The following is a 57,671-nucleotide window of genomic DNA, read 5'->3' on the forward strand; positions in this document are numbered from 1 at the left end:
ACTCGGTGGAGGCCGGCTTCTTCTTGTGAGGGTTGGTGGGGCGTGCCAGGCTGGCGAGGTTGTCGGCGAAGGGATGGGCCATGCGGTTTCACCATGATCGGGAACCTGCTGGGGATCTGACGTTCAGTGATGTGTTTCTGGTGCCCAGCCGGTCCCGGGTTACGTCGCGGCTGGATGTGGATCTTTCGACCGGGGACGGGAGTGGGGCTTCGATTCCGGTGGTGGCGGCGAACATGACTGCGGTGTCGGGGCGGCGGATGGCGGAGACCATTGCGCGGTGTGGTGGGCTGGCGGTGATTCCGCAGGATATTCCGGTGGATGTGGTGGGGGAGGTTGTTGCCTGGGTCAAGGAACGGGATCCGGTGCACGACACGGCGTTGGTGTTGCCGCCGTCGGGGACGGTGGGGGAGGCGCTGAATCTGCTGCCGAAGCGGGGGCATGGGGCGGTGGTGGTGGTTGACCGGGGGCGGCCGGTGGGGGTTGTCACCGAGGCGGACTGTGCTGGGGTGGATCGGTTCACGCAGCTGGATGCGGTGATGTCGCGGGAGTTGCTGACGGTGCCGGCGGGGATCGATCCGGAGGCGGCGTTCAACCAGTTGCACGACGGTCGGCATCGGCTGGCGCCGGTGGTGGACGAGGCCGGGACGATCGTGGGGATTCTCACGAGGCAGCGGGCGCTCCGGGCCACGCTGTACGAGCCGGCGCTGGACGCTCAGCAGCGTCTGCGGGTCGCGGCGGCGATCGGGATCAACGGGGACGTCGAGCAGCGCGCAAAAGCCTTGCTGGACACCGGAATCGACGTACTGGTCATCGACACCGCGCACGGACACCAGGAGCGGATGCTCGAGGTGCTGCGGATGGTGAAGAGCCTCAGCCCGGAGGTGCCGATCGTTGCGGGCAACGTGGTGACCGCGGAGGGTGTGAGCGATCTGGTCGAGGCCGGCGCGGACATCGTGAAGGTCGGCGTCGGACCAGGAGCCATGTGTACGACGCGGATGCAGACGGCAGTCGGCCGCCCGCAGTTCTCCGCCGTACTGGAGTGTGCAGCGCGAGCGCGCGAGCTGGGCAAGCATGTGTGGGCGGACGGCGGCGTACGGCATCCGCGCGATGTCGCGCTGGCGCTGGCCGCTGGGGCTTCGAGCGTGATGATCGGCTCATGGTTCGCCGGGACGTACGAGTCACCCGGTGATGCGCATCGCGACAGCGACGGGCGGATCTACAAGGAGAGCTTCGGTATGGCGTCCGCCCGGGCAGTGCGGTTGCGGACTGCCGACGACACCCCGTTCCAGCGGGCCCGGAAGGCGATCTTCGAGGAGGGGATCTCGTCGGCCCGGATGTACCTCGACCCCGAGAGTCCGAGTGTCGAGGACCTGCTCGACTCGATCGTCTCCGGCGTGCGCAGTTCCTGTACGTACGTCGGCGCCGCGAACCTCGCCGAGTTCCACGAGAAGGCAGTTGTCGGCCTGCAGACCGCCGCCGGTTACGCAGAAGGCAAACCGATGAACACCAGCTGGTGACTCACCCCCGGGGTGAGGTTGAGTACACAACAACCTCATACGGAGAGCGATTGGCACGCTCCGCGGGCGGTGGCACGCTGTAGTCAGCAGGGGGGAGGGAACGCCGGGCACGCTGCAGGTGGTGGTCGATCTCGTTGGGGGAGTGAGATCGAGCAGTGCAGGGAGTACGGCGTTCTGGACGTGGTCGCGGGTGGTGGTCCGGGGTTCGGCCGAGGCTTGGGAGGGCGACTCGGGAACACCGCGCCCCACCCGCGACTGCCGTTCGTCGCTGGAAATCCGGTTGTGCCCGGTGAGAGAGTCGACGTGTGCCGACCACCATCGTCTGTGACGAGTCCGGGTACGAGGGCGAGAAGCTCGTCGGCGGCGTCACAGATGTCTTCGCGCACGCGAGCATCCGCCTCGACGAGGCGACCGCGGCAGCCTGCGTCGCCGAGCTCCGCGACCGCATCAAATCGCCCGCCACCATGTACAAGGCCAACCACCTCCTCCGCGCCAAGCATCGCGCCACCCTGCTGTGGTTCCTCGGCCCCGACGGCCCGCTCCCCGGCAACGCCAGCGTCTTCGTGATCGACAAGACCTACTTCCTGATCACCGGCCTGGTCGACCGCCTCGGCGCAAGCCCGGAGGCAATCCCCTTCCTGTACGACGCCTGTCGCCGTACCGAGGAAGCCCGCGAGTTCCTCGACGCGGCCAACGACTTCATCCGAGCCCACGAGACCGCCGTACTGCCGCGCCTCGACCCACTACTCCCCGCGATCATCCGAGCCGCCGAACACTGGACCGACGGCGCCCCGGTCCTGATCGCCCACGACCGCCAGACCACCCTCTCGCCGGCCCGAATCACCGCCCTCCGCCAGGCAAGCCCAGCGATCGCCACCATCGAGCAGCTGGACTCCTTCGTCGACCACCGGGTCCAGATCGCCGACTTCCTGGCCGGCATCACCTACCGAATCGCCTCCGGCCATCTAAACGCGGCGGACGACCCAGAGGTGAGCGCGGCCCTGGCGCCGTACCTCGATCCGCACTCCCTCTGGTACGACGAACCCAGCTGGCAACGATTGCACGGAGTTGCAGGTACCGGCAGCGCCCTTTCGCTGCGTCGTGGGGCCTGACGCGTCGTAGTCTCTGTCTGACTATTGGTGCAACGCGGACGGGGTAGTGACTGATGCGAGTGGTGCTCACGGTGGTCGACCCCGTGCGGGGTGTGAGCGCGGACGTGCTCCTCGAAGCCGAGCCGGACACGAAGGTCGCCGCAGTGGTGCCACGACTGCTCGCCGCAGTGAGCAACACTGCTCGGATTCCCGGCACCGCAACGGTGACGAATCTGCGCGGAATCGCACCGGACGTCCCCCTCTACGTGGACGGGCGGGTGATCGACCCACACCTCGCGCTCGCGGAGTCGCCGTTGCGGGAAGGGACCGTAGTCAGCGTTGGTGATTCCCGCGGCTGTCTACCGCCTGAGCCGCACGGACTGGTGGAGGTCCGGGTGGTCAGCGGACCGGGCGCCGGAGCTGTCCATCGGCTCGGCATCGGCGAGTACACGCTGGGCTCGGCCGCCGCAGCCGGCGTACGGCTGGAAGTCCCGGAGCTACCGGCTCTGGTCGGCACTCTGACGGTGTCCACCACTGCAGCGGTGACTCTCCGGCCCGAGGTCGCAGACTCTGTTCCCGGCCCCGACCGCCCGCACGACCCCGCTGCCGGCCCGGTCATGATCGGAACCGATGCGAACAGTACGGCGACTGCTGCCGCCCGCACGTCGCTGGTCGAGCTGGATCGCCGGCCGCTGGATTCGACTAGCCGCTGGTCGGGTACGCCGTGGCCCCTCGGCTCGCAACTGGCCGTCGGGCCGGTGCTCCTCGCGCTCTCCGCAGTGGAGTCACCGGATGCGTCGCTGTCGCCCAACCCCAGCGGTGGCACGCTCGATTTCAACCGGCCGCCACGACTGCTGCCGGCACCGCTGCAGACCGAGTTCGTGCTGCCGTCGGAGCCGCAGAAGGCGCACCGGCAGAGCTTTCCACTGCTGATGATGTCGCTGCCGATGGTCGGCTCGATCGCGTTGGCGATCATCATGCGGCAGCCGACGATGCTGCTGTTCGGTCTGCTGTCTCCGCTGATGTACCTCGGCCAGTACCTCCAGAGCAGGCGCGAGGGCAAGACGTCGTACCGGCAGCAGATGGTCGAGTACCGCGAGCGGAAGGCCGCGATCGAACGCGACGCGATGGTCGCACTCGTTGCCGAGCGCAACGCCCGGCGACGCGACCAGCTGGATCCAGCAGGCTTGCTGCTCCTGGCCACCGGTCCCAGGGCCCGGCTGTGGGAGCGCCGGGTCACTGACCCTGACTGGCTCGACCTGCGGGTCGGTACGGCGGATCTGCCGAGTGAGGTTCGCGTCGACGAGCCGTCTCGCGACAGCCATCGGCGGGCGCAGACCTGGACCGCTCCCGATGTGCCGGCCACGGTGCCGTTGGCAACGGTCGGCGTACTCGGTATTGCTGGAGCAGGTGGTGAATCGCAGCGGCTCGGAGCATGGCTGACCGGCCAGCTCGCGACCTTGCACAGTCCGCAGACCCTTCGGCTGATGGTGTTGTGCCCGCCGGAGTCGAGCGCGTTCTGGCACTGGACGCGGTGGTTGCCGCACTTGCGCGGTACGGCGGACGCCGGCTACCTGAGCTGGTTGGGTACCGACAACGAGACCACCGGACGACGGATCGCCGAGCTGGCTGCCATCGTCGAGAGCCGGCGCAAGTCGTTGAGCGGGCCGCTGGGCCAGCAGACGGCTTTTGCGGAGCAGATCGTCGTGATCATGGACGGCGCCCGGCGGCTGCGGCTGCTCCCCGGAGTGGTGGGGTTGCTGCGCGACGGTCCCGCTGTCGGTGTTCGTTTCATCTGCCTGGACGCGGACGAGCGTCAGCTTCCGGACGAGGCTCAGGCGGTGCTGGCTCCGCACGGCGTGTGGTGGCGGCTCCGCCGTACCGGAGCGACGGTTGTGGACGGCATCCGTGCGGACCTGGTCGGCGAGCAGTGGCTCGACCGGCTGGCGCGCTCGCTGTCGCCGATCCGAGACGTGTCCGGCGCCGACGACGCCAACACCCTGCCGCCGTCCAGCCGCCTGCTCGGCGTGCTGGGAATGGACGAGCCCGAACCGGCGCTGATCGCGCGGCACTGGCTCGATCACGGGCGCACCACTCAGGCGATCGTCGGCGAAGGGGCCGACGGCCTGTTCACGGTCGATATCGTCCGCGACGGGCCACACGGTCTGATCGCGGGCACGACCGGCGCCGGTAAATCCGAGCTGCTCCAGACGATCATCGCATCCCTTGCTATCGGCAACCGTCCGGACGAGATGTCGTTCGTCCTCGTGGACTACAAGGGCGGGGCGGCGTTCAAGGACTGCAACCACTTGCCGCACACAGTCGGTATGGTGACCGACCTTGACGGCCATCTCACCACGCGCGCTCTCGCCTCGCTGGCCGCCGAGCTGCACCGGCGCGAGCGGCAACTGAAGCAGGCGGATGCCAAGGACATCGAGGAGTACCTCGAGCAGCGGCGTCCTGGTGACGAACCGATGCCGCGGCTGCTGATCGTCATCGACGAGTTCGCGGCGATGATCACCGAGCTGCCCGACTTCGTCACCGGCATCGTCGACATCGCCCGACGCGGCCGGTCGCTCGGCGTCCATCTCGTGCTCGCCACCCAGCGCCCCGCCGGTGTGGTGACCAACGACATCAAGGCCAACACCAACCTGCGGATCGCGCTCCGGGTGACCGACGCAGGTGACAGCGACGACGTGATCGAGGCGCCGGATGCGGCGTACATCGCCAAGGCGACACCGGGCCGTGCCTACGCGCGGCTCGGGCACTCGTCACTGGTGCCGTTCCAGACCGCGCGAGTCGGCGGCCGGCGGCCCGGCCTCGTGACGGCGGCGGTCGCCGCGCGTCCGGTGGGCTGGGACGAATTCGGGCGAGCGATCGGTACGGCGCTCGCTCCGGACGAGGACGACGTACCGGCGTTGACCGATCTCGCGCTGCTCGTCCAGAGCCTGCAGGAGGCCGCCCGGATCTCCGGGGTGGCCACACCGCCGAGTCCGTGGCTACCGCCGTTGCCGAGCCGTCTGACACTGGCGTCGCTGGAGAGTGCTCCGGCCGAGACAGAGGGTCTGCTGCCGCCGATCCCGTTCGGGCTGGCCGACGTACCGGATGAGCAGTCGCGCGCGGTGGCGACGTACGACCTGAATTCGTCGAGCCCGCTGGCGATCATCGGTGCGCCACGCAGTGGTCGCTCGGCCGCGCTCCGGGCGATCGCCGGTTCGATCGGTCGGCTGATCGAACCGGCTGACGTCCACCTGTACGGCGTGGACTGTGGGAACAACGCCCTGCTCCCACTGGTCAGCCTGCCGCACACCGGCGCAGTCGTGTCCCGGGACCAGCTGGACCGCCTGACCCGGCTGACCGCGCGTCTGCAGGCCGAGATCGGCCGCCGGCAGCAGTTGCTCGCGTCGAGCGGGTACGCCGATATCGCCGAGCAGCGACGCCGTAGTACTGCGGAGGACCGGCTGCCGTACATCGTCGTACTGTTCGACCGCTGGGAAGCCTTCGTCTCCGCCTTCGAAACCACCGACGGCGGCCGGCTGCTCGAGGCCTGGTTCACGATCCTCCAGGAAGGCGCAGCCGTCGGCATCAAGGTGATCATGACCGCCGACCGCACCGCCCTCGTCGGCCGCGTCTCCGCGCTGCTCGAAGACCGCCTGCTGCTCCGGATGACCGATCCGTCGGACTACCTGATGATCGGCATGCTGCTGAAGGACTTGCCGTCAAGCCTCGCACCCGGCCGCGGTTTCCGGGCCAGCGGCCTGCGCGAGACCCAGATCGCCTTGCTCACCGAAGACGACGAGGGTACGGCGCAGGTCGCCGCCCTGCACGAGATCGCCGCCCAAGCCACTCCGGTCGCCGACCTCGCCCCCGCCCGGCGCCCGTTCCGCGTCGACGCCCTCCCCGCCTCGATCACCCTCTCCGACGCCCTCGCCCTCGAAGCCCGCCCGCTGGGCGGCGCCGAAGTACCGGTCGGCGTCGGCGGCGACACCCTCGCCCTCCGCACCTTCGACGCCTACGAGCACGGCCCCGGCATCGTCGTCATCGGCCCACCCCGCTCCGGCCGCAGTACAACCCTCCGCACCATGTCCGCCTCCCTCCTCACCCGAGGCTGGCAACTCGCCGTCATCACCCCCCGCCGCAGCCCCCTCCGCGACTACCTCGGCACCGACGGCGTAGCCGGCGTCTTCGGAGCCGATGCCGACAGCAACGAAGTGGCCGCCGTACTGGACACCCTGAAGACCCCGCACGCCATCGTCATCGACGACCTCGAACTCCTAGGCCAAGACACCCCCCTCGCCGAACTCCTCGAAGCCCGCGTAGCCCTCCTCCGCGACACCGGCAACCTGGTCATAGCCGCCGGCACCTCCGGCGACCTCTCCTCCATGTACCGAGGCCCCGTAGTAGCCATGAAAAAGTCCCGCTCCGGCATCGTCCTCAGCCCCGAAAAATACGACGACGCCGAACTCTTCGCCCTCAACCTCCCCCAAGGCCTCCCCGCCGGCAACCCACCCGGCCGAGCCCTCCACATCACCAACGGCCAATACACCCGAATCCAGATAGCCCTCCCGGACCGCTGATCCAATTGCAGGAACGTGCAACAGCATTTGAACGATGATCGTCCCTGTCGCACCGGGAGATACGAGACAATGGACGGCCTCGGCGTGACGCTGAGCGACTGACGGGAGGAACGGATGACCGACGGAGTACCGAATCCGTACAAGGCTGCCGTGAGTCGTGCCGTGACTGCGGTTCAAGGGCCGGCCAACGCTGCCGCGACCGCCCTTGACGCGGCCAAGAAGGCATTCGGGGCCAATGCCTGGACCGGCGGGACCTCGTCGTCGTTCGGCGCTGATCTGGCTGGGCACACCACTGTTGCGCGGCAGAGCGCTCAGGCCGCCGTCGCGGACCTGCGTGCGATTCACGACAAGGAACCCGACCAGGTGCCGCCAGGCGCATGGCAACTGCGCTGGCGCAACCTGTGAGCCGGAGGCGATTGTGCCGGTAGTTTCGAGCATCGACCTGAAGGCGATGGCCTCACTCGTTCAAAGTATGACCGCGGCGGCTACCACCCTTGAGGGATCTGCGGCCTCGATCCGGAGTACCAGTGAGCGTGTTCTCGCCTCCGGCGCCCAAGCTCGGAAACTCAAGACGACCGCGAGCTGGGTCCGGGAGCAGATCCCGGGCTTGCGCCGTCGGCTTGCGATGGCTCAACAGATCGAAGCACAGACCCGCGGCTTTCAGCCGGTCGTGGCGATTGACGACTCGCAGATCTCGACCCTTCCACCCGACATCGCCATCGCGAAAGGTGCTGAGGCGGCCAAAAAGCTCAAGGAGGCGGGCAACCATCCGTCCCCGGAGCTCGTCGCCGAGATCCACCGCAACCAGAGCGACCCGTACTTCGCCGCCGGATTCGCCCGAAATATCACACCGAGCGAACTTGGCTCCATGGTTCGAGACATGTCCAGGTTGCGCCAAGGGCCGCGGATGGATGGAATCAGACTTGCCTTCATTCAAGAGTGGGAGCAGCGGTACACGCAACTGCTGAACGGCGTAGGGACGACGCTGGCCACGGCGACGCGCAACACTGGCGAACTGGCGCTGCCCGGCGACTATGCGACACGTTGGCTCGACACCATCACCAAGGAGCCCTTGGGGTTTGCGGCGTCAGTGGTACTTCGATACGGCACGTTCTCGACGCCCTTTCTGAGAACCGTCGCGGCCGGTGTCTATGACTACGAGCGATCACTCAGCGGACGCGAGAGGAAGGACTGGACCGAACTGCACGGAACACCGCGTCCGCTTCTTCCGTCCGCTGCCGGCGGAGACGATCCGTTGGCCAACCTGCTCGAGGGGTTGTCGCACAATCCGCAGGCGGCCCAGGACTTCTTCGATGTCGGCAACCCGCAGGCGGCTAATGTCGATGCCCTTCCTGAGACCGGCAGGCTGGTCAACGGCCGCCTGGCCTATCTGTTGCAGGACCGACGTTGGGGAGCCGGAGACGGTTTGGGGCATGCCTTGGAAGCTGCGACTCTGGAATGGCGCGATCAGCAGGCGCACGGACGTATCTCAGCGGAGATTGCGGCTCAGACCTTTGCCCTGGTCGGGACGCCCATGGTGAACGACAGCAAGCGAGGGATGCCTGTTGGACATGACTCGATGGCCAAGATCATCGCCTCGTACATGCCGAGCATCTTCCGCATGCATGGTGTGAAGAACCCCCAGGCCGATTCACCTGGAGGATCGTGGATCACCAGCACGGACTACGGCGTATTTCCACCGGGCCAACCGTTCGGAGTCAAACTCGATCCAGCAGTGCTCGCGCCGATCATCGCCAGAGTGGGCGAGAACGAGTCGGACATCCAAATCGTCGCCGCTGGGGTACTCGCGGCTGGACAGATCAGGTTTCAGTACGCCTTGCAGAAGTCACTGAGAGATAATCCGCACACGCCGGTCATGATGATTCGAGGGGATGCTATCCCCTTGATGGAGAACGCGGGTGCACAGACATCTCATGTGCTCAGCTGGGTAGTGCAGAAGGGGTACGCGGGGGATCTCAAGGCCGAGGAAGCGGTGAAGCGGCAGCGAGAGCTGACTGCGAAGACTTTGGGTGCACTGGCATCCCTGCCTGTCTTCAGCATCGGAACATCGGTGGGCGAGTGGACCAAGTACGCTATCGGCGAGTTGCAGAGCCGGGCAATCGAGGAGATCGGCAAAGCGCCGAAGGGCACAGCCCAGCAGGTTTACGACGAGATGGACCAGATGAGTCAGGTGGCCCTCGAAGACAACGCTCGGACCCTGCTGCTGCGGTCGGGCTACATGCGTCCGGAGTACTTCGCGGCCGCGAACAAAGCGGCCAAGGGACAAACCTATGTTCCGCCGCCGCCAACTGCGTTGAAGGGCCACAGCGGACCTGACGGCCGGTGGATCGCGGATGAGCCTCTCGAGTTCGACAGGGCGAGCGAAGCGTACCGGACCTGGGCCGACAGTTATGGAGGAAACCGGTGGATCCGCGAGAACATCAACCTTCCGTACAGCCTCGATTGGCCGAACAAGCTTTCATCGTGACGGGTCGGGCTCCTGTGCACAGGGCATGTGGAGCGATGCTCGCATTGCTGGGATGTATCGCGCTGGCGGGCTGTCGGGGCGACGAGCCGCGAGCTGAGCCGACCACGTACTCCACGCTCGGTGTCTCGGGCGACGTGCTGTGTGGGTTCCTGCCCAAGGCGGACACTGTTGCAGCGTTGGGAAGCCCTAACCTGAGCACACAGGGATCACTCAATGGGCGGCGCGGCGGGCAGCCGGTGAGCATCGCAGGCTGCACTGTGTTTGCGGACGAGCGATCGTTACCGAACCTCGAGGTGCAGGTGGTGGGGCGCGGGAGCGACGGCGGCCTCATCGAATGGCAACTGAAGAGTCCGAAGCCCCAGTGGACAGTGCTCCCGGCGGGAGGGCCGACAGGGTTCGCCGAGCCGGCCTTTGAGAGCCGGCTCGAAGGCAAGAAGACCGGGGAGTTGCGCAAGGGAGCGGTCGCCAAGGCAATCGTTGGTGATTGGTTCGTCGACATCAAGCTCTATCGCCCCGGTAAGGGCAGAAACGCTGTCGCCGACTCCATCATGCTGTTGCAGCAGGTGGTCAAGGCGCTTCAGTTGCCGTCTCAGCCGACTCAGACCTACGCGCCGTACACACCGAGCAGTTCGGCGACGTCGCAACCCAGCAGTCCCACCAAGTGAGCTAACCAGGAAGCCGTCCGAGCGGCGCTGCAGGTCTGCAGAACGCTCGGACGGCTTGTGTAGTTCAGCTGCCGATGGCCTGGCGGTCGGGCAGGCTGCCGCCGACCATGTCGTTCATCGGTTCCTCGCTTCGCTTCTGTGGTTGACGGCCGCTGGTTAGCGGACGACGGTCTGGAGTTCTTTGACGGTCACGGGGATGGTCGCCGTGTTGTCGGGGCCTTGGATGCTTTGCTGGGCTTCGCCGCCGAGGGTCCATTGAACTGTCCAGTTCATGGTGGCGGTGAGGTTGTAGGTGCCGGCTGCGTTGTAGGTGACGGTGCAGGCGTCGGCGGTGTTGGCGTCGGGTGTGTAGGGGATGCCGATGCCGGTGCAGGTGGGCTGGTCGGCGCCGTTGCCGGGGTCGATGGCTAGTTCGGGGACGATTCGCCATTCGAGGGCGTAGCCGAACAGGGCGATGGTTTTGGCTTGTGGTTTGTACGTCGCTGGGTCGTACTGGCCGTTGGCGTTGGTGAGCCAGATCCAGGTGGGGAAGTTGACTCTGTTGTGGCCGGCTTGGGGGTTGACCGCGAGGTGGGTCTCGGGGAACGGGATGGTGCCGGCGATGTAGTGCATGACTTGTTCGGCGGTGGGGCGGGTTTCGGGTGGGGTTTTGAAGAACTCGTATCGGATGCTGGCGCGGCGCATCCATTCGTTGCGTTTGATGTTGTCGTAGTCGTCCCAGCCGGCCATTTCGGCTTCGAACTTGTCGAGGGTGTCGAATTCGCCGAAGCGGCAGTAGTGGGCGTACCACTGGCCTTCCGGGCCGGCGGCGGGTTCGCCGGGCAGGGGGACGTAGTCGGGTTGGTGGACCCAGACACACAACGGTGGCTTGCCGCCCTTGGTCCACTTCGTCTTGTCGGTCTTCGGCTTCTTCCCGTTGTTGCTCTGGCATGTGAGATCGCTCGACGCATCCGTGCCGGTCGTGTAGATCGAGCCCGCGGGGACGCACGCAGTTGCGGCCTCGGCGGCTGTGCCGGCGGCGACCTGAAGACCTGCAAGGAGGAGCAGTGCGGCAGCGCCCGCGGCCAGTCTGCTCATTTGGCGCACCCGACCGACGGGGAGTCGGCAAAGGTGGAATAGATCATCCACTTGCCTTTCACCAGCTTGAGCTTGTCGATTCGGGTGAGCTTGCCGGCCGGCTTCGCAATGGTCTTGCCGTTCCTGCCGCTGACTGCCGTGAGGTTGTCGATGATGCAGGCAGTCACGGTGGCGGTCTGCGGTTTGGTGCTCAGCGATAGCGCGCTGATGCGGGATTCGACGAGCCGGGAGCTACCGGTGACTTTGGCATGATGAAAACCCTTGAGGAACGTGATCTGGTTCGTAACCGTCTCGAGAGATTTTCCGGTCAGGTACTGGTCGTACCGGTAGGTGACGCCGCCTTCGCGGTAGCCCTTGTCGAGCGCGACGATGAACGCCGCGTAGGTGGTCAGGACCCGGGATTTCGCCGCTGCGGTCGGGTCGGCCTTGGGGGTTGGGGTGGGCGTGGAGGTTGGGGCTAGTGGGGTATTCGTTGTGCTTGCGGCGGGTTTGGTGCCGCTGCCGCAGGCTGCGAGGGACAGGAGGAGGGCTCCTGCTGTCACGGTCGCGCCGAACCTGTTCACGTACTGCCTCCCCGAAAAGCCTGATACAGACACTTGATTCTAGGTGACGGTGGGTCTTCGGTTGATCGCATGACGTTGCAGGAAAGTGCAACTGGTGGCAGGTTTCCGGGGCATGTGTGTGCGGGGGTATGACGAAGCCGGCCAGCGGGTGGCTGGCCGGCTTCGGGTGTTGTGGTTCAGCTGCCGGTGGCCTGGGCGATGGCCTGGCGGTTCTTCTGGACTGCGGTGGAGGCGTTGTTGAGGTCTGTTTCGATGTTGGTGATGTTCTTCTGGCACTGCTGCCAGGCGACGCGGAAGTCGTCGGCGTACTTACCCTTCCAGGTGGTGCTGCTGACGACCTTGGTGGAGGCGGTCTTGAGCTGGCCGAGTTCGTTCTTGAAGGCTTCGAGCTTGGCCTTCAGGGCGTCCATTTCCGGCAGGCTACCGCCGACCATGTCGTTCATCGGTTCCTCGCTTCGCTTCTGTGGTTGACGCCTGCTGGTTAGCGGACGACGGTCTGGACTTCTTTAACGGTGATGGGAAGGGTGGCTGTGTTGGTGGGGCCTTGGATGTCGGCCTGGTCAACGCCGCCGAGCTGCCACTTGACTGCCCAGCTCATGGCGGCGGTGAGGGTGTAGGTGCCGGCGCTGTTGTAGGTGACGGTGCAGGCGTCGGCGGGGTTGGCGTCGGGTGAGTAGGGGATGCCGATGCCGTCGCAAGTGGGCTGGTCGGCGCCGTTGCCGGGGTCGATGGCGAGTTCGGGGACGATCTGCCATTGGAGGGCGTAGCCGAACAGGCTGATGGTTTTGGCTTGTGGTTTGTACGTCGCTGGGTCGTACTGGCCGTTGGCGTTGGTGAGCCAGACCCAGGTGGGGAAGTTGACCTTGTTCTCGCCGGCTTTGGGGTTCACCGCGAGGTGGGTCTCGGGGAACGGGATGGTGTCGGCGATGTAGTGCATGACTTGTTCGGCGGTCGGGCGAGTTTCGGGTGGGGTCTTGAAGAACTCGAACCTGATGCCGGCGCGGCGCATCATCTCGTTGCGTCGGATGTTGTCGTAGTCGTCCCAGCCGGCCATCTCGGCTTCGAACTGGGCGAGGGTGTCGAATTCGCCGAAGCGGCAGTAGTGGGCGTACCACTGGCCGTCCGGGCCGGCTGCAGGTTCGCCGGGCAGCGGGACGTAGTCGGGCTGCGGTACCCAGACACACAACGGCGGCTTCCCGCCCTTTGTCCACTTCGTCTTGTCGGTCCCCCCGGGCTTCGTCGTGGGGCGCCGGCATTTCAGGTCGCCGGTCGTGTCCGTGTCGGTGGCATTCAGCGAAGGGACGCACCCGGTGGTCGCGGCGTGCGCGGCGGTGGTGGCGATCTGAAGACCCGCGATGAGAAGGACTGCTGTGACGGCCGCGATCAGCCGGTTCATTTGGTGCATCCGTACGAGGCCGAGTCGGTGTGGGTCTTGACTACCATCCACTTGCCTTTGATGAGCTTGAGCTTGTCGATCCGGCTGAGTTTGCCGCCGGGTGCCGCGATCGTCTTGCCGGTCTTGCGGCTGACGGCTGTGTACTTGTCGTCGATGCAGGCGGTCACGGTGCTCGTCTGGGGCTTGGTGCTCAGAGACAGGTCGCTGATGCGGGACTCTGTCAGTCGCATGCTGCCCGTGACCTTGGCCCGGTGGAACCCCTTGACGAGTGTCATGTGGTTCTTGGTGGTTTGGAGGGCGCTTTCGGCCATGAACTTCTCGTAGGGATAGCTGACGCCGCCCTCGCGGAAGCCCTTGTCGAGGGCGCCGATGAAGGCCGCATAGGCGGCCAGGATCTGAGTCTTGGCGGCCGCGGTCGGGTCGGCGGTGGGCGTTGGGGTGGGTGTCGAGGTCGGGACGAGTGGGGTGGGTGTGTCCACTGCGGCGGGACTGTTGGTGCTGCCGCAGGCTGCGAGGGACAGGAGGAGGGCTCCTGCTGTCACGGTCGCGCCGAACCTGTTCACGTACTGCCTCCCCGAAAAAGTCTGATACAAACAGGTGATTCTAGGTGACGGAAGGTCCCGAAGCGATCGCTGGAAGTTGCAGGAACGTGCAACTGTTGGTGATCGATTGCCGACCGGCTGTCGGGATAGGGTTGGCGGTACGCCGGGCGGGGGCGGGCGAGGATCTCTTGTGGACGTAGCCCGCTTGATGTTTTGAGGAGAGCGGTAGATGTCCAGCACAGCCGGCACGGAGTCGGTCGATCGGCAACGTCAGCGTGCCCAGCGAACGGCAGGTGGAGCGGGCGCGTCGTCCCGGCTCCCGGCGGCGCCCAAGCGGCGGCGGCCGGCGGTCGCGGCCCTGGCGGCGCTGCTGGTGGTCGGCGGCGCGTTGATCGCCGGGCTGCTCGCGGTCCGGATGGATGAGCGGCAGTCGTATCTGCAGGTCTCGCGGGACATCGCGGCCGGCGAGAGGATCGAGGTCAGCGACCTGACGGTGACCCGGGTCGCCGCGGACGTGCCCGGGCTGATGGAGGAGTCCCAGGCCCGCGTGGCGATCGGCAAGTACATGAAGGTTGCGTTCAGCAAGGGACAGTTGCTGGACTCGAGGATGCTGACCGACAACGGCCCGCTGCAGGACGGCAAGGCCGCCGTCGGTATCGCGCTGGCCGAGGGTCGTTACCCGGCCGGCGGACTGACTCCCGGGGACCAGGTCAGGCTGCTCCGGATCGGTGCGGTCTCGACGCCCGGTGCGGTGCTCGGTGACGCTGTCGTCCTCGACGTCAAGTCGCCGACCGACAAGGGCTCCGGCCTCGGCAGCAAGTCCTCGTCGTCCGAGACACAGACCGTGACGGTGCTGGTCGACCAGGTTTCCGTCAGCGCCGTGGCCGATGCCTCGGGCAACAACAAGATTGCGGTCGCGCTCCTCAAGAGCGGGACGTCGCTGAAGGGGCGATAGTGGGTCTCTACGTCCTCGCCGCCGCCAAGGGTTCGCCGGGCGTCACCACGTCGGCGGTCGTGCTGTCCGGCATCTGGCCGGGGGAGCCGATCCTGGCCGATCTCGACCCGGCCGGTGGTGACATCGCGCTGCGGTACCGCGACACCTCGGGCGCGCCGCTCGATCCGAACCGCGGTCTGCTGTCGCTCGGAGCCGCCGTACGGCGTGGTGCGGCCGAGGTGCAGTTGTCCGATCACGTCCAGCAGATCTCCGGCGGTCTCGAGGTTCTGACCGGGGTGACGTCACCTGATCAGGTGCAGGGCCTCGGCTCGACCTGGCAGCACCTCGCGAAGTCGCTCCGTTCGGTTCCCGGCCGCGATGTCCTGGCCGACTGCGGCCGGCTGGCACCTGGTGCGGTCACCATGCCGGTGCTGCAGAGCGCGGATGCGGTGCTGATGCTGGCCCGGCCGACGCTCGAGGGCCTGTCCCACCTGCGTGAGCTGATCCGCGGCCTGTCCGAGATGCTGAAGCTCGGTGGGTACGACGGTGTGCCCGTCGGAGTGGCCCTGATCACGTCGTACCGCGATGCCCGGACGGCCACGGACGTGCAGGCGATCCTCGATCAAGCCGGCCTGCGGACATCGGTGCTCGGCATCCTGGCCGAGGACGACAAGGCGGCCGCCGCGATCCGCACCGGCGACGGTCGCCGGGCCAGGCAGTCTCTGCTGACCCGATCGGCGGCAGAGATCGGCGAACGGCTTCGCCGGCTCGGCCGGGATCGCGCCGGCGCCCAGACGTCAGTTGCGCAGGGGAGTGTCTGATGGATCAGTCGCTGGTGCGCAGCCTGCGCGAACAGGTCGCCGAGATCCTCGCCCGGCAGCGGCGCGAGGACACGGCCAACGGCCTGCCGCAGATGACCGCGGAGGACGAGCGTCAGTTCGCCCGGGCGGTGGTCGCGCGGGTGCTGGAGGACCACGCTCGCTCCGAGCTTGCCGCCGGCCGGACGCCGCCGAGCGCGAGTGACGAACAAGACCTTGCCGACGGCATCCATGCCGCCCTCTTCGGTGTCGGCCGGCTGCAGCCGCTGCTCGACGACCCGATGGTGGAGAACGTCGACATCAACGGCTGCGACCGGGTCTTCATCGGGTACGCCGACGGTCGTGAGGAACGCGGGATCCCGGTCGCGGAGAACGACGACGAGCTGGTCGAGCTGATCCAGACCCTCGCGGCGTACTCGGGGCTCGCCAGCCGTCCGTTCGATGCCGCGAACCCTCAACTCGACCTGCGGTTGCCCGACGGCAGCCGGTTGTCCGCGCTGATGGGTGTGGTGGCCCGGCCGTCGCTGTCGATCCGCCGGGCCCGGTTGTCCCGCGTCAGCCTGGAGAGCCTGATCGAGCACGGCACGATCAGCATGGAACTGGCCGCGTTCCTGTCGGCCGCCGTCCGGGCCCGGAAGAACATCATGATCGCCGGCGCGACGAACGCCGGAAAGACCACCCTGCTGCGGGCCCTGGCGAACGAGATCCCGCCGGAGGAGCGTCTCATCACCGTCGAGCGGGCGCTCGAGCTCGGCCTCGGTGAGTTCGAGGACCTGCACCCCAACGTGCTGGCGATGGAGGAGCGGCTGCCGAACTCCGAGGGTCAGGGCGCGATCGTGATGGGCGAGCTGGTACGGCGAAGTCTGCGGATGAACCCGAGCCGCGTGATCGTCGGCGAGGTGCTGGGCGACGAGATCGTCACGATGCTGAACGCGATGAGCCAGGGTAACGACGGCTCGCTGTCGACGATCCACTCGAACTCCTCGCTCGAGGTGTTCAACCGGATCTGCACCTACGCGATCCAGTCCGCCGAGCGGCTTCCGGCCGATGCCACGATGATGCTGATCGCCGGTGCCATCGACTTCGTCGTGTTCGTTGAACGACGCAACGAGTTCGCGCAGGGCGGTGCGCTGCGCCGGGTCGTCACCTCGGTGCGGGAGGTCAACGGCGTCGACGGGCGGGTGCTGTCGAGCGAGGTATTTGCCGAAGGCCCCGATGGCATTGCCGTACCCGCGGCGCCGATCGCCTGCATGGCGGAGCTTCAGGCTGTGGGCTACCGGGCGAACGCGCCTGCGGGGTGGGTGACGTGAGTACGCCGTCCGTGACGCTGCTGATGATCGTCGTGGCTGGTGCCGTGGCGGGTGGCGCGCTGCTGGTGCTGGTTCTGGCCTTGATCCCGCGCGCCGAGTCGACCGAGGTCAAGACACCGTCGGCGCTGCTCGGCACCGTTCGCCGAGCTGGTCTGCGGCTGCCGATCGCCATCGGTGCCGGCCTGCTGATCCTGCTGCTGACCCGGTGGCCGGTCGCTGCGATCGCTGCCGGGGTGCTGGTCTTCGCCTGGCCGATGCTGTTCGGCGGCTCGCAGCAGGAGCGGGTGGCGATCGCCCGCCTCGAAGGTGTGGCGAACTGGACGGAGTCCTTGCGGGACACCGTGGCCGGTGCTGTCGGCCTCGAGCAGGCGATCCCGGCGACCGCGTACGCCGCGTCCCCGGCGATCGTGAAGGAGCTGTCGGCGCTGGCGGACCGGCTCAGGGTGCGGGTTCCGTTGGGGCAGGCTCTGCAGCGGTTCGCCGACGAGATGGACGACTCCAGTGTGGATCTGATCGTCGCCACACTGATTCTGAATTCCCGGCTGCGCGGTCCTGGCCTGCGTGAGGTGCTGACTTCGCTGGCAGACTCCGCCCGGGCCGAGCTCGACATGCGGCAGCGGGTCAGCGCCGGCCGCCGGGGTACCCGACGGAGCGTGCGGATCGTGATCGGGGTCGCGCTGCTCTTCGTCTTCGGGTTGTCGATCCTGAATCGGCCCTACGTCGAGCCGTACTCGACGCCGATCGGGCAGGTCGTCCTGCTGGTGATCCTCGGCCTCTACGCGCTCGGCTTCGTCTGGCTGCGGCGGCTCGCGGCCTTCGAGACTCCGGAACGCTTTCTGCACGCCCGCGACCGGTTGCCCGACGTCGACGGCGGGGTCCGCCGATGACGCTGATCATGGTGTGCGGTGCGATCGTCGGCGCGGGGCTGTTCGTCGCGCTCCGGATGATCGACCGATCCGCGCCGGCCGGCCCGGTCGCGCTGGCCCAGCTGGACCGCGATCGGCGCCGGTTCACCCGGGAGCTCAGCCTCACCGCGGATCGCCGGCACCAGGCCGAATCGCTACGGGCGCGCCGCCTGGGAACGAATCTGCGCCGGTTCCTGGAGGCCCGCGGGGTTCAGATCCCGGCATCGGTTCGCGCGGATCTCGGCGTGGCCGGCCGCTCGCTGGAGGCGCACCTGGCCACCAGCCTGATGTCCGGGGTCGCTGGGTTCTTCTCGCCGATCCTGCTGCTCGCCCCGGTCAGCCTGGTCACCGGGGGCATCCCGGTGGTCATTCCGATCTGGTTGTCGTTGATCGGTGCTCTGCTCGGCCTGGTGGTCCCGACGACCCAGTTGCGGACCGTGGCCGCTGACCGCCGCCGCGATTTCCGGCATGTCCTGAGCGCCTTCCTCGATCTGGTCGCGATGAACCTGGCCGGTGGCCGTGGTGTCCCGGAGGCGCTGTCGTCGGCCGCCGGGATCAGCGACGGCTGGGCGTTCGTCCGGATCCGGGACACGCTCGAGACCGCTCGCCTGCAGGGCATCACTCCGTGGGCGGCGCTCGGCGAGCTCGGCGAGGAGCTGTCCGTCGACGAGTTGCGGGACCTGGCCACCGCGCTGGCCCTGGTCGCCGAGGACGGCGCCAAGGTCCGGGAGTCCCTGGCGGCCCGGGCCACGTCGATGCGCCGGCGCGAACTGGCCGACACCGAAGGCCGGGCGCAGACCCAGTCGCAGTCGATGCTGATGGCACAGATGCTGCTCGCCATCGGCTTCCTGATCTTTTTGGCTTACCCGGCGGTTTCCCGGGTGATGGGGTTCTGACCCGGACTCCGGATCGAACCGTTCACAGGAAGGAACAACAATGAAGAACTCGATGCACCTGGAGCTGGTCCGGGTCCTGATCGGTGCCCGGCTCGAGCGGGCCCGCAGGACCGAGCAGGGCGTGTCCGCGGTGGAGTGGGTGCTGATCTCGGCAGCAGTCGCCGGGATCGCGATCGCCGTCGGCCTCATTCTCTACAACCGGCTGACCGGTAAGGCCAACGACCTCGAGCTCGGCGACTGATCGCGGGACCAGAGCACATGAAGATGCGGCGTCGCCGGCGGTCCGAGCGTGGGGTGAGCACGATAGAGCTCGTCATCTATGCGCCGTTGCTGATGCTGATGATCTTCCTGGCCATCCAGTTCGCGCTGATCTATCTCGGCAACCAGGCGGCCTCCTCGGCGGCGCGGGAGGCGGCCCGGACGGCGCGGACCACGCTGGACCGGGACGCGGCCGCGGACGCAGGAACGGCGTACACGGAGAAGATCGGCAAAGGCATCCTCGAGGACGTCACGGTGACCGTCGAGCCGGTCGGCGAGCACGAGGTCCGGGTGGTGGTGACCGGGCATGCCCTGAAAATCACCCCGTTCCTGAATCCGCCGACCGTGTCGCAGTCGGTCCAGGGTCCGTTGGAGGAGTTCCGTGACGACGAGTGAGCGGGAGCGCGGGTCGATGGCCGTCGAGATGGTCATCCTCGCGCCGGTGATGCTGGCGTTCGTCCTCCTGGTGGTCGCCTGCGGCCGGTACGTCGCGGTCCGGGGCGACATCGAGGCCGCCAGCCGGGACGCCGTCCGGGCGGCTTCGCTGGAGCGGTCGGCCGGGAAGGCGTCCGCGGCCGCGGATCGGGTCGCCGCGGTCGCTGTCGAACACCCGGAGCGGTGCGCCCCGGCCGAGCTCACCGGTGATTTCGGTCCCGGCGGCACCATTACCGTCACGATCAGCTGCGACGTGTCGTACGCCGGTCTCGGGCTGCTCGGCCTGCCCGGCTCCAAACGAGTGAGCGCCAGTAGCTCGGCGCCCCTGGACACCCATAAGAGCTTCGATGACGAGACGTGACGACCGCGGTTCCGCGACGGTCTTCCTGCTCGGCTTCGCCACCGTCCTGATGGTCGCGGCGGGCCTGGTCATCGATGGTGGCCTGGCCATGAACGGACGCGAACGGATCACCGACGACGCGGAGCAGGCGGCCAGGTACGGCGCGGACGCCACCGACGAGACCGCACTGCGCCTGGAGGATGAGCTGCAGGTCAATGCCGGCACGGCCATCGACCGGGCCACCGGGTTCATGGCCGAACGCGGGTACCACGACATCGACGTACAGGTTGACGGCAACGCCGTGACAGTGTCTGCCGCGGGCACTGTCGACACCGTGTTGCTGAATCTGGCAGGGATCGGATCGTTCACTGTGCGCGGCGAGGCCACGGCAGTCGCCGTGGACGGTTAGCAGGAGGAAAGACGATGTCCCGAACACCGGGCCCGGCCCGTTTCCTGGTCGACGAGAGCGCTCAGCCACAGCAGCGTTCCGTCGGCCGGGCGGTGCTTGCCGCCGTGGCTCTGCTGGCGCTGGTAGTGGGGATTCCGGTCGCCCTGGCGATCTTCACCGGGCCGCCGCCGGTGCCGCACAGCTGGCCGACGCGTGAGTCGCTGACGAGTCCGGTCGGCGTCGGCACGGTGCTGTCGGTGCTCACCTTCGTGGTCTGGCTCGCCTGGCTGCATTTCGTGATCTGCGTCGTTGCCGAGTTACGCAGTGCACTCCGTGGTCGTGGTGTCCCGCGGCCGATCCCGCTGGGTGGTGGCAGTCAGCGCATCGCCCGGATTCTGGTCAGCGCGATCATCGTCACGGGGATCGCGACCGGGACCGCCTCCGCCAGTTCGCCCGCGCATGCACCGCCGCCGCCGGTGACTCACAGCGTCACCGTGGCTCAGCCGGCACCGACCGCGACGGCTACCCCCGAGCGTGTCGTGGCAGCGGCCGAGAGCTCGAATCCCCTTGCCGGCAAGAAGGTGTACCTCGTCAAGGCGCCGCGTTCCCATCACCACGACAGTCTGTGGGACATCGCGGAGAAGCATCTCGGTGACGGCCGCCGGTACAAGGAGATCTACGAGCTCAACAAGGATCGTCCGCAGCTGGACGGTCAGCGGCTGCATCTGGCCCGGCTGATCATGCCGGGCTGGCAGCTGATCATGCCGGAGGACGCTGTCGGGGTTTCGCGGATCCCGGTCGAGCAGGTCGAGGAGCGGCAGCCGACTCCGGAGCCGAAGCCGATCACCACGCCGGAGCCGCATCGGCCCGCGGTCGAGGACGGCGGGCACACTGCACCGGTCGAGCAACCGGGTGATCAGGCCGGCGCGAATCAGACCGATACGCGCTGGCGGCTGCCGGCCGACCTTCTGGGTGGCGGTCTGCTGACTGCGGGCCTGCTGGCTGTGCTTCTGATCGAGCGTCGCCGGCGGCGGGGCAGTGACCCCGACCAGGCAGCGACCACGGCGGAGGTCGCGCTGCGGGTCGGCGGGGACCCGAGGCGCTCGCTGGCCCTCGACCACGCGCTCCGTTCGCTCGCTCAGCTTTGCGAAGCACAGCACCTGCCGCTGCCGTCCATCTTCGCCGTACTGGTCGGGGACGAGTGGATCGAGCTGATGCTGGCTCCTGGCCAGACCGGCGCACCGTCGCCGTGGGAGGTTCTCGATGACGGCCGGCGGTGGCGGATCGCTCGCACGGAGGTCGTACCGGACACCGGTGGCCCAGCGCCGTACCCGGCTCTGGTGTGCCTCGGCCGCGACGACCAGGGTCGCGATGCGTTGATCGATCTCGAGGCAGCCAGTGGGGCTGTCAGCATCAACGGTGACGCGGTGGTGGCCCGGGAGGTCGCAAGTTCGGTAGCCGTCCAGCTGGCCACCAACCCCTGGGCCGACTTGCTTGAGGTGACCGCGTCCTCGCTGCCGGACGGGCTCGACGAGATCCTCAGCGACCGGCTGCGCGTGATCCACGACATCGAGGCGGTGCTGCCCGAGCTCGAGGGCGCCGACCCGCGGTCCGACGTACTCAGCGGACAGCTCGGTCGGGCGGCGGACGAGATGCCGCGGTACGTCGTCCTCGGTGCACCGCCGAGTGAGGCCACGGTGTCGCGGTTGGGTGCACTTGCGGGCCGTGGGCGGAGCGGGTTCGGTCTGCTCGTTGCCGGTCCGGTGCCCGGGGCGCGCTGGCAGTTGCTGGTCGACGAGTCCGGCATGTTGCGGATCCCCGCGCTCGATCTGACGGTGCAGGCCAGCCGGCTGAGCGAGAAGTCGCTGCACCAGGTGACCGATCTGCTGGCCGCGGCCCGGAGCACGGCCAGCGCGGACCCGACCGGGCAGCTCCGGATCCCGAATGCCGGCCGGTCCGGTGACGACTCGAGCTGGGCCACCGCCAAAGTGCGGGTTGGCGTGCTCGGCCGTCTGGATGTCCGGACGCCGGGCGACATCGAGCCGGCCCGCTCTGCGCTCGCGGTCGAGGTCGTCGCCTTCCTGGCACTGCACCCAGGCGGTGTGCATCCGAGTGTGTTGGCCGCGTCGGTGTGGCCACGTGGTGTCACGGCCGAGGTGCGGGATGCGACCGTGGCTCGCGTTCGGCAGTGGCTCGGGACGGACTCCACCGGGTCGCACCAGCTCCGCATCGACCCGACCGGCCGCCTGTACCTGGGGCCTGAGGTCGCGGTGGACTGGGACTGCTTCTGTGAGCTCCTGCGGCGCAGCCGGACCGCGCAGACCACCAGGGACGAGCGCGAGTTGCTCCGGCGAGCCATGCATCTGGTGCGCGGACCGTTCCTCGGTGACCGAGCGCCGGGATCGTGTTCGTGGCTGGCGCGGGTGCACCTGGAGCGCGTCGTACCGGATCTGGTCGTGAACGCGTCGCATCGGCTGGCCGAGTTGTCGCTCGGTGACGACGATCCCGCTGGTGCCTCGACCGCCGCACGGGCTGGGCTGCGGCTGGCCGTCAGCTCGGAGTACCTGTGGCGGGACCTCCTGATCGCGGAGTTCCGCTCGTCCGGTCAGCGGGCCGCCGAACAGGTGGTCCAGCAGCTGGGTGAGATGGCGCAACGTGAGGGAGCAGTGGTCAGCGCGGAGACCGAGTCCCTGATCGAGGAGCTGCTGCCGGGCCGGACGACCGCCCGGCGGGTGAGCTGATCCCTTGGCTTTCGGGGGTTGCTTGGGCATAGTCAGCGTTGATCGATAGAGCAGGGGTGCGTCGTGCCGGAAGACGGGCCGGCCCCGCTGAGGGTTGACGCCGAGACTGCGATCATCCTGCGCGAGGCCTATCACAAGATTCAGGCGCTGTTCCGCGCCGATCACTACGGCCTGTACGACTATGTGCGGGTCGTGGTGGCGAAGGTCGCGCGGGTGGACACGTTCTATGTGGGGTTCCTGCACGGGGCGACGCGGGTGCGGTATCCGTACGGGTACGACGACGGGCAGTACGTCGATCCGGATACGCACCGGTTCGGGCCGCAAGGGCAGACGGCGTGGTTGCTGAAGCATCGGCAGACGTATCGGTTCGCGTACGACAACGGGGCTGCGCTGCATGCCGGCGTACCGATCGGGGCTGTCGGGCGGCGGTCGGCGGATGCGGTGACGGTTCCGATCTTCCGGTCGGTGAAGGACGGGGCGGATCAGCTGTTCGGGATGTTGTCGATGCAGAGTTACGCGGCGCATTCGTACGACGACAACGCCGTCCGGGCGTTCGAGTGGATTGCCGGTGTGGTCGAGCGGGTGCTGACCCGGGAGGGGGAGGACCGGGACGCGCTGCGGCGGTTGCCGGCCGGGGATGTCGGGCCGGGGTTGCTCACGTCGGATCACGTGATGGAGTACCTGACCCATCGGATCGCGTCGATCCGGGAGATCGCCGGGGAGGCGATGTCGGCCGATGCCGTGCCGAGCGAGGTGCACGGGCATCTGGTCCGGATCGTCGAGACGACCGAGCACATCCAGTCCGAGCTGATCGAGATGCTGATGGACACCGACGAAGGGCCGGAACGGCGGTTCGCCGGGCTGACGAAGGCTCAGCAAGGGATCGCGGTACTGCTGGCGGACGGGTTGGACAACGACCAGCTGGCGGCCGAGCTGGGGATCAGCCTCAACACCGTGAAGACCCATCTCAGCGCCATTCTGCGCAAGTACGGGATGGCGCACCGGGCCCAGGTGGCCGATGACGTGCGGAAGTACCTCGCCCCGTAGACATACTTGAGCAGTTGAAGTAACTTCCCGGGTGGCTGTTAATTAGGAATTATCCAGTCCGTCCTGGAGGCTCCCCGTGGATCCGTTGTCCCGTCGTACGTTCCTGGCCGCGAGTGGTGGCTTGCTGGCGAGCGTGACGCTGCCGCTCAGCTCCGAGGCCGTCACGAACCAGCCGAAGACCGACTTGGCGAAGTACCGGCCGGTGCGGGCGTCCTCGAGCGCGTACGCCGCGACGCCGCCGGAGTTCGCGGTCGACGGGCTGGCGGTGCCGGGCGTCCGGGGATCGGGGTGGCGGGCGGCCGGGAACGACCCGCAGTGGCTGGTGGTGGACCTGCAGGCGAAGTGCCGGGTGGAGTCCGTGCGGCTGACGTTCGAGGCGACCTCGACGGATCCGGCCTTCGACTTCTCCGGTGCCAACCCGTACGGGAACACGACCGGTCAGGAGCTGCTCTCGAGTTCGCCGCTGGACTTCCGGGTCGACATCTCGACCGACGGTTCGACGTGGCGCAACGTGCACCAGGCGAGCGACAGTACTGGTGGCACTGTCGACGTCACCCTCGACAGTCCGGTCACTGCGCAGTACGTGCGCCTGACCGCCAGTCGACAGGCCAACACGAACGCCCTTGGCCTCAACGGCTTCCAGGTCTACGGCAGTACGACGGCCTCCCGTCCGCCCGCGACCGGGTGGACCGACTGGGGCAAGCATGCCGATCGCCCGCCGGCGCTGGCCAAAGCCGCCGACGGAACCTTCCCGATCGAGTCCGGCTGGACGCTGACCATGGATGACTTCGCCGGTACGGCGGATGGCGCCGTACTCGCGCAGCCCAGTCAGGACACGTCGACCTGGTTGCCGGCGCTCGTCCCCGGGACCGTGCTCGGATCGCTCGTGGAGGAAGGGCATTTCCCTGATCCGGTCGAGGGGATGAACAACCTCGAGATCCCGGAGGCGCTCAGCCGGCACGTCTGGTGGTACCACCGGAAGTTCGATCGCCCGGCAGCTTCGGGGACGCGGGCCTGGCTCGAGTTCGACGGGATCAACCATCAGGCAGATGTCTGGCTGAACGGCGTCTCGGTCGGCACGGTGAAGCATCCGTTCGCCCGGGTGGCCCTCGATGTGACGGCCGCGCTGAAGGCGAAGAACGCGCTCGCGGTGAAGATCACGCCGATGCCGCACCCCGGATCCGCCGGTGACAAGGGCGATGCGGGACAGGCGTTCGTGCAGGCCGCCACGCTGTACCTCGACTCGCCGACCCTGCTCGCAGCGTCCGGCTGGGACTGGATGCCCGCGGTTCGCGACCGCGCGGCCGGGATCTGGAACCACGTCCGCCTGCGCTTCACGGGCGACGCCGTACTGGGTGATGCCCGCGTGGTGACGAAGGTACCTCGTGCCGATCACGCCACTGTCGCGATCACCGTGCCGGTGCGGAACGCCTCTACAGGCCAGCGCACTGTCACGGTCAAGGCTGCTTTTGATGGCTGGGCGGTCAGCAAGACGGTGACGCTGCAAGCTGGCGCGAGTGCGAAAGTTGCCTTCGACACCGTTGCCATCGACAACCCGAAGCTCTGGTGGCCCAATGGGTACGGCGATCCCGCGCTGCACACGCTCACCGTCACGGCGACCGTCGGCAGCACGGTCAGCGACAGCCGCAAGACGACCTTCGGGATTCGTGAGTTCGGCTACGACTACGAGATCCCGATCAAGATCGACCCGGCGACCAACAGTGCACTGCAGATCGTCGACATCGCCAAGCAGACCGCGCGCTACCTGAGGATCCAGGGCAGGCGCCGGGCGACCGGGTGGGGATATTCCCTGTGGACACTGGCGATCAAGGACAGCGCCGACCCCTCGGTCGACCTTGCGAGGTCCGGTACGGCGACTGCCTCGGACGACGACGGGAGCCCGGCTCAGAACGCGATCGACGGCGACGACCGCAGCCGCTGGTCGTCGGCGTACAGCGATGATCAGTGGATCCAGGTGGACCTGGGGTCAGCGCGGTCCTTCGACCGGATCGAGTTGCTGTGGGAGACGGCGTACGCGTCGCTGTTCGAGATCCAGGTGTCGGACGACGGTAACGAGTGGCGCAAGGTGCAGGAGGTCAGCAACGCGCCGGTGCCGCTGAAGATCAGCGTGAACGGCGTCCGGATCTTCTGCCGCGGTGGCAACTGGGGCTGGGACGAACTGCTGCGCCGGATGCCCGAGGAGAAGATGCGCGCGGTGATCGGCATGCACCGCGACATGAACTTCACGATGATCCGCAACTGGATCGGGTCGAGTACGCGGGAGGAGTTCTACCAGGCCTGCGACGAGAACGGGATCCTGGTCTGGAACGACTTCTGGGAAGCCGGTCCGTTCACCGACAACCTGCCCGGGTACGTCGACATCGCGCGCGACACGATCGTCCGGTACCGGACGCATCCGTGCATCGTGGTCTGGTGCGCGGCGAACGAACAGCACCCGCCGCCCGCGATCCACGAGGGGATCCAGGCTGCGATCCGGGAAGAGGACGACGAGATCCTGTACCTGCCGGACTCGGCGGCCGGGTTCGTCTCGGGGCACGGTCCGTACTACTGGGTCGACCCGGCCAAGTACTTCGACGCGAACACCTACGACACCTTCAACTTCGGCTTCCACACCGAGATCGGGATGCCGACGATCCCGGTCGTCGAGTCGATGCGCAACCTGGTCGGCCCTGAGGACCCGGGCTGGCCGATCGGTACGCCGTGGTTCCATCACGACTGGTCGGAACACGGCAACCAACGGCCGGCGACGTACCTCGGTGCGATCGACGAGCGGCTCGGATCGTCGAGTGGACTGGAGGAGTTCACCCGCAAGGCGCAGTTCGTGAACTACGAGAACATGCGGGCGATGTTCGAGGCCTGGAACGCGCACTTGTGGAACGACGCGTCGGCGCTGCTGCTGTGGATGTCACATCCGGCCTGGCATTCGACCGTCTGGCAGACGTACGACTACGACCTCGATGTCAACGGCAGCTACTACGGTGCCCGCAAGGGCTGCGAGGCGATCCACGTCCAGGCGAACCAGCCCGACTGGACGACAGTCGTCCTCAACCACACGACGTCGCCGTTGACGGCCTCGGTGACGGCCGAGCTCTACGATCTGAACGGCGTCCGGCTCAGCTCGGTCGCTCAGGCGATTACCGTTGCCGCCAGCAACAAGACGGAGGGGTTCAAGGTTGCCTTCGGCGCTGACCTTCCGGCGCTGCACCTGCTCCGGCTCAAACTGACCGATGCCGCCGGCAAGGTCCTGTCCGAGAACACCTACTGGCGCTACCGCAAGCCCACCGACCTCCAGCGCCTCAACTCACTGCCCGCCGCGAAACTCGACGTACGGATGACTGCTGTCCGCGGCAAACTCACCGCCACCATCCGCAACACCGGCAGCACAGTCGCAGCCCTCACCCGTCTGTCGCTGCGCGACCGCACCGGCAACCGAGTCCTCCCCGCCACCTACACCGACAACTACTTCTGGCTCCTCCCAGGAGAGACCCGCCGGGTCAAAGACACCCCGCCCACCTCGCCCCCCCCCCTGATGCTGTAAGCCGACCCCAACAACCGATCAAACTTTCGCACGGGGCGACGAACGCGGTCTGGCCGCGTTCGTCGTCTTCCGTCGGCAGCGAGCCGTCCGAGCGTTGGAGGCAGCGGACGGTGAGGGCGGCGGTGGCCAGGCGGTCTTCGCCTTCCTCGCCGATGACGTCGTACGGGAGGGTGGCCCAGCCGGTGGCGGCTGCTTCCATGGCCTCGTCGACGGTGGAGACCGCTGTGGTGCGGGCGGTTTGGCGGGCCAGCGCCTCGTCGTAGAGCCAGGTCTGGTCGGCCTGGAGCGCCTCCAGCACGGTCGGCACCAGGTCGGACAGTCCCACGGCGGACTTCGCCGAGGCGCGGAGGCGTCGTACGACGGTTGCCACGCCGGCCGTCAGGTCGCGAGGGCCGATCTCGACGCGGATCGGGACTCCCTTGAGCTCCCAGTTGACGGCGCGTCGGCCGAAGGGCTGGTCGGTGCGGTTGTCGAGGTGCACCCGAACGCCGGCAGCACGCAGGTCGTCGGCAAGCCGGCCGGCAACCTCGAGCGTCTCCTCCTTGACGGCCAGTACGACGACCTGGGTGGGCGCAGCCAGCGGCGGGACGCGGAGTCCGGCGTCGTCGCCGTGCACCATGATCAGCCCACCGAGCATCCGGGTCGTGCTGCCCCAGGACGTCGTCCAAGCGAGCTCGCGTTGACCTTCGGACGACAGGTAGCCGATGTCGAAGGCGCGGGCGAAGTTCTGCCCGAGCTCGTGGGACGTGCCCATCTGCAGCGCCTTGCCGTCACCCATCATCGCCTCGAGCGCGATCGTGTTCACCGCACCGGCGAACCGCTCGCGCCGCGTCTTCCGCCCGACCACGACCGGAATCCCGAGTATGTTCGCCATCACCTCGCGGTAGACCTCCAGGGCGATCCGCGTCGCGTACTCCCGGGCCTCCTCAGCTGACGCGTGTGCCGTGTGCCCCTCCTGCCAAAGGAACTCGCTCGTGCGCAGGAAGAGTCGGGGCCGCAGCTCCCAGCGGACGACGTTCGCCCATTGGTTCAGCAGGAGCGGGAGATCGCGGTAGCTCTGGATCCACTTCGCCATCGACTCACCGACGATGGTCTCCGAGGTCGGCCGGATCACGGCGGGTTCCTCGAGCTGCTTGCCGCCGGCGTGCGTGACGACGGCGAGCTCGGGACTGAAACCCTCGACGTGCTCGGCCTCCCGCTGCAGATAGCTCTCGGGAATCAGCAGCGGGAAGTAGGCGTTCTCCGCGCCGGCCTCCTTGATCCGCCGGTCCATTGCCGCCTGCAACAGCTCCCAGATCCCGTAGGCATACGGTCGGATGATCATCGTGCCCCGCACCGGCCCGTTGTCGGCGAGCTCGGCTTTGGCAATCACATCCTGGTACCACCGGGGAAAGTCCGTCGCCTGCGCCGCAAGCACGGATCTGGTCGCTGTCATTCCGTCAGTGTAGGAAGGCGATGAGCAGCACGGCCACGTATTTGTCGTCGGTAAGGACACGTAGTAGTCCTGCTCCAAGCCCTGGCCCCCGCCTAGCCACAGGCGGATCAGCCCGCCGAAACCCACTACTACATGTCGTTACCGACGCTAGCCGTAGAGGTGCTGGTACTCCGCGGCTGCGCCGGAATGCAGGGGGATGGGCGTGGTGACGACCAGGGACTGGAGGTTCAGATACTGCGCTCCGACCGCGGAGGGTGGGACCAGCAACCGGGCCTGCCGGACCAGGGTGTTGGCGACCTCGCGGGCGACCGCGTTCGGCAGGTCCGGTCGGCAGAGCAAGAAGTTCGGGATGCCGAGGACGTCCACCGCTCCGGGAGCCTTGTAGACACCGGCCGGGACCTGGACGTCCTGGTAGACGGAGCCGAAAGTACGGCGGAGTGGGGCGAGCCAGTCGCCGAGCGGCAGCAGGCGGATCGGGGTACGGCGGCTCAGCCTGTCGAGCGTGGTGGTCGGGACGCCACCGGACCAGAACATCGCGGCTACCCGGTTCTCGGCGATCGCGGTGGCGGCCTTCTCGAGTGGGAGGTGGTCCTGCGTGCACTCCACACGAGCCGCGGTGAGCAGCCGGGCCGCGGTGACGGCGGCCCCGGATCCGGCGGCACCGGCGGAGATCGTCGTACCGGCGAGGTCGGTCAGAGACTTGTACGGGCTGTCCGCGCGGACCACGCATTGCAGGTAGTTCTCGTAGACGCGGCCCAGTGCGCGGATGGACGGTCCGGATGTGATGGCGTCCGCGAGGCTCAGAGCCAGATCGGTTTCCCGCGCGGCGAGCAGCCGCAGGTTGTCCGTGCTCCCGCCGGTCTCCCGAACCACCACCTCCCGAGCAACCCCCGCCACCCGCAACTGAATCGCCAGCAACTGCGCAAACTCCAGGTAGAACCCACCAGTCTCCCCGGCCGCAATCGTCAGCCGATCAACCGCCGGCCCACGACCACATCCAGCCAGCATCAGACCGGCTGCGCCCAAGAGCACTGTCCGCCTTCTCATGTTGCTTCCGGCAACTTGATGGTGGCGGTGAGACCGTGCGGGTGGGTTGCCGACAGTTCCAGCGTGCCGCTGATAGCCAAGGCGGTTTGTTCGGCGATGGCCAGTCCCAGGCCGGTTCCGAGGCTCTTGCCGGTACCGCGCCAGAAGCGCTGGGTGGCCAGTGCCAGCTCGTCCGACGGAATCCCGGGTCCGTCGTCGGCGATCTGTATGACGATGCCGTCGGGACCTCGCGTTGAGGAGACGACCACGTGCGCGCCCGGGCCGGCGTACTTGATCGCGTTGTCGAGCAGGACGCCGACCAACTGCCCCAGGTCGTGCTCATCGACGGCCGCGATCAGTCCGCCATCCGCGTCCAGCTCCAGGGTGATGTCGCCCGCCGTCGGCTGCCAGGTATCGATCTCCTCCTGCAGGACGGCCTCGACCAGGCAGGTCGCGGTCGTGGGTTCAGCTCGGCCGTCGGTGATCCGGCTCTCGATGGCCGCGAGCTTCAAAAGGCCGGCGAGGACGTTCTCCAACCGCTCCAGATCGTGTTGCACGTGGGTGAGGCCGGCAATCCCAGGATCGAGCGCATCGACCCGCAGTCGCAACGACGCCAACGGGTTCCGGAGCTGATGGGAGGAGTCGGCAACCATCTGCCGCTGTACGTCGATCGACCGCTGGACCGTCGCGCCCATCACCTCGACCGATCGTGCCAACCGTCGCAGCTCCGGCGGACCGCTCGCCTCCAGCGGCTGGTTCCACCCACCCGACCGTCCGAGTTCGACGACCGCGTCCTCCAGCCGCCCGACCGGCCTGATCACCCAGGAAGCGGCCCTCGCGGCCAGCAACAGCAGCAGAAGCTGTGCCGCCACCGCGGCCGCGCAGATGACCGCCCACGACCGCGTTACGTCGTGAAGAGCGCCGCGTGCATCCACCGCCAGCACCACCGCGCCGGCCGGCTCCTGGGGCGAACCAACCGGCGTGGCCATCAGCGTCCGGGAGGAACTCCACGGACGCAGGGTGTCGAGCGTGAGCTGGGGCAGATCGCGAGCCGCCAGCTCGGCGACTGCGCCCACCCCCGGTGACGCGAGCGTTGTCCCACCCGTCGACACCATGACGTGACCGGACGCATCGGTGATCAGAACAGATTCGGCGTACAGCTCCTGATGCCGCTCGGCCTCCGCGCGGACCCTGCTGTAGTCACCGTCAGCAGCGGCCCGTCCGGCCAACCCGGCGAAGCGGTCGAGCGCAGCGCTCCGGGTGAGCTGCAGAGTCTGGGTGCGGGTGTCCGAAACCGAGTCCAGGAAGGGAATCACGAGCGCCGCGAGCAGGACGAACGAGACGATCGCGAGCACGCCCATCAATCGGGCTCTCATGGTTCGAGCCGATACCCGAAACGCCGGATCGTGGTGATCACCGGTCGCCCGAGCTTCCCGCGGAGCTGATGCAGATGCACGTCCAGCGCCTTCGACTTGGTGACGAACGCGTCGCCCCAGACTTCGTCCTGGATGATCTCCCGGCTGACCGCGGTCCCGGCCCGCCGGGCCAGCACGGCCAGGATGTCGAACTCGATCGGCGTCAGGTGGATCGCCACCTCATCCAGCGTCACCGACCGCAGTCCGAAGTCGATCCGCAGCCCGCCCGCCTCGTACGCCGTACCGTCCGGAGCCGACCGTCGGTAGCGCCGGGCCGAGGCCTCGATCCGGGCCAGCAGTTCGGCCAGCCGGACCGGTTTGGTCAGGTAGTCGTCGGCGCCGAGCCGGAGTGCCAGGACGACGGAACGTTCGTCGTCGCGGGCGGTCAGCACGATCACCACCACGTCGTCGACCCGGCGGAGTTTGCGCAGTACCTCGAGTCCGTCGATATCCGGCAGGCCCAGGTCGAGCAGGATGACCTGGGCCTCCGCGTGCCGGAGCAGAACGTCTTCCCCGCGGCCGACCAGCGTGACTTCGTGACCGTTGGCGCTCAGCACATCCCGGAGCGAACGACCGAGCGTCTCGTCGTCCTCGGCGATGAGTGTGCGCATTGGGTCATTGTGCCGTTGGTGTCCGCGGCTTACCCACTGGACGGGCCGTGGAGTGCTGAGCCTTCATCCGGCCGCGCGTTTCGGACATCGTCAGGTAGACGATCAGGCTGACCAGCGCACAGCCACTCACGTAGTAGTAGAACGAGGACTCGTGGCCGGCGTCCTTGAGCCACAGCGCGACGTACTCCGCCGTACCGCCGAAGATCGCCACCGTGACGCCGTACGGCATGCCGACCCCGAGCGCGCGGATCGCCGTCGGGAACAGCTCGGCCTTCACGATCGCGTTGATCGAGGTGTACCCGCTGACGATGACGAGTCCGGCCAGCATCAGCAGGAACGCCGTGACCGGTGTCGCATCCTCGAGGGCGGTGAGGATGGGCACGGTGAGCAGCGTGGCCCCGATACCGAAGAAGATCAGCAGCGGCCGGCGACCGACCTTGTCGGACAGCATTCCGCCGACCGGCTGCAGCAGCACGAAGATCAGCAGGGCAAGGAAGTTGATCCAGGTGACCTGCGACTTCTCCAGCCCGGTCGTGTTCACCATGAACTTCTGCAGGTACGTCGTGAACGTGTAGAACGCGACCGTGCCACCGAGCGTCAGCCCGACGACCGTGAGCACCGCGCGCGGGTGCTGGGCCAGCTCCCGCAGCGAACCCTGCTTGAACCGGCGGCTCTTCGGCTGCGCCTCGAACTCCGCGGACTCGTCCATCGACCGCCGCAGCCAGAACACGATCACCGCGGCCGCAGCCCCGATCACGAACGGGATCCGCCAGCCCCAGGCCGCCAGGTCTTCCTTCGACAACGTCTGCTGCAATGCGATCTGGACGCCGAGTGCCACCAGCTGACCTGATGCCAGCGTCACGTACTGGAAGCTGGAGAAGAACCCGCGCCGGCTGTCGGTCGCGACCTCCGACATGTACGTCGCCGAGGTCCCGTACTCACCACCGACGGACAGGCCCTGCAGCAACCGTGCTGTCACCAGCAGCACCGGCGCGGCAAGACCGATGGACGCGAACCCCGGCGTACAGGCGATCACCAGCGAGCCGGTCGCCATCAGGGTGACCGACAACGTCAGGGCGGCCCGCCTGCCGTGCCGATCGGCGTACCGACCGAGCAGGAAGCTCCCGACCGGCCGCATCAGGAACCCGACCGCGAACACGCCTGCGGTGTTCAGCAGCTGGCTGGTCGCGTCGCCCTTGGGGAAGAAGACCGGGGCGAAGTACAACGCGAACGCCGTGTAGACGTACCAGTCGTACCACTCGACCAGATTGCCCATCGAGCCTTTGAAGATGTTGCTGACGACTCGCCGTGAATCCACGATGCCTCCTCGAACATGAAGTTGCCGCCACTCTCCGGGTAGGAGAAAGTGGCGGCAACAGCGCTCAAGGCATCCTTAACGCGCCTTAATTTACAAAGAAGCGAGCGCGTCGTTCCAGGTCTTCGAGGGGCGCATGATCGCGGCGGCCTTGGCCGGGTCGGGCTGGTAGTAGCCGCCGAGGTCGGCCGGCGAGCCCTGTACGGCGATCAGTTCGTCGACGATGGTCTGTTCGTTGGCGGCCAGGGTTTCGGCGTGCTTGGTGAACAGGGCGGCGAGCTCGGTGTCGTCGGTCTGCGCGGCCAGCTCCTGGGCCCAGTACAGGGACAGGAAGAAGTGGCTGCCGCGGTTGTCGATACCGCCGACGCGACGGGTCGGTGACTTGTCCTCGTTCAGGAAGGTCGCGGTGGCCCGGTCGAGAGTGTCGGCGAGGATCTGCGCCTTGGCGTTGCCGGTCGCCTGCGCCAGGTGCTCGAAGCTCGCGGCCAGGGCGAAGAACTCACCCAGGCTGTCCCAGCGCAGGTAGTTCTCCTTCACCAGCTGCTGCACGTGCTTCGGCGCCGAGCCGCCCGCGCCGGTCTCGAACAGACCGCCGCCGGCCATCAGCGGGACGACCGACAGCATCTTCGCGCTGGTACCCAGCTCGAGGATCGGGAACAGGTCGGTCAGGTAGTCGCGCAGCACGTTGCCGGTCACCGAGATGGTGTTCTCACCGCGGCGGATCCGGTCCAGCGACACCTTGATCGCCTCCACCGGCGCCAGGATCTTCAGGTCCAGGCCCTCGGTGTCGTGCTCGGTCAGGTACTTGGTGACCTTGGTGATGATCTGGGCGTCGTGGGCGCGGGTCTCGTCCAGCCAGAAGACGGCCGGGTCGCCGGTCGCGCGGGCCCGGGTGACGGCCAGCTTGACCCAGTCGCGGATCGGGTCGTCCTTGGTCTGGCAGGCGCGGAAGATGTCGCCGGCCTCGACGTCCTGCTCCAGTACGACGTCGCCCGCGCCGTTGACGAGGCGGACGACACCCGCTGCGGCGACCTCGAAGGTCTTGTCGTGCGAGCCGTACTCCTCGGCCTTCTGGGCCATCAGGCCGACATTCGGCACCGAGCCCATGGTGGCCGGGTCGAACGCCCCGTGCTCACGGCAGTCGTCCAGGACGACCTGGTAGATGCCGGCGTAGCTGCTGTCCGGCAGTACGGCGAGGGTGTCGGCCTCGGCGCCGTCCGGGCCCCACATGTGGCCCGAGCTGCGGATCATGGCCGGCATCGACGCGTCGACGATCACGTCGGACGGCACGTGCAGGTTGGTGATGCCCTTGTCCGAGTCGACCATCGCGAGCTTCGGGCCGTCGGCGAGCTCGGCGTCGAACGAGGCCTTGATCGCGTCACCCTCGGGGAGGTCGGCCAGGCCGTTGAGGATGCCGCCGAGGCCATCGTTCGGGGTGAGACCGGCCTTCGCCAGCGTCTCGCCGTACTGGGCGAAGGTCTTCGGGAAGAAGGCGCGGACCGCGTGGCCGAAGACGATCGGGTCGGAGACCTTCATCATCGTGGCCTTCAGGTGCAGCGAGAACAGGACGTCGTTCGCCTTCGCCTGGGCGACCTTGGCGGTCAGGAACTCGCGCAGCGCGGCCACGTGCATGACGGAGGAGTCGACGACCTCACCGGCGAGGACCGGGACCGACTCGCGCAGCACCGTCGTCGTACCGTCGGCGGCGACGTGCTCGATCCGCAGCGAATCGTCGGCCTCGATCACCGTCGACTTCTCGGTCGAGCGGAAGTCGTTCTCGCCCATGGTGGCGACGTTGGTCTTGGAGTCCGAGCTCCAGGCGCCCATCCGGTGCGGGTGGGTCTTGGCGTAGTTCTTGACCGAGGCAGGGGCGCGGCGGTCGGAGTTGCCCTCGCGCAGTACCGGGTTGACCGCGGAACCCTTGACCTTGTCGTAGCGCGCCTGGATCTCGCGCTCCTCGTCGGTCTTCGGCTCGTCCGGGTAGTCCGGCAGCGCGTAGCCCTGGGCCTGCAGCTCGGTGATCGCGGCCTTCAGCTGCGGGATCGAGGCGGAGACGTTCGGCAGCTTGATGATGTTGGCTTCCGGCGTCTTGGCCAGTTCACCGAGCTCGGCCAGCGCGTCCGCGATCCGCTGCTCTTCCTTCAGGAACTCCGGGAAGAGGGCGATGATCCGGCCCGCCAGCGAGATGTCGCGGGTCTCGACCCCGACACCGGCCTGCCCGGCGTACGCCTGGATCACGGGAAGGAACGAGTACGTCGCCAGCGCGGGCGCCTCGTCGGTGTGGGTGTAGATGATCGTCGAGTCAGTCACAAGCCCCACCTTAATGGGCCCTCAGTCCGGGTCTGCCTGCACGTGGGCAGGCTCACTCCACACCGCTGACCGTGGTTGGGCGGGTTGGGGGTCAGCGAACTAGCACTGGTCGGGGTGGGTGAGCGTGATTCCGGCTGCGGTGGTGACCGCGGTGGCGAAGGTGAGGGTGTCGATGGGGGAGGAGGCGGCCACGGTGGCGCCGGCGAGGAAGGCCAGCCCCTTGGCCCCGTCCCAGGTGCAGTCCACGAAGAGCGCTCCGGCAGCCTTGACCTGGGAGAACTCCGCCCCGCTCAGATCACACTGCCGGAAGACCGCGCCGCTGAGATCCGCCGAGACGAAGTCCGCATTCTGCAGGCGGCAGTCGGAGAGCTCGACCTTCTGGAACTTCGCGAACCGGAACGACGCGTAGTCCAGCAGGCTGTCCCGCACGGTCGTGTGCTGCAGGCTCATCCCCGGACCCGCGAACCCGGTCATCCGCGAGGAGACGATCGCCACCCGCGTCACCGCCGCATCCGACCACCGGGCGTTCGCCACATCACAGTGCAGCAGCTCGCTGTCCACCAGAATCAGCTTCTCCAGATCCGACCCGGCCAGCCTGCCCCGCGTCAGCCGGCACCCCCCGATCTCCAGATGCTCGACCTCCAGATCGCTCAGGTCCGCATCCTCCACCCCCAGATCCAGCAACCGGGTCTCATCCTCGATCTCCTCCGGCATGACGGAGTCCAGCTGAGCACGCAACCGGGGGCCGGCGATCTTCCGAGAAGCCATACGAGGAACGTAGCCGGGGCCACCGACAGCCAGATGGGGTCGGCCGTCAGGCAGTGCGGAGGGAGTGGGCGGCGGTGCCGATGATGGCGGCGTGTTCGGTGTCGGGGGTCGCTACTACGTCGAAGTCGAAGACGTCGTGGACGAGGTCGAAGGCGCCGGAGATGGAACCGCCGAGGACCGTGCGGGTGACGCGGAAGCGGTCGATCCAGGGGGTGAGGGCTTCGGCCAGTACGGCGAAGCCGTCGCGGAGGGATTCGGAGGCGGCCTGCTCGCCGGCGCGGGCGCGGTCGGCGATCTCCTTCACGCCGATGCCGGGCTCGTCGGAGCCGGTGCGGGCGAAGTAGCGGTGCAGAAGGGCGCGGCCGGAGATCGAGTCCTCCAGCGGGTGGCCGTCGTAGTCGGTGCGGTAGAGCTCACCGCCGGGCGGGACGCTGCCGCCCTCACGAACCACGTGACCGTCCGCGAGGAACGCCGTACCGATGCCGGTGCCGACTGTGACGCCTGCGCAGCGCTCGACGCCGCGGGTCAGGCCGGCCGTCCACTCACCGACAGCGAAGGCCTCGGCGTCGTTCACGAACTTCAGCCGGTCCAGGTCGAGCTCGGCGCGCAGCGCTTCCCCGAGCGGGAATCCGTACAGCGCATCGAACTTCGTCTGACCCTGCCACCAGCCCACGCCGGCGCTGTAGTCGAACGGCCCGGGGATAGCGATCGCCAACCCGTCGAGTGTCGGCAGCTTGCGGGCGGCTGCTGCCAGCTGCCCGACCACCGCCTCGGCCGCCTGCTGTGAAGCCAGGTCGATCCGATCCACCACTTCGACCCGCCACCCGTCCGGCGCTACCACCGCCGCGGTGACGTGACTTCCCCCGACCTCCAGAACCGGCACATACATGCCGCCATCATCCCTGACATCGGATGTCTGGCGCGATCACCACGTCCCGAAGCTGATCCTGTGCCCGCTCGGCTGGTACGACGCCACGCTCACCTCGGGCTGCGGACCGGGCCACGGGGCGTGCTGGACGGTCCGGTAGAGGTAGTACGTGCCGGCGATGCTGGCTTCACCGACCACGGTGGGCGAGGCGAACGTGGTGATCTTGGAGTTCACGGGGAGGAGCCGCTGGCCGATGCCGCCGACGGCGACCAGAACCGTCCCGCCGTCGCTGACGTAGGTCCGGCCGGCCACCGTGACCACCCTGGTCTTGGAGTCGATCGGGGTCACCCGGACGACGATCCCCTTGCGCTGGGCGAGCGGGAGGAAACCGGCCGGTACGTCGGGCTGGGTGACGCAGTAGGCGACCTGATCCGGGTTGTCGGGGTCACGCCGCAACGAGGCCGAGCCGTAGTCGTCGATCGCCGACCTGACCTCCGGCCAGGTCCAGGATTCCTTCCCCAGCCGGCGACCGCTCGACGTGTCGCACTGCTTGTAGGCATCCTGCAGCCGGCTCGGCAGACCGGCGACCGGGGCCTCGCGCTGCTGCAGGACCAGGCCGGTCCCGGCGGTCAGCACGACGAGCACCGTCAGCACACTGGCCGCGACCCCGAGGTTGCGAACCCGGTTGCGGCGGCGGCCGGCGGCGACGATCGCCTCCGGGTCCGGCGTGAAATAGTGGTCGGAGCGGTCACTCTCGCGCTCCATCAGGGCCTTGAGTTCTTTGGTCATGTCAGCCTCCCAACCCCGGCGAGTTCGGAGAAATGGGCCAGTGCGGGGTTTTCGCGCAGCTTCTCCAGCGCACGCAGGGTCTGGCTCTTGACTGTTCCGGGACGACAGTCGAGGGCCAGGGCGGTCTCTTCGACGGACAGCTCGTCGAAGTACCGCAGTACGACGCATGCACGCTGGCGGGGTGGCAGGGAGGCGAGAGCCTGGGTGATCACGAGCCTGTTCTCGAGTACGCCGAGGGGATCGGAGCTGTCCTGCTCAGCCGTGAAATAGGTGTCACCGCCGACCACCTCCTGACTGGATTTGCGGCGCAGCCCGTCCAGGGTGGTTGAGACGACCACCTTGCGGGCGTACGCGCCGACGCTGCCCTTGCGCTGGATCCGGCCCCAGATCCGGTACAGCCGGATCAGGGCTTCCTGGGTCGCGTCCTCGGCCCGCCGCCAGTCCCCGCACAGCAGGTAGGCGGTCCGGCACAGAGCGTTGGCCTGATGGCGTACGAAGTCCACATAGTCCTGCTCGTCAGCACTTCTCATGCTCGGCCTCCCCACCCATAAGCACGAAACGTGGTGGGCGGCCACGCAGGTTGCACGATGCGGCACACTTTCTTTCGTGCCTGAATTCATGGTCGACGGCGTGCGGGTCACCTACCACGTCCACGGGACCGGACCGGTCTGTATTGCCCATTCGGGCGGACCTGGTGTCCACTGGCCGTACCTGCGGATGCCGTATCTCGAGGACCGGCTGACGATGGTCTACCTCGAGCCGGTCGGGACCGGGAGCTCCGATCTCCTGCCGGGCGGGGACTACTCGATGGAGGTCTACGCGTCGTTCGTCGGCAAACTGGCCGACCATCTGGGGGAGTCCAAGGTCTTCGTGCTCGGGCATTCGCACGGCGGATTCGTCGCGCTGCAGACCGCGCTCGACTTCCCGGAGCGGCTGAACGGGATCATCGTCTACGACTCGATGGCGTACAACGGGCCGGAGCTCGGGGCCCAGGCGTTCGCCAACATCGAGAAGTACGTCGCCTCCCGGCCCGAGGGCGACGCGCTGGCCGCCCAGGTGCTGGCCGCGTGGAACGAGTCGCCGACCGGACACGACGAGCAGCTCGACGCCCTGGGGCGGCTGCTGCCGGTCTACTTCAAGGACTTCGAGGCGATCGATCCGCAGCTCACCGAGTGGAAGAAGCTGGTCGACATCACCGTCGATCCGGACCGCCGGGATGCCCAGTGGGACATCCGCCCGCGGCTGGGTGAGATCGCCGTACCGACGCTGGTGATCGTCGGGGTCGCCGACTTCATCTGCCCGCTGAACTCGGCGCAGGAGCTGGCCGACGGGATCCCGGGCGCGGAGCTCGTGGTGCTGTCCGGAAGCGGGCACTTCGGTCACGTCGAGGAGCCCGCGATCTTCCGCGACGCCGTGCTGAAATTCGCCGCCACGCACTGAGAGGGTGTCTGGGAACCCCACGCCTACTGCGCAGCACTCGGCACGGCACCTCGCCGCACTGGTGCAAAGGCCACGATGGAAAAACATCGAGGCCTCCGCCCCAGCACGCCGATGCACCGCACCGAGCACTTGCTCGCTACGGCGTGGAGTTCCCAGACACCCTCTGAGTGAACCGCTACCCCCGGCCAAAACGTAGAGTTGTTTCATTAGGCCGGTGAGGGAGGACACGTGCGCGCGCAAGCCGGTACGACGTCCGTGGTCGCGGCGCTGAGTGTCGTGGTTGCGGTGGTCGGTCACGCGCTGGCGGGTGGCGGTCCGATTCCGCTGGCGATGGTGGCGCCGTTGCTGGCGTTGACGGGTGTCTGCTGGCTGCTGGGTGAGTACCTGGCGGATGAGCCGGTGCTGGTGGTCGTCGTACTGGCGGGTGTGCAGCTGTTCGTGCACGTGACGCTGGATGCGGCCCACCATCCGATGCCGATGTCGTCCGGGATGGGCGGCAGCGTGCTGATGACGTTCACGCACTTGGCCGCGTTGAGCGCTGGGGTGCTGGCGGTCGGACGGGCTCACGAGTGGGGCCGGCGGGTGGCCGGGATCCTCGCTCGGTTGTGGCCGGTGGTTCCGGAGGTCACGGTCGTGCGGCCGATGAGCGCCGTACAGGTGGCTGTGGTGCCGGCGCCGCGGATCGTACGGCGCTGGGTCGGATCGAACGTGTCGCGGCGCGGACCGCCGGTGGTCGGAGTGGACCCAGTCCTGCTCTGACCGGCCGCGTGCTCGCGGTCGGGTTCATCCCGTCTGACCGCGAAAGGTTCTGACTGCCATGTTCACAAAAGTCTTGCTGCGGGGCGGCGCGATCGTTGTGGCGTCCACGCTGGTGCTGGCCGGTGCGGCTGGGTCCGCGTCGGCGCATGTCACGGTGTCGTCGCCCGATGCCAAGCCCGGTGGGTACGCGAAGCTCGTCTTCCGGGTGCCGACCGAATCCGATGACACCTCCACGACGAAGCTCGTTGTCTCGCTGCCGAAGGACCATCCGTTCGCGCATGTCGGTGCGCAGGTGAAGGATGGCTGGAAGGTCGAGAAGACGACCGAGAAGCTGGCCGCGCCGGTCAAGGTCGGTGACGTGACGCTGTCCGAGGCGATCACGACGGTGACCTGGACTGCGGTGAAGAGTGGGATCCCGGCGAACGACTTCGACGAGTTCGCGCTGTCGGTCGGTCGGTTGCCTGAGAAGGTGGATTCGTTGAGCTTCCCGGCGGTCCAGACCTACAGCGATGGTGAGGTGGTCAAGTGGGACGCCCCGCGGACCGAGGGTGCCGAGGCACCCGAGCACCCCGCACCGGTCCTGAAGCTGGCCGCTGCGATCACGCCGGTGGCCGCGGCTACGGACACCTCGAAGAGTTCGTCCGATCCGTTGGCTCGTGGTCTCGGCGGCGCGGGCCTGCTGCTCGGGCTGATCGGGCTCGGTCTCGGACTGCGGCCCCGCAAGAAGGTGCAGTCGTAGTCGTGCGCCGTCTCACTGCTCTCCTCGTCGTGTCGCTGCTGGCCCTGGTGGTCTCCACCGGGCCGGCGGCGGCGCACGCCAAACTCGAGTCGATGACACCGGCCGACGGTTCCTCGATGCCCGCCCCACCGACCAAGGTCGTGCTCACCTTCAACGAACCGGTCGGCAGCAACGGCACCCAGATCCAGGTCAAGTCCCCAGCCGGGGTGAACGTTGCCACCGGCAACCCCCAGGTCCTCGACAAAACCGTCACCCAGCCGGTCGGCGCCATGATCGAAGCCGGCCGCTACCAGGTAGAAGCCCGCGTAGTCTCCGCCGACGGCCACCCCATCACCATCAGCGCCGGCTTCACCATCACCCACGCCGGCCACGCCCCCGACGCACCCCCCGTCGACCCCACCACCAACCAAACCCCCACCAACTCCAACACCGTCACGGTCGTGGCCATGTGCCTGGTGATGCTCGTAGTAGTAGCCCTCGCCATCGTCATAGTCCGCCGCCGCCCAGCCAGATGAACCACCACAACCAAGAGCCAAGCCCGGCCGCACCAACGGATCCTCAGCCCGGCGCGTCGCCTCAGCCCTCGGACGAGGCTCTTGTGACGCCCTCTCCCTCCAATGTGCCTTCGGGTCCGGAGGCGGTGGGGGTGCAATCACGTGGCGTGCAGCTGAGGGTGGTTGGTGGAGGGGTTGTTGCGGCGGTTGTCGTGTTGGTGGTTGCTTTGGTGGTTGGGGGTGGCGCTCCGGAGCGGGCTCCCCAAGGTTTGCTGGGGGCTGGGTTGCCTTTGGGGTGGACGGTGCCTGGGTTGCGGTTGGCGGCTGATGGGGCGGCGATCTGGGTTGCGAGCGCTGTGCTGACGGCCGGGTTGTTGCTCCCGGCAAGTGATGTGGTTCGGGCCTGTCAGGATGCGGCGATTGCGGCCGGGGTCTGGGCCGTGGCGAGTATCGGGGGACTGATCGCGTCCGCCGCCGTGATCCTCGGGATTCCGCTCTCGCATCTCGCCGAGCATGCATCGGTGGCCGGCGAGTTGCCCCAGGTGCGGGCACTCGCGATCTCCGTCGTACTGACTGCAGTCCTGGCAGTCGTCCTCAGCGGCGTGCGGACTGTCCGTGGCGCGCGGATCGCGTTGGGGTTGACCGCGCTGGCACTCATCCCGCCCTTGCTGACCGGCCACGGCGCCATCGAGCGAGCAACGGTCTGGTCGATCACCGCGACCTCCTCGCTCGTCCTGCACGTGTTCGCGGCAACCGCGTGGATCGGCGGACTGTTCGCCGTACTGCGTTATGCCCGCACCCGCGCCGCCGTCGAACGCTTCAGTACCCTCGCACTGGCCGCCGCCATCACCATCGGCATCACCGGACTACTCACGGCCGAGATCCACCTAGGCGGCCGGGCCGACGGCTGGGGCTTGATCACCCAATGGGTCACGACCGGGTACGGCGCTCTCGTGTTCGCCAAGGCGGTTGCTTTCGCAGCGCTCGTCTTCGTGGGGTGGCGGCATCGGCAGTCCACCTTGCCGACGCTCTCCACGGGCAACCCCGCCGCATTCCGACGACTGGCGGTCGGCGAACTGATCCTGATGGCAGCGACCGTCGGCCTCGCCGTGGCCCTGTCACGCACCCCCTGACGCGCGGACTCGGTGATATGTCAACAGATGTCCGTACACTGGTCCAATGACGGAACCACGCTGGCTGGACGCGCGCGAGGCGCAGCTGTGGCAGGCGTACCGTGACACGCAGCGTGAGCTGACGCGGGTCCTGGAGGGCCGGCTGATCAGCAACTCCGGTTTGTCCGGAGCCGACTACGCCCTGCTGCACCCGCTCTCCACCGCCGAGGGCGGCGTCCTGCGGACCCGCGATCTCGGCCGTTCGGTCGGGTGGGAGCGGAGCCGGCTGTCGCACCAGGTCAGCCGGATGGAGAAGCGCGGGCTGGTCAGCCGCGAGGAATGTACGTCGGACGCCCGGGGCTCGATGGTCCGCCTGACCGACCTGGGCCGGAAGGCCGTCGAGGCAGCCGCGCCGGATCACGTCGAGGCGGTCCGCACCTACTTCTTCGACCACCTGAGCACCGACGAGCAGCAGCAGCTCACAGCTCTGTTCGAGCGCGTCCTGCAGGGGATCCCCTCCCCGGCCTGCCCGGCCGCGGAGTGCGAGGACCCCGTCGCCGACTGCACCGAATAAGCAGTTCCCCCGGATGGGGGAAGCGAGGGGATCCCCCGCCCGGGGGAAGAGTTTGATGTGCGTTGAAGAGGGTGCGGTGGGCAGGTGCCCGTGCGACGGTTGCCGGGCACGGAGGGAGTGCTCATGCGGAGAATCGCCGCCCTGGTTCTGGCAAGTGTCATCGGTACGTCGGCTCTGGCCGTCCCCGCGAAAGGTGTGCCAACTGAGAGGGCTGTGCCGGCTCAGACGGTGCGGAATCTCGCGGTCGGTGCCACTGCGACCGCGAGTGACAGTCTCACCAAGTTCGAGCCTGGGAAGGCGATCGACGGCAACAGTTCGACGTACTGGGCCGCCTCGAACGAGGCGATGCCGAAGTGGCTGCGGGTTGACCTCGGTCGCGTTCGTCAGCTGACCTCGGTCGAGCAGAGCTTCAAGGATGTGGACACGCACTCGTTCCTGATCGAGGGAAGCGTCGACGGGAACGGCTGGACAGCGTTGCTGGATCGGCGCGCGGGGGCTCGCGGTCACGTGTTCACGCAGCCGGTGACCGGCTCCTATCGGTATGTGCGGTTGACGGTCACCGGTTCGGTGGCCGGTCGCTGGGCCGGCAGTACCGAGTTCGCCGTCAACGGGTACGACGACGAGCCGCGCAATCTCGCTCGTGGTGTCTCGGCCACGTCGTCGTCACTCGGTCCCGGGTACGAACCGTTCAAGGCGGTCGACGGCGACCCGGCGACGTACTGGGGTGCGGAGAAGCCGGATCTGCCGCAGTGGCTGATGCTTGACCTGGGCAACGATATTGCGGTCAGCCGGATCGAGCAGTCGTTCGTCGACAACGACCGCTGGAAGTTCCGGGTCGAAGGGTCGCGCGACAAGAGCAGCTGGCAAACCCTGATGGACAAGGACGAAACCGGCCGCGTCTTCGGGCAGGACGTCACTGGCACCTATCGCTACATCAAACTCACCGTGTTCAGCAGCGGCGCCGGCCACTGGGCATGCAGTCAGGAGCTCAAGGTCTTCGGCGCTGGTGAGCCGGTGACGACCAAGTGGTGGGAGGACCGCTCAGGCGTGATGCGGTTCTATCCGATCTGGCAGCGGCTTCGGCTGGACGCGATCACCGCCCAGCTCGATTCCCTCAAGGCGCGAGGCTTCCGCGCGATCGAGCTCTCACCGGTCAACGACGGCGACCGCGATCTCTGGGCCGGGCTGCCGGTGATGGATCTCTACACGATCGACCCGGAGATCGGCACCATGCAGGACTTCGAGGAGCTGCTGGCGGCTGCGCATGCTCGCGGTCTGAAGGTCATCATCTTCACGAATCCCGGCTACGCGTCGGTCAACTCGCCGTACTTCCAGAAGGCCGAGGACGACTTCCGCAGAGGTGTTGAGAGCGCCGAGCGCTCCTGGTTCGACATCCGCAAGCAGCCGGGGGAGTACCCGGAGAAGTGGCACTACAGCGAGCGCGCCCAGGGCTACTACTGGGGGACGTGGGACAAGAAGGCGCCGTCGTTCAACTACTCGAGTCAGGCCTGGCTCGACAAGACCCGCCACTACCTACGGTTCTGGATGGACAAGGGGATCGACGGGATCGCCCTCGATGCGCCGAACGTCTACCACACCTCGACTGTCGAGAAGAACAACTACGCGATCACCGACGTGCTCCGGAACTACGACACGTTCATGAACGGCGAAGGCGTCCGTGAGCCGGGGTACATCTACGACTGGCACTACAACAGCCTGCAGGACTACACGATCACGCAGTGGGGCGAACCGCCGGGGCAGGGCAGCAGTGCGATCCTGAAGGCGATCGACTCCGGTGATCCGAGCGGTCTCGAGGACACGCTGAAGAACTACCGAGACCTGATGGTGAACGCCGGCGGCATCACCCAGACCGCGCCGAACTGGGGCCGGGCGAACTATCCGGTCGACTCCCGGCTGCTGGAGATCGCGATGCTCACGTCGATGGGCACGCTGTTCTACCTGCACAACGACTACTACACGATCCTCCCGCACGAGCAGGAGATCCCGGATTGGACCCCGGAGCAGCGCGCGATGCTCGACAAGCTGATGCGTGCCCAGAACGCCTCCCCGGCGCTGGCGCCACTGGGTCTGCGCGTCCGGATCCCGACCAACGACGACCACAAGTACTACGCCTACAAACGCCTCAACAAGGACGGTACGGCGAAGGCCCTGGTGCTGCTCAACTTCCGCAACACCGCTCAGACCGTCTCCGTCGACCTGACCGGCACCGGGATCGCCACCTCGCAGACCCCGACAGATCTCGTCGAGTCGAAACCGGGCCCGCCGATCACGGGTTCGACGTACCAGGTCCGCCTCCCGGCCTTCGGCTTCACGATCCTGTCGGTGCAGTAACCCTGGGGGCGGACCTGGGGGCCATCACAAGTGGGTCCGGTGGGGCGAGTTGAGCCTGAGGGCGGTCGTGGCCGGGTGATTGTGATGGCGTGGCGGTCCGGCGCCCGGTGGAGGGCCCGGCTTGGTGACGGGGAGTGGTGGGGGGCGGGATGCGTCAGACACGCCGTTACGGAGAGCAGTTGGTGGGGTGGGGCGGAAAGAATGAGGGCGTCCCGTTCAGATGCGCGCTGAATTGACAATCGTTTTCACTAACGTGAGGATGGTGCGCGTGTCCAATGCGCTGAATCGACGAGGATTTCTGGGCCTGGCCGGCGCGTTGGGGGTGGCGGCGCTGAGTGGGTGTGGCGGCGGCAGTCCCGCGTCCCAGCCGAAGGCCGGCGGCCGTTTGCGGGCCGTGTATGCCGGCGGTGGGGCGAAGGAGGTGCTCGACCCGCACGTGCAGAGTTTGTTCGTGGACATCGCCCGGCACAAGGCGATGTACGAGAAGCTCGTGGAGCTCGGGCCGGATCTGAAGCCGGTGCCGCGGCTCGCGGAGAAATGGGAGCACGACGGCAAGGCGCTCACCTGGCGGTTCTCGCTGCGGGACGCGACCTTCCACGACGGCAGCAAGCTGACGGCCGAGGACGTGCTCTACAGCCTGGCCCGGATCGCGGACCCCGCCGTACCGGATCGCGTCGCGCAGTCCTCGCTGGCGACGCTCGACCTGCGCCGGTGCAAGGCGGTCGATCCGCGGACGGTCGAGCTCGTGCTGGCCGCGCCGAATGCGGAGTTCCCCGCGTTGCTGGCCGGGATCGGGACGCAGATCGTGCGGGACGGGTTCAAGGACCCGACCAAGCCGGTCGGGACCGGGGCGTTCAAGTTCGTCTCGTTCGAGGCCGGGCGATCGATGGTCGCGAGCCGGTACGACGGCTACTGGGACGGTACGGCGAAGATCGAGGAGCTGCACGTGTTGTCGGCGGACGCCGAGGCGCGGGCGAACGCCGTACAGGGTGGGCAGGCGGAGTATGCGAACGATATGACCGCGACGTTCGCCCGGACCGCCGAGGCCGGAAAGTCGGTGCGGATCGTGGCCGCGAAGGCGAGCACGATGCAGGCGTTCGTGATGAAGGTGGACCAGGCGCCGTTCGACAACCCGGATGTGCGGCTGGCGTTCAAGTTGCTGGCGGATCGGCAGCGGCTGGTCGACGTCGTACTGGCTGGCCGCGGGACTGTCGGGAACGACCTGTTCGGCAAGGGGTTCCAGTACTACCCGGAGCAGTTGCCGCAGCGGGAGCGGGATGTCGACGAGGCCAAGGCGCTGCTGAAGAAGGCCGGGCTGGTGAACAAGGAGATCGAGATCTTCACCGCCGATGCGTCGGCCGGGTTCGTCGAGGCGGCCACGCTGTTCGCCGAGCAGGTGGCCGAGGCCGGGGTGAAGCTCAAGGTGACGACCGGGAGTCCGCAGACCTACCAGAAGGACCTGCTGACGAAGGGTGCTATCGGCAACCATCGGTCCGGGGCGATGCCGATCCCGCAGTATGTGACCGATCGGCTGCTGTCGAAGTCGCCCTTCAACGTGACGCACTGGCGCAAGCCGGCCTTCGACGCGGCCTTCGCGGCGGCGCAGGTGCAGACCGACGAGTCTGCCCGGTCGGCCAAGTACGGCGAACTGCAGAAGACCCTGCACGATGAGGGCGGGATCCTGGCTTGGGGTCTGCCCGACTACCTGGTCGCGGTCTCGCCGAAGGTCCAGGGGGTGGAGGCGGTGCCGCCGAACACTGTCGACTTCGGCCGGTTCGACAAGGTGTGGCTGGCCTGAATGCGGTCGTACGCCGCTGGGCGGGCCGCACTCGCCGTCGTTCAGCTCGCGGTGTTGTCCGTACTGGTCTTCGTGCTGACCTCGCTGTTGCCGGGGGATGCGGCGGACCTGCGGTTCACCGAGACGCTTTCGCCGGAGCAGGTGGCGCGGCTGCGCGAGCAGCTTGGGCTGGATCAGCCTGCGCTGGAGCGGTTCGTGCACTGGTTCGGTCAGGTGCTGACGGGTGATCTCGGTACGTCACTGATCAGTGGTGGGCCGGTGAGCGCGATTGTGCGGGATTCGATCGGGGCCACGCTGGTGCTGACGTTGGCGACGCTCGCGGTGGTCATCCCGCTGGCTGTTGCCTTGGGCATCCTGATGGGGACCCGGGAGAACGGCCGGCTCGATCGCGCGATCACCTCGGTGACGCTGGCGCTCAGCGCGATCCCGGACTTCGTGATCGCGGTCGTCCTGGTGGCAGTCTTCTCGCTGAAACTCGGCTGGTTGCCTGCCACCTGGATCGGCAGTTCGCTGCTCACCTCGCCGGTGTTGCTGGTGCTGCCGGTGACTGTCCTGCTTGGTCGGACCGTCTGCCTGCTCTCACGCCAGGTCCGAGCAGGAACCATCACTGCGTTGAACGCGGACTACGTCGTACAGGCACGTCGGCTCGGGGTGCCGCGACGGCGGTTGCTGCTCCGGCACGTGCTGCCGAACGCCGCCGTACCGGGTGTTCAGGAGCTCGCGCGGACCGGCGACACGCTGCTCGGTGGAGTCCTGGTGGTGGAAGCGATCTTCGCCATCCCGGGCTTCGCCACCGCGTTGGTGGATGGGGTGGAGACTCGCGATATCCCAACGGTGCAAGGGTTGACGCTGGTCCTGGCCGTTGCTGCACTGTTGATCAACCTGGGCGCGGATCTCGTCTGCAACCGCTTGGTGCCGCGAACGGAGTTGCTCCGATGAGGGCGCGCATACCGTTGGCGATCTCGGCGCTGCTCGTGGTCGTGCCACTGTTCGTCGCACTCGTCGGACCGCTGATCTCGTGGGACACCAAGCCCGGACTGCCGTACTCCACGGAAGGTGTGCTCGGCACTGATGGGTTGGGCCGGGATGTTCTCGGGCTGTTGCTGGTTGGCGGGCGGACAGCTCTCGGTGTGGCGTTCGGCGCGGTCCTGATCGCCTATCTCGTTGGCGGGTTGATCGGGCTGGTGGCGGCGTCGACCCGGCATCGGTGGCTGGACGAGGTGCTGATCCGGCCGCTCGACGTACTGCTCCCGTTGCCGTCCTTGCTGGTGATCAGCGTGGTCGCGGTCGGCTGGCAGGCGTCCGCGCCGGCGATCACGCTGGCCGTTGCCATGGTCAACGTTCCGACCGTGGCCCGGTTGGTGCGGGCGGCCGCGCTGGATGCCGCGAGCTCGCCGGTCGTCGAGGCGCTCCGGATGCAACGCGAGTCGTGGGCAACCATCCAGCTCGGGTACGTCGGACGCGCGGTCATCGGGCCGGTGGCGGCCGACATCGGTACCCGGATCACGCTCGCCGTCTTCCTGGTCGCCTCGGTCAACTTCCTGGGCCTCGGCCTCAGCCCGACCGCCGCGGACTGGGCAGTCAGCGTCTCCCGCAACCGCGAAGGCCTACTCCTGCAACCCTGGTCAGTCCTGGCCCCAGCCCTCCTCCTAGTCTCCTTCACCCTAGGCTTCAACCTCTTGGCCGACCGCCTGGTCCACCGCACCCGCCGCCTGGCGGTGAGCCCGGCATGAGCGACCACCAAGGCGCCCCGCACCCGGGAGCCGACGCCGCCACCCCGCCCCCAAGCGCGTCACCTGCGGGTGACTCCATCCCGGACACCGCTCGTCTGGTCTCCTCACCACATAAGGGTGAATCGAGGGTGGTTGCGCGGGTACGAGGGCTTGGGGCTTCTGCCGGGTCGGCTGTGCTGGTGGATGGGGTTTCCTTCGACGTGTTTGCGGGGGAGGTTACTGCGCTTGTTGGGGCGTCGGGTTCGGGAAAGACGACTTCGGCGCTTGCGTTGTTGGGGGAGAGCGGGAACGGGATCCGGCTGGACGGGCAGGTGGTTGTCGACAGCGAGACTGTTGTTGATGGCAACGGGCCTACCGCAGCAGCTGGCCGCGTTCGGGGCCGCGTGGTTGCTTATATGCCTCAGCATCCGGGGAGTGCCCTGAATCCGGCCCGTCGGGTCGGTGCGACGTTGCGTGAGTTGGAGCGGTTGCATCATCCCGGTGAAGCAGTGGTGCAGGATGCGCTGCGGGGTGCTCAGGTGCCGGGAGATCGGGAGACCCTGCGCAGGTTTCCGCATCAGTTCTCGGGTGGGCAGCGGCAGCGGGTTGCGTTGGCGCAGGCGTTGACCTGCCGGCCGAAGGTGCTGGTGCTCGACGAACCGAGTACCGGGCTCGACTCGATCACACGGCTCCAGCTGGCGGGCGAACTGCGCGAGCTGGCCGAGGGTGGTCTCGGCATCTTGTTGCTGAGCCACGATCTCGGTCTGGTCCGCGAGCTCGCGACCCACGTCGTCGTACTGAACGCCGGCCAGGTGATCGCCACCGGCGGCGCCGACGTCCTCCCGCCCAGCTGGGAACCGCAATCCAAGGGGACCGCCGCGCCCGGTCAGCCGTTGCTCCAGGCAATGAATCTGTCCGCTTCGATCCGTCCCCGCGGCCGCATCGCAGTCCTGCGTGACGTCGATCTCACAGTCGAGTCGGGTAGCAGTGTCGGCGTGGTCGGGCGGTCCGGCAGTGGCAAGACGACGCTCGCCCGCTGCCTGGCCGGCCTGCACGAACGCAGTACCGGCCAACTCCTGCTCGACGGTGAACCACTCCCGGTCCTCCGCAAGCGCACCCGCGAACAGAACCGCCGCGTCCAGTACGTCTGGCAGGAAGTCCGCGGTTCCTTCGACGAACGCCGTCCGGTCGACCAGCAGGTGGCCCGGACCGCCCAACGCCTCCGCGACGTAGCGCCGGACCAAGCGCACGCCGAAGCGGTTGCCACCCTGGCCCGCCTCGGCGTCTCCGCGATGACAGCGGCCCGTCCGCCGAGCCGCTTGTCCGGTGGCGAACTCCAACGTGCAGCGCTGGCACGAGCCGTGCTCGCCGAGCCCGACGTACTGATCTGCGACGAGATCACCACCGCACTCGACGACGATGGTACGGCGCTCGTCGTCGACCTGCTCGCCGAGCTGAAGACCCGCGGTACGGCGCTGGTCTGGATCGGCCACGACCTCGGTCTGGTCGCGGCGGTCACCGATCACGTGCTGGTGATCGACGACGGCCGCATCGTCGAACAAGGCCCACCCGCGACCGTGATGACCGAACCGCAGCACGAACTGACCCGGCGGCTGGTGAGCGCAGCCCGCCTGGGTCGGCCCGAAACACCGCCCACCCCGCCCTCCGACACTGCCGACACGAGGAGCGAACCGCGGCGATGAAGTCTGCGCGACTGCACGATCACCTGGCGGAGGCGATCAAGGACCCGGACCCGATCAGGGTCGGGGACGACCTGATCTGCCTGCGGTTCGAAACCATGAAGGTCTACTCCGCGCTCGGCGCCGTCCGGCATCTGCTGGAGACCGGCGTGGTCCGGCCCGGGGACACGCTGATCGACAGCTCGAGCGGCATCTACGCGCACGCGCTCGCCCTGGCCTGCCACCGGTACGGGATGCGCTGTCACATCGTCGGTTCGACCACGGTCGACCGGACCCTGAAGATCCAGCTGGAGATCCTCGGCGCGACCGTCGAACAGGTCCCGTCGTCGAACAACCTGCACCTGGACCAGAACCTGCGGGTCCGCCGGATCGGCGAGATCCTGCGGGACAACCCGACGTACCACTGGATGCAGCAGTACCACGACGACATCCACTACCTCGGGTACGGCGCGGTCGCGGATCTGGTCGCGGAGCTCGTGCCGGACGGGCCGCTGTGCCTGGTCGGCGGGGTCGGGACCGGGGCGTCGACCGGCGCGATCGCGGAGTACCTGCGCAATCGCGGGCGGGACGTGAATCTGGTCGGCGTGCAGCCGTTCGGGAGTATCACGTTCGGGGCCGGGCACACGAAGGATCCGGAGATGATCATCGCCGGGATCGGCAGCTCGATCGAGTTCCGCAATGTGCGGCACGAGCTGTACGACCGGCTGCACTGGGTGTCGTTCGACTACGCGATGTCGGCGGCGGTCGATCTGTTGCGGACGTCCGGGGTGTTCGCCGGGCTGTCGGCCGGCGCGTCGTACCTGACCGCATTGTGGGAACACGCCTGTGACAGCACCCGGACCCACGTCTTCCTGGCCGCCGACACCGGCACCCGGTACGTCGAGTCCGCTTTTTCCCGTCATGCCGAGGCTTTGCCGATGGCGTCGATGCGGCCGCGCGAGATCGATTCCCTGGACGAGCTCGCGGTGCCGTGGTCGGCGATGTCCTGGGACCGCCGGGAACCGGCCGTGAGCCGTCGGGTGGAGTTTCCATCCGCGACCCCGTCGCATTAACGTAGGTGAGGTGACGGGGTATGTGCTGCTGGAATCGTTGTTCACGGCTACGGAGGTCGAGCGCCTCCGGAGCGTGGCCGAGCAGGTCCACGTCGAGGTCGTTGCCGCGGCCGAAGCCGGTGAGACCGACGTGACCGTCTGGCCGGACGGGCACCGGCTGGAGAAGGTGCGCGGTACGACGATTCACTGGGAACCGGACGCGGTCGGCAAGGCGGTCCGCAGCCTGTCGCCGGTCTCGCAGCTGCACCCGGCGCTGGACGAGCTGTGGGACGAGCCGCGCCTCGTCGAGCCGATGAGTTCGTTGATCGGGGCAAAGGCCGGCCGCTTCGTCGCGAAGCTGAACTTCAAGCGGGCCGGGGTCGGCTCGGAGTTCGCCTGGCATCAGGACTTCCCGTACTGGTACTGCTGCGCCGGTGACGCGGCGTACGACATCGCCACCGCGATCGTCATGCTCGACGACAACACCGTCGCGAACGGCGCCATGACGCTGATCCCGGGCAGTCCGTCGGAGGGCCCGGTACGGCGGGATCCGCTGGAGCCGACCGGATTGCTGGTCGACCCAACCGCCGTTGACGTTGGCCGCGCGGTCACCGTCGAGGCGCCTGCGGGTTCGGTGCTGATGTTCCCCGGGCTGATGGTGCATCGCTCGGCTCCCAACCGCACCGCCACCGATCGCCGTTCCCTCCTGTACTGCTTCCAGCCTGAAGGTCGTCCCGAGCTGTCCGCCCTCACCTACGACCCCGAAAGGCTGGCCCGCCTGCCATGACCGTTTCCGAACTCACCCAAGCCGTACTGGATGGCACCCACGGTCCCGACCCTGCCAGTATCTCCATCACCAGTGCGTTCTGGCTCCACCACACCACGCGGCTTCCGGGTGCGGACGTCACCTATCGCAACTACTACGTGCTGCTGCGGGTGGGTGAGGTGTTCGGTGCCTGCTCATTCGAGTCCGGTGAGCTCGACCCGACGTACTGCGCGGACACGTCCGGTCGCACGTTGGCCGACGTACTGCGGTCTGACGATCCACTGCCGGTGCGCATCGCCGCGCTGGACGCCTACCTGGCCGCGGTCGAGCCGCATCACCTGGCAACTCGTGCTGAGGAAGTCGTTCTGCCGGCTGGTACGCCGGATGTCCGGGCCCGTGCTCGGGATGCTGCTGTGGCTGGGTTGCTGGACGTTGCCGACGGCACCAAGGTTGCGTTGATCGGCGTGGTCAATCCGTTGGTGGACGCGATCACTTCCCGTGGTGGCGTCTGCCTCCCGTGTGACTTCAATCTCCGCGAAACCGCGTCCGGATTGCCGGTATCCCGCGACATGCTCGAAGTGATCGACGCGGCCGATGCCGTCGTCGCCACCGGGATGACGTTGTCCAACGGCTCCTTCGACATCCTGCTAAGTCGTTGCCGTGAGCAAGCGAAGCCACTGGCCATCTATGCTCAGACCGGAAGCGCCGTCGCCCGCGCCTTCCTCGGTTCCGGCGTCACTGCCCTCTCCGCCGAACCCTTCCCCTTCTCGCAGTTCTCCGCCCGCCCCACGTCCCTCTACCGCTACAGGATCGACGAATGAACACCCCACCCCAAGGTTCGTTGCCCGCAGCCCCCGTGTTGTCGCCAGGCGGCGGCGCGCTACCCAGTAGACCCATCGACGAAGTGCCGAGCGACTGGCGGATGGCTCGTCGGCTGTGGCCGTTCCTGCTGGCATCCACCGTGAGTCTGATTCCGTTCACGGTGTTCGGGATGTACCTGGTCCCGATCGCAGCGGCGGCGGACGGGAATGTGGCGGAGATCGGCGGGCTGCGGGGGCTCGGTGGTCTGGCTGCGTTGGTCGTCGGGTTCGCGCTGGCGCCGTTGATCGACCGGTTGGCGCGGGAGTTGGTGGCGGCCGGTGGGTTGGCGTTGCTGGGTGTGTCCGCACTGCTGGGTGCCATCGGCAACGTTTGGGCGCTGGCGACGTTCTGCCTGTTGATCGGGGCCTCCACCTCGGTCCTGGCGCCGTCGATCGGTGCGGCTGCTGCGGATCGGTTCCGGACGCCGGCTGCGGCGGGGCGGGCGGCGACGCTGGTGTCCGCGACCACCTCGGCGATGGCGATGCTCGCTGCGCCGGTGCTCGCCGTACCGGGGATCTGGTGGGGCTGGCGCGGCAACCTGATCGCGGCCGCGGTGATCTCGCTGACCCTGTCGGCCGCGTTCTTCTGGCGCGGTCGCGGCCGGACGGCGCCGCTGCGGGCTGATGGTGCACCGCGGATGAGCTACCTCGCGACGTACCGCGAGCTGGGGCGGATCCCAGGCGCCGTACCGCTGCTCGTGATCGCGATGCTGCGGACCGCGGCCTTCATGGGTTACCTCGCGTACCTGGCCGCGTTCTACGACGAGAAGTTCGATCTGGCGCCCGGGTGGTTCGCGCTGGTCTGGTCGCTGAGTGGTGCGTCGTTCTTCATCGGCAACCTGCTGTGCGGCCGCTACCTCGCCCTCGACCGGCCGTGGATCGGGCCGGAGCGGATGCTGCTGCTCGGTCTCGGGGTCGCGCTCGTCAGTGTTTCGGCGTTCTACTTCTCGCCGACGATCCCGCTGACCTTGCTGCTGACCGCGCTGATGGGTGCCAGTCACGCGACCGTCGCCGCCTGCGTCACCACCCTGCTGGTACGGCGAAGTGGCGACCTGCGCGGATCGGCGCTGAGCGTGAACGCTGCCGGGATGAGCCTCGGGACGTTCCTCGGCGCAGCGCTCGGCGGTCTCGGGCTCGGCCTCGGTGGATACCCCGGCACGGCCCTGATCTTCGCCTCGATCACCCTGATTGCGGTCGTTTGCGCACTGCGCGTACGCCGTTAGGCGATATATCGTTCCGTCTTATGGAGAATCTGCCCGACCGCCCGAACCCGCACGCGCATCTGCGCGCGTCCGACATCGACCGCGACCAGGTCGTCGACGTCCTGCGGGACGCGCTGATGACGGGCCGGCTGAGCCAGGACGAACATGCGGAGCGGCTCGAGCAGACCCTGCAGGCCCGCACCCTCGGCGAGCTCGAGCCGATCACCAGCGATCTCCTGGTGCCCGACGGTCAGCAGTTGCCGCTCCCGTCGGTCGTGCCGGCCCGGGCGGTGTCGAACAGCCCGGTCCCGATCGAGGAGCCCGCCAACCCCGACGACAGCTTCACCACGATGGTCGCGATCTTCGGTGGGGTCGAGCGCAAGGGCAGTTGGCGGGTGAAGCGGCGTACCAATGCCTTCGCGGTGTTCGGCGGCCAGGACCTCGACATGACCGATGCCGTCTTCGAGGGCCGCGAGGTGACCGTCTGGGCGTTCGCGGTCTTCGGCGGCATCGACCTCACCGTCCCCGAAGGTGTCACCGTCCGGAACGAGGGCGTCGGCATCTTCGGCGGCTTCGCGGCGAACGGCAGCGACACCCCGCACCCCGACGCCCCGACCGTCGTGGTCAAGGGCCTCGCCCTCTTCGGCGGCGTCGGCGGCCAGTCCGCCGCCAAACGCCACAAGAAACGCTTCCGCGACGGCCACGGCCACGGCCACCTAGGCCACTAACCAAAGGAGCTGTCGCCGCCGCAGGCGGTGTCCTTTGTCAGATCCAGGTCTTGAACCACATTCGGCTGAGCCAGTCGGGGTGGGGGAGGACCTTGTCGGTGAGGATCGGCCAGATGTAGGCGAAGTTGAGGACGACCAGGACGACGAAGGCGCCGACGATGGCGCTGCCGATCAGGCGGCGGGGGGCCGCGGTGCCTTCGGGGGTTCTGGCCGGTCCGAGGATCTTGCCGAGGACCAGGGCTACGGCCATCACGGTGAACGGGATCATCGTGACGGCGTAGAAGAAGAAGATCGGTCTGTCGTCGTAGGCGAACCAGGGCACCCAGCAGGTGACGAAACCGATCACCGGTACGCCGAATCGCCAGTCCCGCTGGCCTATCCAGAGCACCACCGCGGCGAGCAGGGCGAGAGCGCCGCCCCACCACAGGATCGGCGTACCGACGGCGGAGATCACCGACAGGCAGTTCGAGCCGGCTGGTGGGTTGCAGCCGGGGGAGCCGGGCTTGATGTCGTTGACGGCGTCGAACCCGATCGGGCGGGCGATGATCGGCCAGCCGGCCGGGTTCGAGGCGTACGGGTGGGTGGCCTTCTTGATGTAGTCGCCGGTGTGGAAGTCGTAGACCTCCTGGTGGTAATGGATCAGCGACCGGAAGTCGTCCGGGACCACCTTCATGATCCCGGTCGCCGGGTTCTTCGAGGCGTAGTCGTGGGAGTAGGCGTTGTCGTGCAGCAGCCAGCCGGTCCACGTCGCGGTGTAGGTGATCCCGGCGACCAGGACGATGCTGACGAACGCCGGGATGCCGTCGACCAGCACCGACTTCACGAACGTGAACCGCGACCCGAGCGCCCGGCGGGCCCCGAAGTCCCACGCGAACACCAGGATGCCGAACGCGGCCAGCACCCAGACCGCCGACCACTTGGTGCCGAGCGCGAGCCCGAAGCAGACCCCGGCCAGGATCCGCCACGGCCGGATCAGCAGCCAGCGGCCGAACTTCCGTGGACCGAAGTCGGTCTGTTGTTTGGCGAGCGAGTCGGCGTGCCGGCGGCGGGTCCAGTCCCGGTCACAGACCAGGCAGGAGACCGCCGCGACCAGCCAGAACGCGAGGAACACGTCGAGCAGCGCGACCCGCGACATCACGAAGTGCAGCCCGTCGACCGCGAGCAGCAGCCCGGCGATCGCACCGATCAGGGTCGACCGGGTCATCCGCCGTACGGTCCGGATCACCAGGAGAACAGTCAGGGTGCCGAACAGCGCCGGCATGAACCGCCACCCGAACGGCGTCATCCCGAACAGCTGCTCACCGGCCGCGATCATCCACTTGCCGACCTCGGGGTGCACGGTCAGGCTCGGGGTGTCCTTGAAGACGTCCAGGTTCCCGGCCAGGATCGCCTTGTCGGCGGCACCCTCGGGCTGGTCGATGAACTGCCGCGCGTACCCGAACTTGAGCAGGCTGTACGCGTCCTTGGCGTAGTACGTCTCGTCGAAGACGAACTTCACCGGGTTGGCCAGATCCCAGAACCGCAGGAACCCGGCCAGCGCCGTGATCACCAGCGTCGCGATCCAGCCGCCCTCGAAGTCCTTCGGCATCGCCGGATACAGCCGCTCCCGCAACGACGGCAACCGCCTTCCGAGCACATCCCTGCCCAGCGCCTCGCGCTCCTCGGCAGTGTCCCCCCGCCGCGCAGTCCCGTCCTCGATCAAGGCAGTCACGCCCGCCATCGTACGGAGCCCCCGGTGCCACCGCCTCCTCCCCTCGGAGGAACGGGGCAGGAGGCCTGCACCAAGGACAGGTGGTGTCGGCTGGATCGGGGTCGAGTGGGACCGGTTCAGGCGGGTGGCGGGGTATGCGTAGACGACTACGTCCTGTTCTTCGTGCAGTGCCGAACGCCGGGCTGCGATGATGGCTTGTGTGACTGGGCGATTGGTGTTGGCGGGGACGCCTATTGGGGACTTCTCGGATGCTTCGCCTCGGTTGGCGCGGGTGTTGGGGGCGGCGGATGTGGTGGCCGCGGAGGATACGCGGCGGTTGCGGCGGTTGACGGGGGATCTGGGGATCAGCCTGAGTGGGCGGGTGGTCAGCTACTTCGAGGGGAACGAGCGGGAGCGGACACCGGAGCTACTGGAGGCGCTGGTGGCCGGGCAGACCGTGGTGGTGGTGACGGACGCGGGGATGCCGAGCGTTTCGGATCCGGGGTACCGGCTGGTCGCGGCCGCGATCGAGGCCGAGATCGAGGTGACCGCCGTACCGGGGCCGTCGGCGGTGCTGACGGCGCTGGCGCTGAGCGGGCTGCCGGTGGACCGGTTCACGTTCGAGGGGTT

At 67.7% G+C, this 57,671-nt stretch carries 51 protein-coding genes (1 of these 51 running past the window's edge); 35 read left to right on the top strand and 16 right to left on the bottom strand.

Going from position 1 to position 57,671, the window contains the following annotated elements; genetic code table 11:
• Window positions 1-80: 80 nt before the first annotated feature.
• The 6 genes from ACFCV3_RS39765 (at window position 81) to ACFCV3_RS39790 (ending at window position 10,338) form a co-directional block, all read left to right on the top strand.
• Entirely contained in the window at window positions 81-1,517 is a 1,437-nt protein-coding gene (locus ACFCV3_RS39765) for a GuaB1 family IMP dehydrogenase-related protein (RefSeq protein ID WP_376039865.1), read from the top strand.
• Between the two features lie 305 nt (window positions 1,518-1,822).
• On the top strand, window positions 1,823-2,629 hold the full coding sequence (locus ACFCV3_RS39770; RefSeq protein ID WP_376039868.1) for a hypothetical protein: 807 nt from the start codon (window positions 1,823-1,825) through the stop codon (window positions 2,627-2,629).
• A 53-nt stretch (window positions 2,630-2,682) separates the two neighbouring features.
• Window positions 2,683-7,185: an FtsK/SpoIIIE domain-containing protein gene (locus ACFCV3_RS39775; protein ID WP_376039871.1), complete on the top strand. Its 4,503-nt coding sequence runs from the start codon at window positions 2,683-2,685 to the stop codon at window positions 7,183-7,185.
• Window positions 7,186-7,299: 114 nt separating this feature from the next.
• Window positions 7,300-7,590 carry a hypothetical protein gene (locus ACFCV3_RS39780; RefSeq protein WP_376039873.1) on the top strand — a complete coding sequence of 97 codons (291 nt, stop codon included), beginning with the start codon at window positions 7,300-7,302 and terminating at the stop codon, window positions 7,588-7,590.
• A gap of 13 nt (window positions 7,591-7,603) precedes the next feature.
• On the top strand, window positions 7,604-9,673 hold the full coding sequence (locus ACFCV3_RS39785; protein WP_376039875.1) for a hypothetical protein: 2,070 nt from the start codon (window positions 7,604-7,606) through the stop codon (window positions 9,671-9,673).
• Between the two features lie 35 nt (window positions 9,674-9,708).
• Window positions 9,709-10,338, top strand: a complete 630-nt coding sequence (locus ACFCV3_RS39790; protein WP_376039877.1) for a hypothetical protein — start codon at window positions 9,709-9,711, stop codon at window positions 10,336-10,338.
• Between the two features lie 156 nt (window positions 10,339-10,494).
• Here the strand turns inward: ACFCV3_RS39790 and ACFCV3_RS39795 are convergent, their stop codons facing one another.
• The 5 genes from ACFCV3_RS39795 to ACFCV3_RS39815 form a co-directional block, all read right to left on the bottom strand.
• The gene (locus ACFCV3_RS39795; RefSeq protein WP_376039880.1) at window positions 10,495-11,415 is read right to left on the bottom strand and encodes a hypothetical protein; all 921 of its coding nucleotides are present in this window, start codon (window positions 11,413-11,415) and stop codon (window positions 10,495-10,497) included.
• Window positions 11,412-11,978, bottom strand: a complete 567-nt coding sequence (locus ACFCV3_RS39800; RefSeq protein WP_376039882.1) for a hypothetical protein — start codon at window positions 11,976-11,978, stop codon at window positions 11,412-11,414. The genes ACFCV3_RS39795 and ACFCV3_RS39800 overlap by 4 nt, the downstream gene beginning before the upstream one ends.
• A 176-nt stretch (window positions 11,979-12,154) precedes the next feature.
• The gene (locus ACFCV3_RS39805) at window positions 12,155-12,388 is read right to left on the bottom strand and encodes a hypothetical protein (RefSeq protein ID WP_376039885.1); all 234 of its coding nucleotides are present in this window, start codon (window positions 12,386-12,388) and stop codon (window positions 12,155-12,157) included.
• A gap of 71 nt (window positions 12,389-12,459) precedes the next feature.
• The gene (locus ACFCV3_RS39810; RefSeq protein WP_376039888.1) at window positions 12,460-13,374 is read right to left on the bottom strand and encodes a hypothetical protein; all 915 of its coding nucleotides are present in this window, start codon (window positions 13,372-13,374) and stop codon (window positions 12,460-12,462) included.
• The gene (locus tag ACFCV3_RS39815) at window positions 13,371-13,937 is read right to left on the bottom strand and encodes a hypothetical protein (RefSeq protein WP_376039891.1); all 567 of its coding nucleotides are present in this window, start codon (window positions 13,935-13,937) and stop codon (window positions 13,371-13,373) included. Before ACFCV3_RS39815 ends, ACFCV3_RS39810 begins: the two co-directional genes overlap by 4 nt.
• 208 nt (window positions 13,938-14,145) lie before the next feature.
• Between ACFCV3_RS39815 and ACFCV3_RS39820 the strand changes: the two genes are divergently transcribed.
• The 12 genes from ACFCV3_RS39820 to ACFCV3_RS39875 all read left to right on the top strand — a co-directional run bounded on the left by ACFCV3_RS39820 (window position 14,146) and on the right by ACFCV3_RS39875 (window position 27,547).
• Window positions 14,146-14,871: an SAF domain-containing protein gene (locus ACFCV3_RS39820; RefSeq protein WP_376039894.1), complete on the top strand. Its 726-nt coding sequence runs from the start codon at window positions 14,146-14,148 to the stop codon at window positions 14,869-14,871.
• On the top strand, window positions 14,871-15,671 hold the full coding sequence (locus ACFCV3_RS39825; RefSeq protein WP_376039896.1) for a MinD/ParA family protein: 801 nt from the start codon (window positions 14,871-14,873) through the stop codon (window positions 15,669-15,671). Before ACFCV3_RS39820 ends, ACFCV3_RS39825 begins: the two co-directional genes overlap by 1 nt.
• Window positions 15,671-16,978 carry a CpaF family protein gene (locus ACFCV3_RS39830; RefSeq protein WP_376039899.1) on the top strand — a complete coding sequence of 436 codons (1,308 nt, stop codon included), beginning with the start codon at window positions 15,671-15,673 and terminating at the stop codon, window positions 16,976-16,978. The genes ACFCV3_RS39825 and ACFCV3_RS39830 overlap by 1 nt, the downstream gene beginning before the upstream one ends.
• On the top strand, window positions 16,975-17,865 hold the full coding sequence (locus ACFCV3_RS39835) for a type II secretion system F family protein (protein WP_376039902.1): 891 nt from the start codon (window positions 16,975-16,977) through the stop codon (window positions 17,863-17,865). Before ACFCV3_RS39830 ends, ACFCV3_RS39835 begins: the two co-directional genes overlap by 4 nt.
• The gene (locus ACFCV3_RS39840) at window positions 17,862-18,779 is read left to right on the top strand and encodes a type II secretion system F family protein (protein WP_376039904.1); all 918 of its coding nucleotides are present in this window, start codon (window positions 17,862-17,864) and stop codon (window positions 18,777-18,779) included. Before ACFCV3_RS39835 ends, ACFCV3_RS39840 begins: the two co-directional genes overlap by 4 nt.
• Window positions 18,780-18,819: 40 nt before the next feature.
• Window positions 18,820-19,020 (top strand): hypothetical protein, encoded by a 201-nt coding sequence (locus ACFCV3_RS39845; protein WP_376039907.1) that lies wholly within the window; start codon window positions 18,820-18,822, stop codon window positions 19,018-19,020.
• A 53-nt stretch (window positions 19,021-19,073) separates the two neighbouring features.
• The gene (locus tag ACFCV3_RS39850; RefSeq protein ID WP_376039910.1) at window positions 19,074-19,433 is read left to right on the top strand and encodes a TadE/TadG family type IV pilus assembly protein; all 360 of its coding nucleotides are present in this window, start codon (window positions 19,074-19,076) and stop codon (window positions 19,431-19,433) included.
• Window positions 19,420-19,833, top strand: a complete 414-nt coding sequence (locus tag ACFCV3_RS39855) for a TadE family protein (RefSeq protein WP_376039913.1) — start codon at window positions 19,420-19,422, stop codon at window positions 19,831-19,833. The genes ACFCV3_RS39850 and ACFCV3_RS39855 overlap by 14 nt, the downstream gene beginning before the upstream one ends.
• On the top strand, window positions 19,820-20,221 hold the full coding sequence (locus ACFCV3_RS39860) for a TadE/TadG family type IV pilus assembly protein (protein ID WP_376039916.1): 402 nt from the start codon (window positions 19,820-19,822) through the stop codon (window positions 20,219-20,221). The genes ACFCV3_RS39855 and ACFCV3_RS39860 overlap by 14 nt, the downstream gene beginning before the upstream one ends.
• Window positions 20,222-20,235: 14 nt before the next feature.
• Window positions 20,236-22,941 carry a BTAD domain-containing putative transcriptional regulator gene (locus tag ACFCV3_RS39865; RefSeq protein WP_376039918.1) on the top strand — a complete coding sequence of 902 codons (2,706 nt, stop codon included), beginning with the start codon at window positions 20,236-20,238 and terminating at the stop codon, window positions 22,939-22,941.
• 63 nt (window positions 22,942-23,004) lie between these two features.
• Window positions 23,005-23,988 (top strand): LuxR family transcriptional regulator, encoded by a 984-nt coding sequence (locus ACFCV3_RS39870; protein ID WP_376039921.1) that lies wholly within the window; start codon window positions 23,005-23,007, stop codon window positions 23,986-23,988.
• 76 nt (window positions 23,989-24,064) lie between these two features.
• Window positions 24,065-27,547, top strand: coding sequence for a discoidin domain-containing protein (locus ACFCV3_RS39875; protein ID WP_376039924.1), 3,483 nt, complete (start codon window positions 24,065-24,067; stop codon window positions 27,545-27,547).
• Here ACFCV3_RS39875 and proS read toward each other — a convergent pair.
• The 10 genes from proS to ACFCV3_RS39925 all read right to left on the bottom strand — a co-directional run bounded on the left by proS (window position 27,504) and on the right by ACFCV3_RS39925 (window position 38,614).
• Entirely contained in the window at window positions 27,504-28,982 is a 1,479-nt protein-coding gene (proS, locus tag ACFCV3_RS39880) for a proline--tRNA ligase (protein WP_376039926.1), read from the bottom strand. The genes ACFCV3_RS39875 and proS overlap by 44 nt on opposite strands.
• A 147-nt stretch (window positions 28,983-29,129) precedes the next feature.
• On the bottom strand, window positions 29,130-30,029 hold the full coding sequence (locus ACFCV3_RS39885; RefSeq protein ID WP_376039928.1) for a TAXI family TRAP transporter solute-binding subunit: 900 nt from the start codon (window positions 30,027-30,029) through the stop codon (window positions 29,130-29,132).
• Complete coding sequence (locus ACFCV3_RS39890; protein ID WP_376039930.1) at window positions 30,026-31,384, bottom strand: sensor histidine kinase; 1,359 nt, start codon at window positions 31,382-31,384, stop codon at window positions 30,026-30,028. Before ACFCV3_RS39890 ends, ACFCV3_RS39885 begins: the two co-directional genes overlap by 4 nt.
• Complete coding sequence (locus ACFCV3_RS39895) at window positions 31,381-32,034, bottom strand: response regulator transcription factor (RefSeq protein ID WP_376039932.1); 654 nt, start codon at window positions 32,032-32,034, stop codon at window positions 31,381-31,383. The genes ACFCV3_RS39890 and ACFCV3_RS39895 overlap by 4 nt, the downstream gene beginning before the upstream one ends.
• A gap of 4 nt (window positions 32,035-32,038) precedes the next feature.
• Window positions 32,039-33,352, bottom strand: a complete 1,314-nt coding sequence (locus ACFCV3_RS39900) for an MFS transporter (RefSeq protein ID WP_376039935.1) — start codon at window positions 33,350-33,352, stop codon at window positions 32,039-32,041.
• Window positions 33,353-33,442: 90 nt separating this feature from the next.
• Window positions 33,443-35,659 carry an NADP-dependent isocitrate dehydrogenase gene (locus tag ACFCV3_RS39905; protein ID WP_376039937.1) on the bottom strand — a complete coding sequence of 739 codons (2,217 nt, stop codon included), beginning with the start codon at window positions 35,657-35,659 and terminating at the stop codon, window positions 33,443-33,445.
• A gap of 99 nt (window positions 35,660-35,758) precedes the next feature.
• Window positions 35,759-36,427, bottom strand: a complete 669-nt coding sequence (locus tag ACFCV3_RS39910; RefSeq protein ID WP_376039940.1) for a pentapeptide repeat-containing protein — start codon at window positions 36,425-36,427, stop codon at window positions 35,759-35,761.
• A 46-nt stretch (window positions 36,428-36,473) separates the two neighbouring features.
• Window positions 36,474-37,316 carry an ROK family protein gene (locus ACFCV3_RS39915; RefSeq protein ID WP_376039943.1) on the bottom strand — a complete coding sequence of 281 codons (843 nt, stop codon included), beginning with the start codon at window positions 37,314-37,316 and terminating at the stop codon, window positions 36,474-36,476.
• 36 nt (window positions 37,317-37,352) lie between these two features.
• Complete coding sequence (locus ACFCV3_RS39920; RefSeq protein WP_376039945.1) at window positions 37,353-38,084, bottom strand: hypothetical protein; 732 nt, start codon at window positions 38,082-38,084, stop codon at window positions 37,353-37,355.
• Window positions 38,081-38,614, bottom strand: a complete 534-nt coding sequence (locus ACFCV3_RS39925) for a SigE family RNA polymerase sigma factor (RefSeq protein ID WP_376039947.1) — start codon at window positions 38,612-38,614, stop codon at window positions 38,081-38,083. The genes ACFCV3_RS39920 and ACFCV3_RS39925 overlap by 4 nt, the downstream gene beginning before the upstream one ends.
• Before the next feature lie 76 nt (window positions 38,615-38,690).
• Here ACFCV3_RS39925 and ACFCV3_RS39930 point away from each other — a divergent pair, with 76 nt between their 5' ends.
• From ACFCV3_RS39930 to ACFCV3_RS40005, 16 genes are all read left to right on the top strand, one after another.
• Window positions 38,691-39,524, top strand: coding sequence for an alpha/beta fold hydrolase (locus tag ACFCV3_RS39930; protein ID WP_376039949.1), 834 nt, complete (start codon window positions 38,691-38,693; stop codon window positions 39,522-39,524).
• A gap of 228 nt (window positions 39,525-39,752) precedes the next feature.
• Window positions 39,753-40,283, top strand: coding sequence for a hypothetical protein (locus tag ACFCV3_RS39935; protein WP_376039952.1), 531 nt, complete (start codon window positions 39,753-39,755; stop codon window positions 40,281-40,283).
• 58 nt (window positions 40,284-40,341) lie between these two features.
• On the top strand, window positions 40,342-41,022 hold the full coding sequence (locus ACFCV3_RS39940) for a YcnI family protein (RefSeq protein ID WP_376039954.1): 681 nt from the start codon (window positions 40,342-40,344) through the stop codon (window positions 41,020-41,022).
• Window positions 41,023-41,024: 2 nt separating this feature from the next.
• Window positions 41,025-41,537 (top strand): copper resistance protein CopC, encoded by a 513-nt coding sequence (locus tag ACFCV3_RS39945; protein WP_376039956.1) that lies wholly within the window; start codon window positions 41,025-41,027, stop codon window positions 41,535-41,537.
• Window positions 41,538-41,818: 281 nt separating this feature from the next.
• On the top strand, window positions 41,819-42,649 hold the full coding sequence (locus ACFCV3_RS39950; RefSeq protein WP_376039958.1) for a CopD family protein: 831 nt from the start codon (window positions 41,819-41,821) through the stop codon (window positions 42,647-42,649).
• 46 nt (window positions 42,650-42,695) lie between these two features.
• The gene (locus tag ACFCV3_RS39955) at window positions 42,696-43,202 is read left to right on the top strand and encodes a MarR family winged helix-turn-helix transcriptional regulator (RefSeq protein WP_376039959.1); all 507 of its coding nucleotides are present in this window, start codon (window positions 42,696-42,698) and stop codon (window positions 43,200-43,202) included.
• A gap of 123 nt (window positions 43,203-43,325) precedes the next feature.
• Window positions 43,326-45,554, top strand: coding sequence for a discoidin domain-containing protein (locus ACFCV3_RS39960; protein WP_376039962.1), 2,229 nt, complete (start codon window positions 43,326-43,328; stop codon window positions 45,552-45,554).
• A gap of 259 nt (window positions 45,555-45,813) precedes the next feature.
• On the top strand, window positions 45,814-47,352 hold the full coding sequence (locus ACFCV3_RS39965) for an ABC transporter substrate-binding protein (RefSeq protein ID WP_376039964.1): 1,539 nt from the start codon (window positions 45,814-45,816) through the stop codon (window positions 47,350-47,352).
• The gene (locus tag ACFCV3_RS39970; protein ID WP_376039967.1) at window positions 47,353-48,291 is read left to right on the top strand and encodes an ABC transporter permease; all 939 of its coding nucleotides are present in this window, start codon (window positions 47,353-47,355) and stop codon (window positions 48,289-48,291) included. It begins immediately after the preceding gene.
• On the top strand, window positions 48,288-49,085 hold the full coding sequence (locus tag ACFCV3_RS39975) for an ABC transporter permease (RefSeq protein WP_376039970.1): 798 nt from the start codon (window positions 48,288-48,290) through the stop codon (window positions 49,083-49,085). The genes ACFCV3_RS39970 and ACFCV3_RS39975 overlap by 4 nt, the downstream gene beginning before the upstream one ends.
• A 179-nt stretch (window positions 49,086-49,264) precedes the next feature.
• Window positions 49,265-50,767, top strand: a complete 1,503-nt coding sequence (locus ACFCV3_RS39980) for an ABC transporter ATP-binding protein (RefSeq protein ID WP_376039972.1) — start codon at window positions 49,265-49,267, stop codon at window positions 50,765-50,767.
• Complete coding sequence (locus ACFCV3_RS39985) at window positions 50,764-51,816, top strand: pyridoxal-phosphate dependent enzyme (protein ID WP_376039975.1); 1,053 nt, start codon at window positions 50,764-50,766, stop codon at window positions 51,814-51,816. Before ACFCV3_RS39980 ends, ACFCV3_RS39985 begins: the two co-directional genes overlap by 4 nt.
• A gap of 10 nt (window positions 51,817-51,826) precedes the next feature.
• On the top strand, window positions 51,827-52,582 hold the full coding sequence (locus tag ACFCV3_RS39990; protein ID WP_376039978.1) for a phytanoyl-CoA dioxygenase family protein: 756 nt from the start codon (window positions 51,827-51,829) through the stop codon (window positions 52,580-52,582).
• Window positions 52,579-53,382, top strand: a complete 804-nt coding sequence (locus ACFCV3_RS39995; RefSeq protein WP_376039979.1) for a Rossmann-like domain-containing protein — start codon at window positions 52,579-52,581, stop codon at window positions 53,380-53,382. Before ACFCV3_RS39990 ends, ACFCV3_RS39995 begins: the two co-directional genes overlap by 4 nt.
• Entirely contained in the window at window positions 53,379-54,644 is a 1,266-nt protein-coding gene (locus tag ACFCV3_RS40000) for an MFS transporter (RefSeq protein ID WP_376039982.1), read from the top strand. Before ACFCV3_RS39995 ends, ACFCV3_RS40000 begins: the two co-directional genes overlap by 4 nt.
• Window positions 54,645-54,664: 20 nt before the next feature.
• A complete protein-coding gene (locus ACFCV3_RS40005; RefSeq protein WP_376039984.1) occupies window positions 54,665-55,351 on the top strand; it encodes a DUF1707 domain-containing protein in 687 nt (228 codons plus the stop codon).
• Window positions 55,352-55,388: 37 nt separating this feature from the next.
• On the opposite strand, the gene ACFCV3_RS40010 is transcribed toward ACFCV3_RS40005, so the two are convergent.
• Window positions 55,389-57,071 (bottom strand): dolichyl-phosphate-mannose--protein mannosyltransferase, encoded by a 1,683-nt coding sequence (locus ACFCV3_RS40010; protein ID WP_376039987.1) that lies wholly within the window; start codon window positions 57,069-57,071, stop codon window positions 55,389-55,391.
• A 178-nt stretch (window positions 57,072-57,249) separates the two neighbouring features.
• On the opposite strand from ACFCV3_RS40010, the gene rsmI reads away from it, so the two are divergent.
• Window positions 57,250-57,671, top strand: the 5' portion of a protein-coding gene (rsmI, locus tag ACFCV3_RS40015) for a 16S rRNA (cytidine(1402)-2'-O)-methyltransferase (RefSeq protein ID WP_376039988.1). 433 nt of this gene lie beyond the right edge of the window; the window shows 422 of its 855 coding nt (coding positions 1-422); the start codon lies at window positions 57,250-57,252; the stop codon falls past the right edge of the window.

Source organism: Kribbella sp. NPDC056345, from assembly GCF_042262745.1.
Lineage (GTDB): Bacteria > Actinomycetota > Actinomycetes > Propionibacteriales > Kribbellaceae > Kribbella.

Bases quoted from the DNA above. Each gene is read 5' to 3' on its own strand.
- ACFCV3_RS39805 (WP_376039885.1), bottom strand. From the start codon at position 12,388: ATGGACGCCCTGAAGGCCAAGCTCGAAGCCTTCAAGAACGAACTCGGC.
- ACFCV3_RS39795 (WP_376039880.1), bottom strand. From the start codon at position 11,415: ATGAGCAGACTGGCCGCGGGCGCTGCCGCACTGCTCCTCCTTGCAGGT.
- ACFCV3_RS39810 (WP_376039888.1), bottom strand. From the start codon at position 13,374: ATGAACCGGCTGATCGCGGCCGTCACAGCAGTCCTTCTCATCGCGGGT.
- ACFCV3_RS39955 (WP_376039959.1), top strand. From the start codon at position 42,696: ATGACGGAACCACGCTGGCTGGACGCGCGCGAGGCGCAGCTGTGGCAG.
- ACFCV3_RS39975 (WP_376039970.1), top strand. From the start codon at position 48,288: ATGAGGGCGCGCATACCGTTGGCGATCTCGGCGCTGCTCGTGGTCGTG.
- ACFCV3_RS39995 (WP_376039979.1), top strand. From the start codon at position 52,579: ATGACCGTTTCCGAACTCACCCAAGCCGTACTGGATGGCACCCACGGT.
- proS (WP_376039926.1), bottom strand. From the start codon at position 28,982: ATGACAGCGACCAGATCCGTGCTTGCGGCGCAGGCGACGGACTTTCCC.
- ACFCV3_RS40000 (WP_376039982.1), top strand. From the start codon at position 53,379: ATGAACACCCCACCCCAAGGTTCGTTGCCCGCAGCCCCCGTGTTGTCG.
- ACFCV3_RS39965 (WP_376039964.1), top strand. From the start codon at position 45,814: ATGGTGCGCGTGTCCAATGCGCTGAATCGACGAGGATTTCTGGGCCTG.
- ACFCV3_RS39775 (WP_376039871.1), top strand. From the start codon at position 2,683: ATGCGAGTGGTGCTCACGGTGGTCGACCCCGTGCGGGGTGTGAGCGCG.
- ACFCV3_RS39910 (WP_376039940.1), bottom strand. From the start codon at position 36,427: ATGGCTTCTCGGAAGATCGCCGGCCCCCGGTTGCGTGCTCAGCTGGAC.
- ACFCV3_RS39830 (WP_376039899.1), top strand. From the start codon at position 15,671: ATGGATCAGTCGCTGGTGCGCAGCCTGCGCGAACAGGTCGCCGAGATC.
- ACFCV3_RS39865 (WP_376039918.1), top strand. From the start codon at position 20,236: ATGTCCCGAACACCGGGCCCGGCCCGTTTCCTGGTCGACGAGAGCGCT.
- ACFCV3_RS40010 (WP_376039987.1), bottom strand. From the start codon at position 57,071: ATGGCGGGCGTGACTGCCTTGATCGAGGACGGGACTGCGCGGCGGGGG.
- ACFCV3_RS39820 (WP_376039894.1), top strand. From the start codon at position 14,146: ATGTCCAGCACAGCCGGCACGGAGTCGGTCGATCGGCAACGTCAGCGT.
- ACFCV3_RS39970 (WP_376039967.1), top strand. From the start codon at position 47,353: ATGCGGTCGTACGCCGCTGGGCGGGCCGCACTCGCCGTCGTTCAGCTC.
- ACFCV3_RS39765 (WP_376039865.1), top strand. From the start codon at position 81: ATGCGGTTTCACCATGATCGGGAACCTGCTGGGGATCTGACGTTCAGT.
- ACFCV3_RS39915 (WP_376039943.1), bottom strand. From the start codon at position 37,316: ATGTATGTGCCGGTTCTGGAGGTCGGGGGAAGTCACGTCACCGCGGCG.
- ACFCV3_RS39960 (WP_376039962.1), top strand. From the start codon at position 43,326: ATGCGGAGAATCGCCGCCCTGGTTCTGGCAAGTGTCATCGGTACGTCG.
- ACFCV3_RS39940 (WP_376039954.1), top strand. From the start codon at position 40,342: ATGTTCACAAAAGTCTTGCTGCGGGGCGGCGCGATCGTTGTGGCGTCC.
- ACFCV3_RS39985 (WP_376039975.1), top strand. From the start codon at position 50,764: ATGAAGTCTGCGCGACTGCACGATCACCTGGCGGAGGCGATCAAGGAC.
- ACFCV3_RS39860 (WP_376039916.1), top strand. From the start codon at position 19,820: ATGACGAGACGTGACGACCGCGGTTCCGCGACGGTCTTCCTGCTCGGC.
- ACFCV3_RS39920 (WP_376039945.1), bottom strand. From the start codon at position 38,084: ATGACCAAAGAACTCAAGGCCCTGATGGAGCGCGAGAGTGACCGCTCC.
- ACFCV3_RS39790 (WP_376039877.1), top strand. From the start codon at position 9,709: ATGCTCGCATTGCTGGGATGTATCGCGCTGGCGGGCTGTCGGGGCGAC.
- ACFCV3_RS40005 (WP_376039984.1), top strand. From the start codon at position 54,665: ATGGAGAATCTGCCCGACCGCCCGAACCCGCACGCGCATCTGCGCGCG.
- ACFCV3_RS39885 (WP_376039928.1), bottom strand. From the start codon at position 30,029: ATGAGAAGGCGGACAGTGCTCTTGGGCGCAGCCGGTCTGATGCTGGCT.
- ACFCV3_RS39895 (WP_376039932.1), bottom strand. From the start codon at position 32,034: ATGCGCACACTCATCGCCGAGGACGACGAGACGCTCGGTCGTTCGCTC.
- ACFCV3_RS39925 (WP_376039947.1), bottom strand. From the start codon at position 38,614: ATGAGAAGTGCTGACGAGCAGGACTATGTGGACTTCGTACGCCATCAG.
- ACFCV3_RS39890 (WP_376039930.1), bottom strand. From the start codon at position 31,384: ATGAGAGCCCGATTGATGGGCGTGCTCGCGATCGTCTCGTTCGTCCTG.
- ACFCV3_RS39845 (WP_376039907.1), top strand. From the start codon at position 18,820: ATGAAGAACTCGATGCACCTGGAGCTGGTCCGGGTCCTGATCGGTGCC.
- ACFCV3_RS39840 (WP_376039904.1), top strand. From the start codon at position 17,862: ATGACGCTGATCATGGTGTGCGGTGCGATCGTCGGCGCGGGGCTGTTC.
- ACFCV3_RS39780 (WP_376039873.1), top strand. From the start codon at position 7,300: ATGACCGACGGAGTACCGAATCCGTACAAGGCTGCCGTGAGTCGTGCC.